Origin of the sequence: Erwinia sp. V90_4, from assembly GCF_029967685.1 — a bacterium.
GTDB lineage: Bacteria > Pseudomonadota > Gammaproteobacteria > Enterobacterales > Enterobacteriaceae > Erwinia > Erwinia aphidicola.
Genome location: NZ_JASCAQ010000043.1, coordinates 114,423 through 170,838 on the forward strand (window position 1 = coordinate 114,423; position 56,416 = coordinate 170,838).

Here is a 56,416-nt window from a genome sequence, read left to right on the forward strand (position 1 = left end):
AACAGCCGCATGCTGTTCGGCCTGGCGCAGCAGGGCAATGCCCCGAAAGCGCTGCTGAAAGTCGACAGCCGTGGCGTGCCGGTGATCTCAATCCTGTTCTCTGCGCTAGCCACCGGCCTGTGCGTACTGCTCAACTATCTGATGCCGGGCGAGGCCTTTGGCCTGCTGATGGCGCTGGTGGTTTCTGCACTGGTGATTAACTGGGCGATGATCAGCCTGGCGCACATGAAGTTTCGCCGTAAGAAAGACCAGCAGGGGGTGAAAACCCGCTTCCCGGCGCTGCTTTACCCGCTGGGCAACTGGATCTGCCTGCTGTTCCTTGCCGGGATTCTGGTGCTGATGGCCATGACCCCGGGTATGGCGATCTCGGTGTGGCTGATCCCGGTCTGGGTGGCTATCCTCGGCGTCGGCTACTGGGTGAAGAACCGCGCACAGCGCGCGTAAACATTACCCGCGCTTTTGATTCGGCCAGCACCCGCTGGCCGAATTGTTATCTGCCTCACACTTTCCCCCTCCCAGGCGTTTTGTCCATCTCTGCGACGTTTTACACCTGCGCACGCCGTGCGTTAAGCGTGAATACTCTCGAGCACTAACGACAAGCGGGAGAATTATCCATGAAGGGCACAGCACTCTCTGTCAGAGAGAAGATTGGCTACGGAATGGGCGATGCCGGGTGCAATATGATCGGCGGCGCCATTATGCTTTTTCTTAACTATTTCTACACCGATGTCTTTGGCCTGGCTCCGGCGCTGGTGGGCATTTTACTGCTGTCGGTCAGGGTGCTGGATGCGGTTACCGACCCGATTATGGGCGCGATTGCCGACCGTACTCAGAGCCGCTGGGGGCGCTTTCGCCCGTGGCTGCTGTGGATCTCCCTGCCCTATGTCCTGTTTAGCGTGCTGATGTTCACCACCCCGGACTGGAGCTACCAGAGCAAAGTCATCTGGGCGTTTGTCACCTATTTCCTGATGTCGCTCACCTATACCGCCATCAATATTCCCTACTGCTCGCTCGGTGGGGTGATCACCAATGACCCGGGGGAACGCGTCTCCTGCCAGTCTTACCGCTTTGTCATGGTGGGGATTGCCACCCTGATCCTGTCACTGACGCTGCTGCCGCTGGCGGAGTGGTTCGGCGGCGCAGATAAAGCGCGCGGCTACCAGATGGCGATGGGCGTGATGGCCCTGGTGGCGCTGCTGATGTTCCTGTTCTGCTTCGCCACGGTGCGCGAACGTATCCGACCGGCGGTGCCGAGCAATGACGATCTGAAAGCCGACCTGCGCGACGTGTGGAAAAACGATCAGTGGGTACGCATCCTGCTGCTGACGCTGTGCAACGTCTGCCCTGGCTTTATCCGCATGGCGGCCACCATGTATTACGTCACCTGGGTGATGCAGCAGTCGACCCATTTCGCCACGCTGTTTATCAGCCTTGGCGTAGTGGGCATGATGCTCGGCAGCACGCTGGCGAAAGTGCTGACCGACCGCTGGTGCAAACTGAAGGTGTTTTTCTGGACCAACATCGCGCTGGCGATCTTCTCCAGCGGCTTTTACTTCCTTAACCCGCAGGCCACCGTACTGGTGCTGGTGATGTACTTCCTGCTGAATATTCTGCATCAGATCCCATCACCGCTGCACTGGTCGCTGATGGCAGACGTGGATGACTACGGCGAGTGGAAAACCGGCAAGCGCATTACCGGGATTAGCTTCTCCGGCAACCTGTTCTTCCTCAAAGTCGGGCTGGCGGTTGCCGGAGCGATGGTCGGTTTCCTGCTGTCATGGTACGGCTACGACGCGGGTGCTAAGCAGCAAAGCCCGGCGGCGCTGAACGGTATTGTGCTGCTGTTCACCGTGATCCCCGGCGTGGGCTATCTGATCACTGCGGGCGTAGTGCGCCTGCTGAAGGTAGACCGCACGCTGATGCAGCAGATCCAGCGGGAGCTGGAACAGCGCCGGGTCAATTACCAGGAACTCAATGACTATCACCACAGCAAACCGCTGAAAACCAAACTTAAAGGAGCCGCCGATGAGCCACTGGCCTAATCCATTAATTGAACAACGCGCCGACCCGTTCATCCTGCGCCATCAGGACAGCTACTGGTTTATTGCCTCCGTACCCGAGTATGATCGGCTGGAGATCCGCCGTGCTGAGACGCTGGCCCAACTGGCAGATGCCCCGGCGACCGTCGTGTGGCGTAAACCCGATCGCGGCCCGCTGAGCGCACTGATCTGGGCGCCGGAGCTGCACCATATTGACGGGCAGTGGGTGATCTATTTTGCCGCCGCGCCGTCAAAGGAGATTAAAAACGGCCTGTTCCAGCACCGCATGTTTGCCCTTACCTGCGATGATGCCGATCCCCAGCGTGGAAGCTGGCAGGAGCGCGGCCAGGTCGTTACTCCCATCGACAGCTTCGCGCTGGATGCCACCCACTTCATACATCAGGGCAAACACTGGTATTTGTGGGCGCAGAAAGATCCGGCGATCCCCGGCAACTCCAACCTTTATCTCAGTGAGCTGGCGACCCCGTGGCAGCTCAGCGGCCCGACGGTGATGATCAGCCGCCCGCAGTATGAGTGGGAGTGCGCGGGGTTCAGCGTCAATGAGGGGCCCGCGGCTATTCGCCATGGCCAGCGGCTGTTTGTCAGCTACTCTGCCAGCGCTACCGATGAGAACTACTGCATGGGGCTGCTGTGGATTGACGCGGATGCCGATCCGCTGGAAGCGGCTAACTGGCAAAAATCCGCCGCACCGGTGTTCACCACCAGCTGGGAGAACCGTCAGTATGGCCCGGGGCATAACAGCTTTACGCAGGGGGAAAATGGCGAGGATGTGCTGGTTTATCACGCGCGCAATTACACGGAAATTGAGGGGGACCCGCTGTATGACCCTAACCGCCATACGCGCATCAAAACCTTCAGCTGGGGCGCCGATGGCATGCCGCAGTTTGGCACACCACCGGCCGACACGGTGTTACACCAGCGTGCCGTAAATAGTCAGTAACGCAACCACTACCACCAGCACCAGCGACACCTTTTTCGCCAGTGCCACCGCCACGCGCGGGGTCTCTACCTTATCAAGGTGCGGATCGCGCGCCAGCGAATACTGCGCCAGGCGGGTCAGCACCTGATACTGCGGCGTATGACGGTCGCCCAGGGAGGCGAACCACGCGGGCAGCGCGCGCTCACCGTGACCCAGCAGCGCATAGGCCACGCCCACCAGCCGAACCGGGATCCAGTCAACCCAGTGCAGAATGGCATCCACGCCCGACTGCGCACGCGCCAGCGCATCCTGCCTGCGCGCCAGCCAACTCTGCCAGGCGCGCAGGAAAGCGTAACCCACCAGCAGCACCGGCCCCCACGGGCCACCCACCACAAACCAGAACAGCGGCGCGAGATAGAAGCGGTAGTTGATCCACAGCAGCGCATTTTGCAGCTCGCAGAGGAATTCGCGTTCGTTACATTCGCCCGGCACGCCGTGGATCAGCGTCAGCTCCTCCACCATCGCATTATGCGCGTCGGCATCGTTATGGCTGGCCGCCTGCAAATAGGCGTGATAGTGCAGGCGCACCGACCCCGCCCCGATGCACAGCAGCCCGACTAGAATCCAGAACAGCAGCTTCGGTACGCCAAAAAATAGCCCGTTCAGCGCCAGCAGGCACAGGGCAACCACCGCCATTGCCAGCAGCATCATCAGCAGCGTGCGCATTAGCGAAAAACGCTGACGACCGCGGAACAGCGGCATCAGGTGGTGGTCAAGCTGCCAGTGCTCCCCCATTTTAAACAAGCGTTCCCATCCGAGAACCAGCAAGAGGCTAAATAACGTCATGCCTTACTCCCATTAACAGTAGTCTGGGTGAGGTGCGCCAGCCCGGCGCGAAAACGTGGCCAGTCGAAGGACGGGCCAGGGTCGGTCTTACGCTGCGGGGCAATATCACTGTGCCCGGTAATATTTTGCGCAATCAGGGGATAGTGCTGCACCAGCAGTTCGGTAATGGCCTGCAGCGCAGCGTACTGGGCATCGGTGTAGGGCAGCGTATCGGTCCCCTCCAGCTCAATGCCGATAGAGAAATCGTTGCAGGCTTCCCGCCCCTGATAAAGAGAGATGCCCGCGTGCCAGGCGCGCAGATGAAACGGAACATACTGCACAATTTCTCCGTCACGACGGATTAGGCAGTGGGCTGACACCCGCAGATGGTGGATATCAGCAAAATAGGGATGGGCTTCAGGATCGAGCTGGCCGGTAAACAGCGCGTCAATCCACGGGCCACCAAACTCACCCGGGGGCAGACTGATATTGTGGACCACCAGCAGCGAAGGCGTTTCATCATCCGGCCGCGGGTTAAAATGGGGGGACGGCACGCGCCGGACGCCAGCTATCCAACCCTCTTGCAACTGCATACCCTGCTCTCCTGTGTTCAATTCCCTTCAGATTAACATGATTTTTTTTCGCTTTTTCAAACTTCTCTGCCCGCTGATTAGCGCCGAAGAAAAATATTTTTCTGATTCTGCATCCAATTTATCGCCTCAACCGTAGATAGCAGTGTGAGGCAAAAATGCCTTCTCTTACCCTGAGGAATTCATCATGAAAACATTCATCCGTTCTGCTCTGTGTGCATCACTGCTGTTTAGCGCCGCGTCAATGGCTGAGATGGCGCAGAATACCGTGATGGTAGGCGGGGCCGCTATGTACCCTTCCCATAATATCGTTGAGAATGCCCTTAATTCTAAAGATCACACCACGCTGGTGGCTGCGGTTAAAGCGGCTGGACTGGCAGACACGCTACAGGGCCCGGGCCCGTTCACCGTCTTTGCCCCGACCAATGCGGCCTTTGCCAAACTGCCTGCCGGCACCGTTGATAATCTGCTAAAACCGGAAAATAAAGCCATGCTCACCAGCGTGCTGACCTACCATGTGGTTGCCGGGAAATATGATATGCAGGCGCTGATGAAAAAAATCAAACAGGGCCACGGCAGCACAGAGCTGAAGACCGTAAACGGCGCACCGCTGTGGCTGATGATGAACGGCCCGCACAATATTCAGCTGAAAGATGATAAAGGCAATGTCGCCAATATCAGTACCTATGATGTGCAGCAGAAAAATGGCGTGATTGACGTGATTGATACCGTCCTGATGCCATAAAGATTTACCCGGTAACACCAGGGAAAATATTAAAATACCCGCAGAGGTTAAAAATAAGGGTATACACTTGGTGCAGCAGGATTTTTAACCCCTCTGCACCTTTTTTCAGGATGGTTCATGACGGACGACGTGATTGATAGCCAGGTTGTGCTGATGCAGGCAATAGCCGCAGGGGACAAGCGCGCTTTCGAAGCGCTGTACCGCCGTTATTCCCCTTACCTTTTCGCCATTGCACTGCGCATGCTGCACCGGCGTGGCTGGGCTGAAGAGGTGTTGCACGACAGCTTTCTCACCGTCTGGCAGCGTGCCGCCAGCTTCGATCCGGCGCTCAGCGCCCCCAAAACCTGGTTAACGAACATCGTGCGCAACCGTGCAATCGATTATTTACGCCTGCAGGATAACCGCGTTATCGAACTGGAAGAGGAAGCGTTGTCAGACGCTGACGACCCCACTCAGGATTCGCCGTTCCGCTCGGAATCGCGCAGGCTGGCTGACTGTATGGACCAGCTGCAGCCGGAACAGCGGCAAAGCATCCGTCTGGCTTATTATCAGGGGCTGTCGCACCGTGAAATAGCGCAGCATTTACAGCAACCGGACGGCACGGTAAAAAGCTGGATCCGCCGGGCATTAGCGCAATTGAAAGAGTGTGTGGGCCTATGAACAGCAGACGCGATTACGACTCAGCCCTGGCCGCAGAATATGCCCTTGGCACGCTGCGCGGCGCGGCGCGCCAGCGTTTCGCCCGCCGCCTGCTGCAGGAGCCTGAACTGGCGGCCGAAGTCGGCCGCTGGCAGCACGCGCTGGCGGAGCTGGACCACAACGTTAAGCCGGTTACGCCTCCGCAAGCGGTTTGGCAACGGCTGGCGCACAGCCTGCCAGCGGACAAAACGCCAGCCCGCAGCGTCGTGCGCTGGCCGTGGCTGGGCTGGGCGCTGGCGGCCTCTTTTGCCGGTGCGCTAATCTACACGCAGCTTACGCCCCCGCCTGCTGCTCCACAGGCCGTGGCTGTTCTCAACGGCAGCGCACAGCAGGGGTCGTGGGTGGTCAGCCTTAATGCGGCCAAAGACCGGCTGACGGTGCAGGCTATCAACGCTGCAGCCATTCAGCCAGACCGCAGCCTGCAACTCTGGCTGATCCCGCCGGGTGAAAAACCGCAGTCGCTGGGGCTGATTGCCACCTCCGCCAGCCAGCAGGTGAGCATCAGGCCCGTTCAGCTTGCCAGCCTGCCAACGCTGGCGATCAGCCTGGAGCCTCGCGGTGGCTCCCCCACCGGGCAACCCACCGGACCAGTCCTGTTTAGCGGCAAGGTCATTCAGCTTTAACCCCCCGTTGAGCGCCAGCGCAGAGCAAAATGCTGACCGCTTCGTCGTTTAACGCCAGCAGGCGTCGGCCATAGGCAATCATCACTTCACCGCCTGTGGTTAACGTCAGCTGTGCGCCGGACGCCTGTATCAGCGGCAGCCCGCACTGCCGCTCCAGCCTCTTCAGCTGAGCATTGACCGCAGAGGCCGATTGCTGCAGCTGGCCTGCTGTTTGCACAAAACTGCCCAACTCCACTGCCCGCACGAAGGTTCGCACGGCTTCCAGGTCGAAGGTGATCGGTTTCAACGGCGCCATCATGACACGCCTTTCGTGCGCTGAGGTGGCTGGCAAGGCCGGATTAAACACGCTAGCATGTCAGCCTCTGTTACCCGACCTTTCGGAGTTTGATCATGACATCTCGCCGTTACGATCCCGACAGCCGCCGTGCTGAACTGATGGACCGTATTGAGGACGATATTCCCCCTGCCGTCGCGCAGGCGCTGCGTGAAGATCTGGGTGGCGAAGTGGACCCCTGCCGGGACATCACCGCCAGCCTGCTCTCTGACGATACGGCCTCGCACGCTGTTGTCATTACCCGTGAACCCGGTATTTTTTGCGGTAAGCGTTGGGTGGAGGAAGTGTTTATCCAGCTCGGTGACAAAGTACAGCTTACCTGGCATGTGGATGACGGCGATAAAATCGCTGCCGACCAGACGCTGTTCGAAGCTATCGGTCCGGCGAAGCTTATTCTTACCGCAGAGCGCACCGCGCTGAATTTTGTGCAGACGTTGTCCGGCGTAGCGACTGAAGTCAGCCGCTATGTGGCTATTCTGGAAGGTACCCGCACCCAGCTGCTGGATACGCGTAAAACCCTGCCCGGGTTGCGTACCGCGCTGAAGTACGCCGTGCTGTGCGGGGGTGGCGCCAACCATCGTCTCGGCCTGTCGGATGCCTTTTTGATCAAAGAGAACCACATTATTGCCTGCGGTTCGATCACCAAAGCGGTGGAGAAAGCCTTCTGGATGCACCCTGATGTGCCGGTAGAGGTCGAAGTCGAAACCATGGAAGAGCTTGAGCAAGCGCTGCAGGCTGGTGCAGATATCGTGATGCTCGATAACTTTACCGTCGAGCAGATGCGCGATGCCGTCAAGCTGAGTGACAACCGCGCCCTGCTGGAAGTCTCCGGGAATGTCACCGACGAGACCCTGCGAACCTTTGCCGAAACCGGCGTGGACTATATCTCCGTTGGTGCATTGACCAAACATGTGCGTGCCCTCGATTTGTCGATGCGCTTTCGCTAAGCGCTAGTCATCCCTGCTCTTCAGCTGTTTGTACCTCAGGCCAGCTACATGTGCTGGCCTTTTTTCTGCCCAGGTTTTGTTTTTGCGAGCCGCCTTCCGCCACATTAATCCGCTGATGTAACAGACAAAAATTGTTTACGGCCCCGCTCTGAAAAATCATGGCTACCGCTGGCAACAGAGGGAGGGTTAATGAGATTAACAGCGGAATGTGTTACACAGCACCAGCCCACATAGGGATTAGATAATTAGTAAAGTGATTGTATAAGCCAAATTTTAGACCTATTATCTAATCAACCTCGTGTGGCTATGCCAGGGATAGCTTCGGGCAACCCATACATACTAACGCAACCAGATACGGAACATGGCTCTCAGACTGGAGGATACCCAGTGCCAAAACAGGTTATTTATGATGAAAACGGCACGGCGCAGTTTGTAGTACTGCCTGTGGCCGAGTATGAAAAGCTGCTGTCCAATGCCAGCAGTGAATGGGCCAGCCTGCCCTATGAGGCTGACGAACATGATAATGAAACCGTTCCGCAGGAAATTGTCGGGATCATGGTCGGGCAGGAGGTCAGCCTGCAGGCAGCCTGGCGCATTCATCGCGGCCTGTCGCAATATGACGTGGCGGAAAAGCTGGGTACCACCCAGTCCGCCGTTTCGCAGTGGGAGCGCGTTGACAGTAAACCGCATAAGAAAACCCGTGAGAAACTTGCCAGACTTTACCAATGCCGCCCCGAACAACTTATCCTCTGACGATTCAGGCCACTTCATACAGTGGCCTTTTTTCTGCCCAGGTTTTATTTTTGCGAGCCGCCTTCCGCCATATTAATCCGCTGATGTAACAGACAAAAATTGTTTACGGCCCCGCTCTGAAAACTCGGGATCGCTGCTGGCGCCAGCCTGCGGTGGCGAATTATGTTGCTCACCTCTTAACCACAAGGAGGTTTGCCATGAACCAGCAGGGATTCACCCTGATCGAACTGATGATCGTTATCGCCATTATTGCCATTCTCAGCGCTATCGGGCTGCCCGCTTACCAGGGCTATCTGCAAAAAGCCGCGCTGACCGATATGCTGCAAACGGCGATGCCGTTCAAAACCGCCGTTGAGCTCTGCGCTATCGAGCACGGCGGTAGCGGCAACTGCAGCGCAGGCAGCAACGGTGTGCCGATGGAGCGCACTTCTCGCTATGTGTCGGCACTCAGCGTTAAAGCCGGCGTGATTGCCCTAAGCGGCAAGGAGAGCCTTAAAGGGCTGGACGTCAAACTGACACCGCAATGGAACAGCGATAACGGACAGATGGACTGGCAGCGCAGCTGTAAAAGCCAGTCTTCCGGATTGCAAGAGGCTTGCCAGGATGTGTTCCGCTTTGATGAGGAGCAGGCGCCATGAACCCAGAGACGCAGCGCGCGGTAGAGGCCATCTGCCAGCGCTATCAGGCGGTGATTGTCGGGTTCAATGCCCAGCGGCTGCACATTGCACTGGCCGCTACTCCGGGTCACGAAATGATGACAGAACTGCGCTTTGCCACACAAAGTGCCATCGAAGTGGAGTGCTGGCCTCAGGCCAGGCTTGAACAATTTATTCAGCGCGAGGGAAATAGCGCCACCGCATCAGCACAGGAGAGCGCCGAAGAGTACAGCGGTGAGGCCGTTGTGAAGATTAACGAACTGCTGACCCAGGCTTTGCAGAAGCGCGCGTCGGATATTCACCTTGAACCACAGGAAAAGGGGCTGCGCGTCCGCTTACGCGTCGATGGCGTACTGCAGCAATTGCCGGGCAGCTGGGCGGAGAACAGCGCCCCGCTGATTGCGCGCCTGAAAATCCTCGCCAGCCTGGATATCGCTAAGCGCCGGGTGCCGCAGGATGGGCAGTTTTCCCTGCAGCTTGGCCAGCAAACCCACTCATTCCGCCTGTCGACGCTGCCGGTGCGCGGGGGTGAGAAAGCCGTGGTGCGCCTGCTGCAGAGTGATTCCCAGTCGGTGGCACTGGAGAATCTCAAGATGCCTGCCCCCCAACTTAAGCGTTACCGCGAAGCCCTCTCACGCCCGCAGGGCATGATCCTGGTGACAGGCCCGACCGGCAGTGGCAAAACGTTCACGCTTTACAGCGGGCTGAGCTGGCTGAATATCGCCACGCGTAATCTGTGCAGCGTGGAGGACCCGGTGGAGATCCCGCTGGCGGGGATCAACCAAACCCAGATCCACCCCCGCTCGGGGCTCGATTTCCATCGGGTGCTGCGCGCGCTGCTACGCCAGGATCCCGACGTGATTATGATCGGCGAGATCCGCGATGGTGAAACAGCTGAAATTGCGGTGAAAGCGGCGCAGACTGGTCACCTGGTGCTGTCGACGCTGCACACTAACTCAACTACCGAAACGCTGGTCAGGCTGGGACAGATGGGCGTACCCGGTTATCTGCTGGCTTCAGCATTGAAACTGGTGATTGCCCAGCGTCTGGTGCGAAGGCTGTGCCCGCACTGCCGTCAGCCCGCCGAGGCTACAGCTCATCTGCCATCACATATCTGGCCGGGAACCATTCAGAACTGGCACGCCGTAGGGTGCGATCGCTGCTTTTCCGGTTTTTACGGCCGCCTGGCGCTGTTCGAAATGCTGCCGATATCTGCACGGCTGCAAAATGCGCTGGCCAGCTCGGCCATGCCTGAAGAGCTGGAGAAAATCGCGCGTCAGCAGGGGCTGAATTCACTGTTTGTCGAGGGACTTCACTGCGTGAATCGGGGCGATACCACCCTCGAGGAGCTGACACGCGTTGCCGGAGGCTGTGATGAGTAAGCGCTACCTGTTTCGCTGGCAGGCCATGGACGATAGCGGCAACCTGCATCACGGCTGCAGTTTTGCCCCCAGCGCCGGGCAGATTGCGGCCGACCTTGCCGCGCATCACCAGCTGCCGCTGAAGATATCCCCGCGCCAGCGCTGTGGGCAACGTCAGTGGAAAGGGGCGCAAAAAACCGCGCTGGTGCGCCAGCTGGCAACCTTACTCAAGGCGGGAATGCCGCTGGCATCCAGCCTGCAGCTGCTGGGTGAGGGGCATCCTGAACCCTGCTGGCAGGCCCTGCTGCTGGAACTCCAGCAGCGGATTACATCAGGTATCCCTTTTTCAGACGCGCTGGCGGCCTGGCCTGATGTATTTCCGCCGCTGTACGCCGCACTGATCCACATCGGTGAACTGACCGGAGAGCTGGATGAGTGCTGCCTGCAGCTGGCGTTGCAACAGGAACAGCAGCAGCAGCTGCAGCAGAAGGTGAAAAAGGCGCTGCGCTATCCGCTGTTTATCCTCGCGGTAGCGCTACTGGTTAGCATCGGTATGCTGGTCTTTGTTCTGCCGGAGTTTGTCGCGATTTATCAGACATTCAATGCCCCACTGCCGGCGTTTACCGCCGCGGTGATCGCCTTCTCGCAGCTCATCCAGCAGCAGGCCTTGCCGGGCATTACGCTGGTTATCGCGGTTGTTCTGCTCTGGCGCAGGCTGCATAAAAAGTCCCCTGGCTGGCAGCGCCGCGAGCAGCGGCTGCTGATGCGGCTGCCGCTGATCGCCGCCCTGTATCGTGGCAGCCTGCTGAGCCAGATCTTTACCACCCTGGCGCTCACCCAGCGCGCCGGGCTGACGCTGCTGCAAAGTTTGCAGGCGGTAGAGAAGACGCTATCGCCGCTGCTGTGGCGCGAAGCTATTGCTGCGCTGCAGCGGCATATCGAAAACGGCAATCCGCTGCACCAGGCATTAAAGACGCATCAGCTGTTTACGCCGCTGTGCTATCAGCTGGTGAAAGTGGGGGAAGAGTCAGGTTCGCTGGATGCGCTGCTGGCACGGCTGGCGGGCTGGCATGAACAGCGAACTCATCAGCTGGCGGATGCGCTGGCAGCCGCGCTGGAGCCGCTAATGATGGTGGTGATTGGCGCGATTGTCGGCACGCTGGTGGTTGCCATGTATCTGCCGGTGTTCCGCCTCGGTGATGCGCTGGGTTAGGCCGTCGCGCTGGATGCACGACGGCCCCTGGTCAACAGCAATCTTTAACGATTAAAGACGCGGTTTTCCTGCTCGTTAACGCGGATAAACGTGGTGCGCTTAGTCAGCTCTTTTAAACGCTCTGCGCCTACATAGGTACAGGCTGAGCGCAGCCCGCCAAGGATGTCACGCGCGGTCTGATCAACCGGCCCACGCAGCGGCAGCTTAACGGTTTTGCCCTCGGCAGCACGGTACTGCGCCACTCCGCCGACGTGGCGTTTCATGGCGGATTCGGAGCTCATGCCGTAGAACAGCATAAACTGCTCGCCGTTCTCCTCAACCAGCGTGCCTTCGCATTCGTCGTGGGCGGCGAGCATGCCGCCCAGCATGACGAAATCAGCGCCGCCGCCAAAGGCCTTCGCCACATCGCCCGGCACGGAACAACCGCCATCGCTGACGATCTGCCCACCCAGGCCGTGTGCCGCATCGGCGCACTCAATCACGGCGGAAAGCTGCGGATAGCCGACGCCGGTTTTCACCCGCGTGGTGCAGACGGAACCCGGACCGATGCCCACCTTGACAATATCCGCCCCGGAGAGGATCAGCTCCTCCACCATCTCACCCGTCACCACATTTCCGGCACAGATCGTTTTCCCCGGGCAGGCCTCACGCGCACGCTGCAGGAACTGCACGAAGTGCTCGGAATAGCCGTTTGCCACGTCGATACAGATAAAATTTAGCGCCGGAGACAAGGCCAGGATCTGCTGCAGCTTGGTAAAGTCAGCATCTGACGTCCCGGTTGAGACCATAACATGGCGCAATACCTCGGGGGTGCTACGGATGACAAACTCACGCCACTGCTCAACGCTGTAATGCTTGTGGACGGCAGTAAGAATATTGAAGGAAGCCAGCGCCGTCGCCATGCTGAACGTGCCCACCGTATCCATATTGGCGGCAATGACAGGAACGCCGGACCAGCTGATAGCGGAGTGTTTGAAGGTGAACTGACGTTCCAGCTCAACCTGAGAACGGCTTTGCAGAGTGGAACGCTTTGGACGGATTAAAACATCCTTAAAGCCTAACTTAATATCTTCTTCGATGCGCATAACAATTATCCTGGTTGATGGCGGTGATCCGGGAGCGCTCCTTTCAGGGTTACGCGGCGCGGATAAAGCTGAATGCCTGTTCCAGTGACGCTATCATACGCGCTAAAAACGCGCCGACAAGACTGCGAAATTTGCTTTATTTACGCTACAATCCGTTAAATTTACCTGTAAAACTGCTTTGTGATCTGCGCCTCAAAATTGAGCTGGGCGGTGTAAAATCAGGTCAACAAAGCAGCGAGAACTTGAAAGCATGCCTTATATCGTTGCGCTAACCGGCGGCATCGGCAGTGGAAAAAGTACCATTGCTAACGCTTTTGCCGCACTGGACATTGATATTGTTGATGCAGACGTGATTGCGCGCCAGGTGGTAGCGCCTGGGCAGCCGGCACTGGCGGCCATTTCTCAACGCTTTGGTGATGAGATTCTGCACCCGGACGGTTCGCTGAACCGGGGCGTGCTGCGGCAGAAAATCTTTAGTTCGCCGCAGGATAAAAGCTGGATTAACAAACTGTTACATCCTCTTATCCATGCAGAGACGCGTAAGCAGTTAGCATTGACCCGCTCGGCCTGGTGCCTGTGGGTGGTTCCGCTGCTGGTTGAGAACCATTTGCAACACCTCGCTGACCGGGTGCTGGTGGTCGACGTAGACCGTGAAACCCAGCTGGCGCGCACCCTACGCCGCGACGGTATCAGCCGTGAACAGGCGGAAAATATTCTTGCTGCTCAGGCTTCGCGTGAAGCGCGTCTGGCAGTGGCGGATGACATTATTGATAACAGCGGATCGCCCGAAACGGCGATCGCGCGCGTTGCTGAACTCCATCAGCGCTATCTGGCGCTGGCAGCAGCAACCGATCGGGATTAACAGCATGAGCACAACGGTTCTTTTTGAACATCCACTGAACGAAAAAATGCGTACCTGGCTGCGTATCGAATTTTTACTCAAGCAACTTAGCGCCAGCCAGAACATTGTTGATCACCTGGGCGCGCTGACATTTTTCCGCAATGCCGCCGAGCTGCTGGACGTGTTTGAGCGTGGTGAACTGCGCACCGAAATCCTTAAAGAGCTGGAGCGTCAGCAGCAAAAACTGCAGTCATGGTCTGAAGTTCCCGGCGTGGATACCGCCACGATTGATGCCCTGCGTGCCGACCTGAAAACCCGCGGTGCGGCGCTGATGGCCGCCCCGCGCATGGGCCAGCTGCTGCGCGAAGACCGTTTAATTGCTCTGGTGCGTCAGCGTTTGAGCATTCCGGGTGGCTGCTGTAGCTTTGATCTGCCGACGCTGCATATCTGGCTTCATATTGAACAACCGCTACGTGACCAGCAGGTGGCCATCTGGCTGAACTCCCTGGCGCCAATGCGCGATGCATTGACGATGATCCTCGACCTGATCCGTCAGTCCGGGATTTTCCGCAACCACACCAGCCTGAATGGTTTCTTCCAGGATAACGCCGAGGGTGCTGACCTGCTGCGCCTGCAGTTAAAGCTGGACGACTCTCTTTATCCGCAGGTTTCCGGTCATAAAAGCCGTTATGCCATCCGTTTTCTGCCGCTGGATAGTGAACGGGGTGAAGTTCCCGCCCGTCTCGATTTTGAGCTGGCCTGTTGTTGAGGTAATTGTATGAGTGATGTAACCATGGTGAACTGCCCGACCTGCGGCAAGCAGGTCATTTGGGATGAACTTAGCAGCTGGCGTCCGTTTTGCAGCAAGCGCTGCCAGCTGATCGATCTTGGCGAATGGGCCGCTGAAGAGAAGCGTATTCCCAGCAGCGACGGTCTGAATGACAACGAAAGCTGGAGTGAGCAACTGCTCGATCGCGACTAGCTGTTAAGGTTACGGCGTGGCCTGATGCGCTTCAGCTTTCAGGCGCGCCACCAGCTCCGCGTTGGCCGGTGGAAACTCATCGGCCTGCAACTCAGCCTGATCCACCCAGCGTGACGGCTGCCCTTCCCGCCCATACGGCTCGCCATTCCACTGTTCAACCAGAAAGAAGTGCAGCGTCACGCGCAGGTCGGCGTAAGTATGGTCGGCAATCCCGTATGCGCTGGCGCTCAGCACCTCAATGCCGGTCTCTTCCTGCAGCTCACGTTTCAACGCCAGCTCTGGCGTTTCACCGCTCTCGATTTTACCGCCCGGAAATTCCCACATGTTTGCCATATGCGAACTGGCGGCGCGCTGAGCCAGAAAAATCTGCCGAGCGCCGTTACGGATAATGCCTACTGCTACCTGTAAATGTTTCATGCTTATTCACTCTGCCAGGGTTTAATTTGAACCGCGTCACTTTATCACCGATTGAGAGTACTGTCCTGCTGCCGCATATACACATCTTTACAGGATGCAGGTGTTAACAGCCCGGACAATAAGTAAAATAAGAGAGTTTAATTTTATCCCGCAGCGAGTATTTGCTTAGTGTATTCCACTATGAATCATCCTGGCATCAGTAAAATGAATGATGCTGAACATCATAGCAGAAGGAAAAACAATGACTAAGTACTCAACGATGCAAGTTTTATTACACTGGATTTCCGCCATCGTTATTATATGGGCGATGGCAAGTGGCTTTTATATTTCCTTAGGGAATACTTCAGGGCACGTAAAAGAGTTTGTAGGATTTATCAATGTATCCGTGACAGCACTGTTTATTCCTTTCTTTGCTCTTCGTATATTTTACGCGATCAAAGCGGGGAAGCCAGCCAATATTAAAAGTAAAGCCGGCAACCATGCTTTAGCCAATGCAGTGCATATCATTATCTATATCAATACCACATTGGTGCTTTTTACTGGCGTGATGATGATGGAAAGGGATATCAATATATTTAATTTGGTCCAACTTCCCCATCCGCTTGAGGGCGGAGCTCTGACCAGTGCATTTCATCAGCTGCATATTATCTCCTGCGTGACGCTGTCTATACTGATTGTTATGCATGTACTGGCTGTTTTTTTTCACCACCTTGCAGGCAACCCTATCCTGAGGAAAATGAGTTGGTAGCGTACTCTCTGGCATCCTCATAGATTTCATAGAAAAACATAATGAAAAAAAGGCCTTTGCGCAAGGTAATAATGAGTTTTAAACTTTAATTAATTCATTAATAAAATACACAAAAACCATATAAAACATACAGATAGATAACTTTACAAATTAACCTCTACAGCTTGTATTGCAGGGTGATGAGAGTTATCTATATCCTTCAATTCAGATGGCGATTCAGGTCAATTGCATTTCAACATCAAAGTGTCTGTTAATCAGAACATTTTGCATGAACATTTGCCCTGGTCAGATCTACTAAAAAAATCAGGTGACGTGGAAATTACCAAGGAATATCTACAATGCTAAGTGTTCAGCAATGCGAAAAGATTCTCGATATTGATCACATTCATTTCGGTAACGTTTTAACGGTGGATTGCCAGCTCAATACGCTTAATGTTCTCAGCAGAAAGCTCAGCATCCCGTTAAGTGAAACGCAAAAGCGGTTGTTAATCTGTCTGTTAACCAACATCAATAACAAAAGAGAAATCATCAATATCGTCTGGTACGAGAACCATCAATACATTCGGGATAATAACTATCACCAGTTAGTTTTTCAACTACGGGCGCAGCTGCAACGCCATCAGCTGCCGGGAGATATTTTGATCACCGTCCCTTACTATGGATTAAAGCTTAACAAACCTTTATTGATGAAGATCGAAGCAGAATCCAGGCGCAATGATTTTCGCGAAAACAGTACTGCAAAAACCGTAGAAAAAATAGATAAGCTTAATCGACCTTCCCTACGCCAGTGGTTTTTAAATGCTATCCGCTAATTTAATCATTAAGGTTTGACACGGTTAATCATGATATTGCCAGTTGGTCAGGATCTTCTTTTTTGGGGTCGTCGAGTATTAACACCAGGCAGGATAATTATTTTTAGCCTGCTATTACCGCTGACCTCTTTCACCGCTGCGTTTCACTATGAAGGCAAGCCTTCATCCGTGGCGCAGCGTAATGAGCCGGCCCCACTGCCGCTGCTGCCAGCACAACCTTATGCGACGCTGCAGGCACTTGAGTGGTTCGCCACCCAGGCCAGCACGGCTGCCACGCCGGTGGGGGATGAAGACCAGCAAATCGAGCACGCCGTGCAAAGTACCCTGCCGTTCAGATTAAGCGGATTACTTAGCAACAGCGATGCCCGGCTCTCGATGGCCGTCTTCCAGCACGGCAATGAGCAGCGGGTGGTAAGCATCACAGAGCAGTTACCGGGCACCCAAGCCTCAGTGGTTCGCATTTTCCCCGACCGCGTGGTTATTCGCCATAACGGTCGCTATGAAGCCTTTTATATCAAATGAGTCGCTTTACTCTGGAACATTTATGCAGATGATTTTCTCCCAATGTCGTCGGTCGGCCCGCAGCATGCTGCTGTTACTGGCTGGCTTTCTGCTTTCCCTTAGCGCCCATGCGCAGGGTTATCAGGCAAATTTCAAAAATACCGATATTGACGAGTTTATTACTACGGTCAGTAAGGCGTTGAACAAAACCATCATCATTGAGCCGACGGTAAAAGGGAAAATCAGCGTACGCAGTTACGAAACGCTGAATGACCAGCAGTATTACCAGTTTTTCCTCAGCGTGCTCGACGTGCATGGCTTTGCCGCCATCAGCATGGACAATGGCGTGGTGAAGGTTATTCCGGCGAAAAATGCCAAAGGTGCCGCAGTCCCACTGGTCTCCGCTGATGGTCAGGCCAGCGGGGATGAAATGATCAGCCGCGTGGTTCCGCTGCATTATATTACCGCCAAAGAGCTGGCCCCGCTGCTGCGCCAGCTCAATGACGCTGCAGCTGGCAGCGTCGTGCATTACGACCCTTCAAACGTGCTGCTGATGACCGGCAGAGCCGCCGTCATCCAGCAGCTGGCAGCCATAGTTGAGAGTATTGACCAGCCGGAAGACAACAGTGTTGATAGTGTCAAACTGCGCTGGGCTTCTGCCGCGCAGGTTGCCGAAATCCTTAATCAATTGAATAACAGCACTCAGCCCGGTAGCAGCAGCAAACTGCGCGCCAAAGCAGTGGCAGATACCCGGACCAACGCCGTGTTAATTACCGGCGAGGAGCAGGCGCGTCAGCAGATGATAGATGCGGCGCACGATCTGGATACGAAGAATGACAGCCACAGCAACTCGCGCGTGTTTTATCTGCAGCACGCCAAGGCTGACAATCTGCTGGACGTTTTGACCGGCGTCAGCGGTTCGCTGCAGGACAAAGCCGAAGGTAAGGCCGCCAGCGGCGTCACCATGATGAAAGATATTGTGGTGAAAGCCGATGCGCACACGAACTCCCTGATTATCAACGCACCACCTGACGTGATGGATGACCTTGAAGAGATTATCAAACGGCTGGACATCAGTCGCCCGCAGGTTCAGGTGGAAGCGATTATTGTAGAGGTGCAGGACGCCGATGGCCTGGCGCTGGGCGTACAGTGGTTTAACCGTCACGCTGGCGGCACGCAGTTCCCGGGCACTGATGCCCCTATTACCACGCTGCCGGATAAAGGGTTCGCCAGTGCCCTAAGCAAGACCAGCGGGCTGGCCGCCGGGTTTTATCGTGGTAACTGGGCCGGGCTGTTCAGCGCCCTGCAAACCAATGGACAGAATAATATTCTCGCCACCCCCAGCATTGTGACGCTGGATAATATGGAAGCCGAATTCACCGTCGGTCAGGATGTCCCCATTCTCACCGGTTCACAAACCACCAGCGGCGACGGGGTATTCAACTCGGTGGCGCGCAAAAGTGTCGGCATCAAGCTGAAGGTGAAGCCGCAGATTAACAAAGGCGATTCGGTGCTGATGGAGATCGAGCAGGAGGTTTCCAGCGTGGCCGATCAAAGCAGCGGTGACCCGCTTGGCATGACGTTTAATACGCGCATGGTCAAAAACGCGGTGCTGGTGGACAGCGGTAATACCGTCGTGGTCGGCGGCCTGCTCGATACTGCACACAACCGTAGCGAAAGTCGCGTACCGTTACTGGGTGATATCCCACTGATTGGTCATCTGTTTCGCTACAGCTCCGACAAGCAGAGCAAGCGTAATCTGATGCTGTTTATTCGCCCCACCATCATTCGTCAGCAGCACGCCTTTGACCGCACCAGCGCAGATAAGCTGAACACCTTTCGTCAGCAGCTTGATGAGGGTAATGAAGACCTGCCGCTCAAGAAAGCGCTGAAGCAGCAGCTTAACGTGCGCCAGAGTAACCACGCGCTCCAGCAGCTGCAGCAGGATGTCGCGACCTTCTGGCGGGCGGATGCATCATGACTCAGCCGCTGTTGCCGTTTAACTGGGTACAGCAGTACCAGGTGCTGCTGCTGCCTGACGCGACCCTGTGCTTTCATCCCAAAAGCAGCACATCCGCGCTGTTCGAAGCACGGCGCTATCTGCCGCAAAGCTCGCTGATGCCGCTTGATGAGGTCGCCTTCAGTGAGAAAATGGCGGAGGTTTACCAGCAGAACAGCCGCTCTGCCGAGCTGTTTGAATCACTGGGCAGTGAGTTTGACCTCGATCAGGCGGTCCAGCACCTGCCGGAGGATAACGATCTGCTGGACAGCGATGACGGTGCGCCGGTGATCCGCCTGATCAATGCCATTCTCACCGAGGCGATCAAGCAGGGGGCTTCCGATATTCATATTGAGCCGTTTGAAAAAGTATTGTCGGTACGCTTTCGCATTGATGGCATGCTGCGCCCGGTTTTAACGCCACCGGTGCAGCTCAGCCGCTATCTGCTGTCGCGCATTAAAGTGATGGCCCGGCTGGATATTGCCGAAAAGCGGGTGCCGCAGGATGGCCGTATTTCGCTGCGCCTCGGCGGGCGAAATATCGATGTCCGCGTCTCAACCCTGCCCGCCCAGCATGGCGAACGTATTGTACTGCGCGTGCTGGATAAAAATGGGCTGACGCTGAGTCTGGCGGCGATTGGCATGACGGCTGCAGCGCAGCGGGAAATGGCCCGTCTGCTGCACAGCCCGCACGGCATTTTACTGGTTACCGGGCCTACGGGTTCAGGTAAAAGCACCACGCTGTACGCCGGACTGAAGCTGATCCACGGCGATGATAAAAATATTATGACCATTGAGGATCCGGTCGAGTACGAGCTGGAAGGGATCGGGCAGACTCAGGTTAATAGCAAAATCGATATGACCTTTGCGCGCGGGCTGCGGGCGATCCTGCGTCAGGATCCCGACGTGGTGATGATCGGTGAGATCCGCGATAGCGAAACCGCGCAGATTGCCGTGCAGGCCTCGCTGACCGGCCATCTGGTGTTGTCAACGCTACACACCAACAGTGCGCTTGGCGCCATTGAACGCCTGCGAGATATGGGCGTTGAACCCTTTCTCCTGGCCAGCTCGCTGCTGGGTGTGCTTTCTCAGCGCCTGGTACGCCGGCTCTGCCAGGCCTGTCGCCAGCCGGTGGCGGCGACGGCGGCCCAGCTCAGCTACTTCCCCTCCGCCTCCCGCGGGCTGACGCTCTGGCAGGCGGTGGGCTGCGAACGCTGCCATCACAGCGGCTATCGTGGCCGTATCGGCATTCACGAACTGTTAATCATTGATGACAGCCTGCGTCGGGCGATAAGCCACCCGCATAGCGAGCAGCCGCTGCATCAACTGGTCAGCGCTGACTATCAGAACCTGCAGCAGGATGGACTGCAAAAAGCGCAGGAGGGGGTCACCACGCTGGAAGAGATCCTGCGCGTGACAAGGAATGAAAGCTAAGATGCGTTTTCGTTATCAGGCCGTCAACCGCCAGGGACAGCGCGTGCGCGGGGAGCTGGAAGCCGACACTGCGCAGCTGGCACGCCAGCGGCTGCGCGAACAGCAGCTGCAGCCGTTGCAGTTGCGTGTACAGCGGGCCGGCCTCAGCCTCCAACGCAGCGCGCTCTCCGCCGGGGAACGCGTGCTGCTGATACGCCAGCTGGCCACGCTGGTCGCTGCCGCACTGCCGCTGGAACAGGCGCTGCTGGCCCTGGAAAATCAGACCACCCGCCCTGCGGGCCGCGCCATGCTGCATACCCTGCGCCAGAAGGTGCTGGAGGGGGCGACGCTGGCGTACGCGGTCGCGCTCTACCCCGCCATCTTTCCCCCACTCTATCAGGCGATGATCGCTGCCGGCGAAGCCTCGGGCAAGCTCGATAGCGTGCTGGAGCAGCTGGCAGACTACAGCGAAAAGAGTGCGCAGCTCAAAAGTAAGCTGACTCAGGTACTGATCTATCCCCTGCTGCTGACGCTGGTGGCTATTGGCGTAATCTCTGTGCTGCTGGCCGCCGTGGTTCCTACCGTGGTGGAACAGTTTGTGCACATGAAGCAGGCGCTCCCGCTGTCGACCCGCCTGCTGATGGCGCTCAGCGATCTGGTGCGTCGCACTGGATTTCCACTGCTGGTGCTGCTTCTGCTGGCGGCTGGCGCTGCCCATCTGCTGCTGCGCCAGCCACGACACCGCCTGCGCTGGCATCAGGCGACACTGCGGCTGCCGATAGTGGGACGCATTGTTCTCAATCTCAACCTCGCCCGCTATGCGCGCACCCTCAGCATTCTCAGCAACAGCGCCGTGCCGCTGCTGGAGGGGATGAGCATCGGTGCCACAGTGCTAACCAATCAGTTTATTCGCCAGCAGCTTGAACAGGCCGCCACGCAGGTACGCGAAGGCAGCAGCCTGACGCTGGCGCTTGAACAGACGCAGCTACTGTCACCAATGATGCGTCATATGGTCGCCAGTGGAGAAAGCAGCGGCGAGCTGGACAGCATGCTGGCGCGCTGCGCAGATATGCAGGACAGCGCGTTTCTCAGCCAGATGACGCTGGCGGTCAGCCTGTTCGAACCGCTGCTGGTGGTGGTGATGGCCGCCGTGGTGCTGTTTATCGTGCTGGCGATCCTGCAACCCATTTTACAACTCAACAACCTGGTAGGATAAATCATTATGGAACAAGGCGTTAATCAACAGAGGCAGCGGGGCTTCACCCTGCTCGAAATGATGGTGGTGATCGTGATACTCGGCATTCTTGCCAGCCTGGTGATCCCCAGTCTGATGGGCAATAAAGATCGTGCCGATCGTCAGAAAGCCATCAGCGATATCGTGACGCTGGAAAATGCGCTGGATATGTACCGGCTGGACAACAGCCGCTACCCCAGCAGCGAGCAGGGGCTGAAAGCGCTGGTGAGTAAACCAGCCCTGCCGCCCGTTCCGCAGAATTACCGCAGCGATGGCTATATTCGCCGCCTGCCGCAGGACCCGTGGGGCAATGATTACCAGCTGGTAAGCCCTGGGAAACAGAGCAGCGTAGATATTTTCTCTGCGGGGGCGGATGGGGTCGCCGGCACTGAGGACGATATTACCAACTGGCAGACCGCAAGCGACTGATGCCGCGCCAGAACGGATTTACGCTGCTGGAAATGATGATGGTGCTGCTGCTATTAAGCATTATTGCCCTGGGAACCATCGCCACCCTGCCTGCGGCCAGCACCAGACCCCAGGCGGAGAAACTGCTGGTGATGATTCGCCAGGCGATTGGCCAGCCGCAGCTCGATGGTGGAGTGATACGGCTTCAGGTGAGCCAGCAGCAGGCCACGCTTTTCCGCCTGGCGGCTGGCCACTCTGAGGGCGAAACGCCGTTTCCGGGACACCACTGGCAGCCACTTGGCACGCGCCTGGGGCAGCTCGACCTGCCTGAGCCCGGGCAGCTGAGTTTAATCGTGGAGGGCAGAACGGTGCCGCTGCCAGCATCGCTGCTGTTTCTGGCGGATGGCAGCCAACCCGCTTTTACTTTACGGATTAGCAGCCCTGGGCTGCGCGCCACCCGCATCACCGCGCGCAGCGGTGAGGCTGTGTTATCGGAGTCACCATGAAGCAACGGGGGATGACGCTGCTGGAGGTGATGGTCGCGCTGGCGCTGCTGGCGATTGCCGGTCTGGCACTGATGAAAACCAGCGGTGAGCAGGTACGTAATCTGTCGCGGCTGGAGGAGAAACAGTTCGCTTATATGGTGGCGGATAATCAACTCGCACAGCTACAGCTGCAGCAGGTCTGGCCGCCGCAAAGCTGGCAGTATGGCAACACGTCGATGGCGCAGCGGCGCTGGTACTGGCGCTGGCGCGGCGTCAGCACCCGTCATGCGCAAATCAGGGCGCTGGAAATTGAGGTGCGTCTCGACCCTTCTCAGCAGGCCGCACTGGCTACGCTGCACGGCTGGCAGGGCAAATCATGATGCGCGGTCAGCAGGGGTTTACCCTGATTGAAATGATGCTGGCGCTGGCAATTTTTGCCATTCTCAGCCTGACGGGCTATCAGATCCTGCAGGCGGTTATGCGCAGCGACGAACAGATCCGCCAGAACGTCACCAGGCGGGAAGAGATTGGCCGCCTGTTTGCACTGCTCGATCGCGATCTCTCACAGGCAATGATCCCGTCACAGGATGAAAAGCGCTCTCACGCGCACCCGGCATTTATCAGTAATACGCCGGCTGCGCTGCTGCAGTTTACCCGGCGTAACAGCACCCTTCCCGCCAGCATCGCACCACGATCCTCATTACAGAGGGTGCGCTGGCGGCTGGCTGATAGCGGCCTGCAGCGTGAAAATCTTGAGTCGAATGAGATCACAGCCCGCTTTCAGCGGATCGATCGGGTGCAGCTACGCTTCTGGTCGGCGGGGAGCTGGCAGGCTGGCTGGCCCGCAGCGTTTAGCCTGCCCGAGGCGATAGAGGTCACGCTGCACACCCCGGATTACGGCCAGCTTTCTACCATCATTCTGCTAAGCGGTGGGCAGTAATGCAGCGGCAACAGCGCGGAATGGCGCTGCTGGTGGTTCTGCTAATGATCGCCATGATGGCGCTGCTGGCAACCACCAGCAATCAGTATGGCAACCTGGCTGTGGCCCAGGCGGGCAACCGGCAGGCTATGCTGCAGGCGAAGTGGGATCTGCTGGGTGCAGAGCAGTGGTTTCTCACCACTCAGCCGCTGCAGCAGCCGTTTAACGCGGTGCGCCAGCAGCAGTTTGGTGAACAGCTGCTGCACTTCAGGCTGCGCGATCGTCAGGCCTGTTTCAATTTGAATGCGCTGCTGATGCAGAGGGTGGCGGAAGACCAGCAGCCTGCTTCCCCCTCCCTCGCGCGCCAGCTTTTTCTGCGCATGCTGGGCCAGCTTGGCCTGAAGAAAGAGGAAGCCGACCGCCTGATGCAGCAGCTTATTGCCTCGGTTAAACCCGACCCGCAGGTCAACAAATGGCGGCTGTTTGATGAAGTCAGCCAGCTGAGAACGCTGCCTGCGGTCACCCCCACCCTGTGGCAAAAACTGCAGCCGCTGCTGTGCGTGACGCCGGAAACCCGCCTCAACATCAACGTGAATGGCCTGACTGCACGCCAGATGCCGTTATTCAGCGCGCTGTTTGCCGGGCAGCTCTCCTCCACGCAGCTGCAATCGCTGCTTGATGCCCGTCCACCTGAGGGGTGGAAAGACATTCATGCTCTGGTTAGCGGCATAAACAGCCGGACGCTCGAACCTGCTATCGCCACTCTGCAAAGCGTGGTGGTAACCGAGAGCCGCTACTTTGAACTGCTGATTTGGGGCGATCATCCGACAATTTTTAGCGCATTACGTAGCCGGGTTGAACAGCAGGATGAAAGCTATCGGGTCACTGCCCGGCTTTATGGATTAAGTGAGTGAACGACATGATCACATTTGCACGCAGGCAAAGCGGATTACTTTGTCTTTATTTCAGCGGTGCCGGGCGAAACCAGCGGCACTGGCACTATCGCTCCGCCTCTGGCGAATGCAGCACGGGCGTGGAGGATGCCCCTTGCCCGGCGCTTGAGGGCGACCAGGTGTGGCTTGCGGTCCCCTCGGAACGCTGTCTGTTTTATACCGCCAGCGGCGGCGGCGGCAGGATCTCGCCGCAGGCCCTGCGCTGGCAGCTGGAGGGGTTTGCGCTGGGCGACATCGAAGCCTTGCATATCACCGTGCTGGCAAAAGAGGCCGGGCAGCAGTATCTGGTGGCCATTGACGCAGAGTGGTTACGTACCACGCTGGCGCACATCGCACAAAGTGGCCTCAGGGTAAGTTACGCGCTGCCGGACATCATGTGCCTGCCACAGGGGCATGCCAGCCTGGCTGGCGAACAGTGGCTGGCACATCATGCGCCCTTCGCTGGCGTCAGCCTGCCCTCTGCCGATGTCGCGCATTTGCAGACGCTTGACCCTACGCTGGCGGGTTTACCCCAGGTGGCGTGGCCAGCGCTGCCCGCTAAACCACCCTGCTTTTCTCTGCTACATGGCGCATTTTCTCCGGCCATCCGCTGGGGTAAAAGCCTACACTGCCTGGCTGCCGCGCTGCTGCTTTCGCTTGCGGCCCTGCCTGCCGTACCGCTGTGGCAGGGCTGGCAGTTAAACCGCGCAGCCGGGCAGATAAACCAGCAGGTGCTGCAGCGTTACCAGCACTATTTTAACGGACAGTCGCCGACCGATGCGGGCGCAGCATTTCGCCACCAGCTGCAGCGGCTGGAAGCCGCCCCTTCCACCTCAGGGCTGTTGTCGCTGATGACGGCATCTCAGGCACTGCTCGCAAATCTGGATACAACTGCCCTGCAGCGGCTGGAATGGGATGCAGCACGCCAGCAGTTGCACTTACACTTCGCCACACCGCTGGCAGCGACAGCCCTGCAGGCTGCACCCGCGGGTATCACTGTCAATCTGCAGGAACGTAACGAGCTGATTATAGGAAGGAAACCATGAAGCAACGCGTACACCATTTCTGGCAGTCTCGACAGCCGCGCGAGCAGGCCCTGCTGCTGCTGTGCCTGGTCGTGGCCTGCGTTGCCCTGCTTTACAGCGCCCGGCAGGGTGCCGTTGCGTGGCAGCAGCAGGCAGCAGCACGCCTGCAACAGCAGCAGCGGGCATGGCAGCAGATGCAGCAGCTTGAGGCGCGTATGCAGGCGGTATTACCCGCACGGCCCGACATTGCCACCCTTAATCAGCTCACCGGCCTGTCGCTGCAGCCGGCGGCAGATGGCGCACTGATTGCCAGTGCCGATTCCGTGGAGTTTAAGCCGCTGATTAACATGTTGATATCGCTGGAGCAGCAGCAGCGCCTGCAGGCTACCCGCCTGCGGCTGGAACGGCAGGAAACACGGCTGCGCCTGACGCTGCTGGAGCTGAACGATGTTCGCTGATGCCGCTTACTGGCTGCTGCTGGCCGCGCTGGGTCTGACGGTAGGTAGCCTGCTGAATGTCGTCTGCTGGCGACTGCCGCTGATGATCACCGCGCAGGCACCCGCAGGTTTCAGCCTGTGGCTACCCGCCTCACACTGCCCACAGTGTCAAACGCCGCTGAAGTGGCACGACAATATTCCCCTCATCAGCTGGTTGCGGCTACAGGGCCGCTGCCGTCATTGCCGGCAGCGGATTGCCGTGCGCTATCCGCTGATGGAGGGGGTCACCCTGCTACTGACGCTGGCGGTCAGCGCCATCTTCCCCTGTGGCCCGCTGCTGCTGGCGGCGCTGCTGCTAAGCTGGCTGCTGCTGCCGCTAATGGTGATTGATGCGGAACATCAGCTACTGCCCGATCTGCTGACGCTGGGATTGCTGTGGCTTGGCCTGCTGGCAAACCTGCTGGCGTGGCTGCCCGCCGTTACGCTTCACGCCAGCGTTGCCGGGGCCATTATGGGCTATAGCGTGCTGGCGCTGCTGGCACATGGCTGGTACTGGCTGCGCGGGAAAGAGGCGTTGGGTTTGGGGGATGCCAAGCTGCTGGCGGCGCTGGGTGCGTGGCTGGGATGGCAACCGTTGCCCCAGCTGCTGCTGCTGGCTTCGATTGGCGGGATTGGCTGGGCGCTGATGGCGCGCCTGCTGTGGCAGCGCCCCCTCAGCGCCGCCTTGCCGTTTGGCCCTTTTCTGGCCGTTGCCGGCTGGTTACTGTGGCTGAGCGGCAACCGCTGACTGTTTTTTCTGAGTAAAGTGAATAAAGGGCGCGCTGGACTGGTTCAGCGCCGCACATTTGTCTGCCAGCGTGGGAGCATCCGCATCCAGCGCGCTCATGCGGCTGGCAACCTGCGCCGCCAGCTGCTGGCGAAAGTCTGGCGGCGTCGCCCATCCCCGCTCTGCGGCCAGCGAGAGCGCGCTGGCGGCCAGGCGATCGTCCGCCGGAATATCGCTACGGTTGCAGTTTTGCCGCAGCCAGCTGGCGGAAGCCACAACGGCAGAGAGCTGAGACAGCTGGCTGGCAACCGGCACGGCTGCCGCAGGCTGGTGATGCTGGCAGGCGCTGAGCGCCAGCGTGCTGATTAGCAGAGCGGGTAACACTATCTTCATCATTAAGGTCATCTTTTGTGAGACATAAAGGGGGGGAATTATACATCCCCTGTTTCACCTCTCTGTTTCGCTAAGATCATTTAAGCCGTTTTCAGCCTTAAGGCATCCCCCGCCAGCAGCATTAACGCTGTTTAAGTTTCAATAAGTAACCCCGCCAGCATTTTTTCCCTAGGCTACGAGCACCTGACATGTGGCAGGTATCCACTTTATATCTGGAATTATGGAATCGATAAAATGATGAAATTGAACAAAGTCGCCCTGGCATTATCTTCACTATTAGTCAGCGGTGGCGCTTTGGCCCACGGTTATGTCACCGAGCCGCCTTCACGCGACCTGCTGTGCCAGAAAGGGGTGAACACCGACTGCGGCAATGCCGCCTACGAGCCGCAGAGCGTGGGTGAATCTCATAAGGGCTTCCCGGGTGCGGGCACGCCACCGGATGGCAAGCTGGCCAGCGGTAACAATAGTAACAGTGAAACCCTGGCAGCCAGGCTGAATGAGCAGACCAGCGAACGCTGGGCAAAAAATAAAATTCAGGCGGGTGAGCATAACTTCTCATGGCATTTCACTGCCGTGCACGCCACGCAGAACTGGAAATACTTTATCACCAAGCCAGACTGGAACCCTAATAAAGTCCTGACGCGCGACTCGTTTGAATTAACGCCGTTCTGCGTGCATGACGGTAAAGAGATTGTTCCGCCTGCTGATATTACCCACAGCTGTACTATCCCGGAGCGCAGCGGTTACCATGTTATTTATGCCAACTGGGAAGTGTCTAACACCGATAACACCTTCTATAAGATGATCGACGTCGAGTTTGAAGACACTGTTCCTTCCGAGTGGAAAAAAACCATCGGTTCCATCTCGCCGAAAGTCGCACTGAAAGCGGGTGATAGCGTGAAAACCCGCGTGTTTGGTCCAGATGAGCGCCCTGAACTGAGCACCACGCTCAACATTAACAGCGACGCCGAAGGCGATATCAACATCTGGTCAAAAGCACTGGCTGCACGTATTAATGAGCTACAGCCTGACCTGCGCGCCGGCCAGAAAAATAACCAGGGCGAAGTTAACCCGGTTGAGGGGATGAACACCATTTATACCCGCGATGGCAGCGGCCTGACGCGCGTGGAAATTGAGCTGGACACGCACGAAGAAGTTAAACCGGTGATGGAGATCGGCGGGGTAAAAAATCAGTACACCATTACCGATGGCCACGCACCTATTGAGCTGACCGCTAACGTGACCGGTGAGATGGTGATTAACGCCAAGCTGTTCGATAAACATAACACCCTGCTCGGCTTTGGCAGCGAAACGGTGAAAGACGGTAGCGTTAACGTGGCGCTGCAAAATAAGAACCTGAAGCCAGGCAACTACACTCTGACCGTAGTGGGTATCACCCGCGATCAGCAGATGCTGCAGCAGAGCTTCGATCTGACCCTGAGCGAAGCGGCTGGCGGCGGTGATTATCAGTTCACCTACCCGGAAAACATCAAGCAGTACGTAGGCGGTACTAAAGTTCTGCAGCCAAAAGATGGCAAAGTGTATGAGTGTAATAAAGGCCAGACCAGCGGCTGGTGCACCATCTACGCTGCCAGCGCTAACCACTACGAGCCGGGCGTTGGCGGCTACTGGAAAGATGCGTGGAGCGAAGTGGGCACTGCGGCTAAGTCTCATAAGCACTAATACCTGAATCCATGTAGCAGAAAGCAGGTGTTTAATACCCTGACGCCCCCGGCCTGAATGGCCGGGGGCGTTTTTTTATTCCTTCCGGCCGCCGCAATAGCGCGGGGGCAGATGGGGCGGAGCCCTGCCTCAGTCGCGGCAAAAAAAAAGCCGCAGCGTTATCCGCTGCGGCAATTTTATTCGCTTCACTGGCTGACATCAGGTCGGCATCGCCGCCTCTCGATGTTACCGTGCTGCTGGGTTAAGCCAGACGGCCGTGACACTGCTTATATTTCTTACCGGAACCGCATGGGCACAGGTCATTACGCCCCACTTTACGCTCGCCAGTCTGCTCAGAGAGTGACTGCGCGGCTTCCGTGTCGGCATCAGCGTGGCTCAGCTGCTGCTGCTGCGCCAGATGTTCAGCTTCCTGACGGCGCTGCTCTTCCATTTGCTCAATCTCTTCCGGCATGCGCACCTGAACTTTGCTCAGGGTGCTGATCACTTCGTATTTCAGCGACTCCAGCATGGCGGCGAACATCGCGAAGGACTCACGCTTGTACTCCTGCTTGGGATCTTTCTGCGCGTAGCCACGCAGATGGATACCCTGACGCAGATAATCCATCGCCGCCAGGTGCTCTTTCCACAGCGAGTCCAGCGTTTGCAGCATCACGCCTTTTTCGAAGTTGCGCATCATCTCCACGCCAACCACTTCTTCTTTGCGCTGATACTGGGTTCTCGCCTCTTCCATGATGCGCTCACGCAGCGTCTCTTCATGCAGATCCGGCTCTTTATCCAGCCACTCGGCAATCGGCAGATTGAGGTCGAAGTCGTTGCTCAGGCGCTCCTGCAGGCCAGCAACATCCCACATCTCTTCCAGAGACTGCGGTGGGATATAGCCATCAATGGTGGCTTTGAACACGTCTTCACGAATGCTGGCGATAGTTTCTGACACGTCAGAGACGTCGAGCAGTTCGTTACGCTGGGTGTAGATGGCACGGCGCTGATCGCTGGCAACGTCATCGTACTCCAGCAGCTGCTTACGGATGTCAAAGTTGCGGCTTTCCACTTTGCGCTGGGCGTTAGCAATCGCTTTAGTCACCCACGGGTGCTCAATCGCTTCGCCGGGTTTCATCCCCAGTTTACGCATCATGTTGGTCACGCGATCCGAGGCAAAAATACGCATCAGGGCATCTTCCATCGACAGGTAGAAACGGGATGAACCGTTGTCGCCCTGACGACCAGAACGACCGCGCAGCTGGTTATCGATACGGCGCGACTCATGACGTTCGGTACCAATGATATGCAGACCGCCTGAAGCCAGCACCGCGTCGTGGCGAACTTTCCACGCGCTCTTGATGGCTTCGATCTGCTCTTCGGTTGGATTTTCAAGCGCGGCAATCTCTGCCTGCCAGCTGCCGCCCAGTACGATGTCGGTACCACGACCCGCCATGTTGGTCGCGATGGTCACGGCTGAAGGCTGACCCGCCTGCGCCACGATATCCGCTTCGCGGGCGTGGAATTTGGCGTTAAGCACTTCGTGTTTGATGCCCGCTTTGTTCAGCTCATGGGACACCACTTCTGATTTTTCAATCGAAATAGTACCGACCAGCACCGGCTGACCGTTAGCGGTACGCTCGCGGATATCTTCGATGATCGCGCCGATCTTCTCCATTTCGGTCATGTAGACCAGATCCGGCAGATCCTTACGCACCATTGGGCGGTTAGTCGGCACGACAATGGTATCCAGCTTGTAGATTGAGCTGAATTCAAACGCTTCGGTATCGGCGGTACCGGTCATCCCGGCCAGTTTGTTATACAGACGGAAGTAGTTCTGGAAGGTGATCGAGGCCAGCGTCTGGTTCTCGTTCTGAATTTCCACACCCTCTTTGGCTTCCACCGCCTGATGCAGGCCGTCAGACCAGCGACGCCCCTGCATGGTACGACCGGTGTGCTCATCAACGATAATCACTTCGCCATCTTTAACGATGTAGTCAACGTCGCGGGTAAACAGCACGTGCGCGCGCAGTGCGGCGGTGACGTGGTGCATCATCATGATGTTGCCCGGCGAGTAGAGGGATTCGCCCTCTTGCATAATGCCTTCGCTGACCATCAACTCTTCAACGGCGACCAGACCACGTTCGGTCAGGTGAACCTGGCGCGCTTTCTCATCAACGGAGAAGTGCCCTTCGCCCTGGAAGGTGTCGGAATCCTCTTTCTCCTGACGGATCAGGCGCGGAATGATTTTGTTCACCTGAATATACAGCTCGGAACTGTCTTCCGCCGGGCCGGAGATGATCAGCGGCGTACGCGCTTCATCGATCAGAATGGAGTCAACCTCATCCACCAGCGCGTAGTTAAGCTTGCGCTGCACGCGGTCTTCCGGGCTAAACGCCATGTTGTCGCGCAGGTAGTCAAAACCGTATTCGTTGTTGGTGCCGTAGGTGATATCGGCGGCATAGGCGGCACGCTTGGCCGGAGCCGGCATGCCTGGCAGATTGATACCAATGCTCAGACCAAGGAATTCAAACAGCGCACGGTTGTTTTCGGCGTCACGCTGGGCCAGGTAGTCATTCACGGTAACCACGTGGACGCCTTTACCGCTCAGCGCATTAAGGTAGGCTGGCAGCGTTGCCGTCAGGGTTTTACCTTCACCGGTACGCATCTCGGCGATGCAGCGATCGTTCAGTACCATACCGCCCAGCAGCTGCACGTCAAAGTGGCGCATGCCGAATACGCGTTTACTCGCTTCACGAACGGTGGCGAACGCTTCCGGGATCAGGTTTTCCAGCTCTTCGCCTTTCTCCAGGCGTGCGCGGAACTCAACGGTTTTCGCTTTCAGCTCGTCGTCAGACAGCTTAACGAAATCGGGTTCCATCTTGTTGATCAGGTCTACCGCTTTGCGCATACGACGCAGCGTGCGGTCGTTACTGCTACCAAAAACTTTGGTTAATAATTTGATTAACATAGTAAATAATTCTCTCAGCCACCGCGTTCACGATGGACACTTAACGTTTAATTTTAAACAGATTGGTTGTTATGAATTAAGTGCAGATAGCGGTCCGGCGCGAATGCCGTGAACCTGTGCCAGCCACAGGCCGGTTTGATGGCGGGGAACGGCTTCAACCTGACGTTGGGCCGTCGTGCGAATGATGACCGGCGGTTTCGCTTCATGGGTCAGCAGCGCGTTAAGGGTGTCGAGCAGCGCCAGCTTATGGGCTTCAAGCGGCTGGGTCTCTTCCGCTACCGGGGAAACCGAAGGCGTAAGCGTAAATGACAGGTGGCGGATAACCGTGCGGATCGCGTGCTGATGCCAGTAATCTACGCTGAATGAAGGGCGACGCGCGCTCTCCAGCAGCGCCAGGCTCTCAAAACGCACCGCCGTGCCAATATTCAGGCTTCGCGACGAGGTTTCTGCTAAGGTAGGGCGATCGTGCGCTGACGCGTGCGGCAGGCCAAGACTCGCCGCGACCATCCCCAACAGGAGATGCGGCCAGAAATAGCGTCTGCCAAATTGTCGCCAACGATTAAGAATACCGATCACTGTGTTCCGCCGGAGCTTGCTATGCGCGATAGTCGCCCACAATCAATTGAGAGTTTTTTCGACCATGCTCAGGAGAAGAGCGCGCTGCAAAACGTGCAGCAGCGAGCTATTGCTCTGAACAAACTGAACCGTGCAGTGCAGGGCATTCTTCCTGCTCAACTGCATCCCTGGTGCCGCGTGGCAAACTTTCGTCAGGGCGTTCTGGTGATCGAAACGGCTAATGCTAACTGGCTGATGCGCTTACGCTACGAACAGTCCAGCTTGCTGTCAGCTTTACGTGCGCAAATATTACCATCATTGACGTCGATCGACATCAGGATAAATCCATCGCTGGCGGCAAAAGGCCAGGAATCTGTGCAAGAAAACAGCACTCGAGCGAAAGACGCGGAGAAACCGCCTATGAGGCAGCTGAGTGAGCATAGCGCGGAGATTTTACGGAGTGTCGCGAGCCAAAGCCCGGAAAAGCTGAAGAAAATATTAGAACGACTGGCCTCACTGGCCGGAGAGGGTACCAGCTCAACCAGTCGTTAATACCCCCTTCATACTTACAGCTGCTGCTGCAATTATTTGGGGGAGCGTTTGATTCTGGGTTACGCCAGAACCAGATTTGGTGCCTTGAATGTCACCGGGAGTGTCGCTTCGTCTTCAAACGTTGCCCATTCCCATGCTTCCTGCTTAGCCAGAACAGCCTGTAACAGCTTATTGTTCAGGGCATGGCCAGATTTGAATGCGGTAAACGCACCAATGATGTTGTGGCCACACATGTACAGGTCACCGATAGCATCGAGCATTTTATGACGCACAAATTCATCTTCAAAACGCAGACCATCTTCGTTCAATACGCGGTAGTCATCTACCACGATTGCGCAGTCAAAGCTGCCGCCGAGGCACAGGCCACGGGACTGCAGCGCTTCGATGTCACGCATGAAGCCGAAAGTACGAGCACGACTGATCTGACGCGCGAAGGCTTCCGCAGAGAATTCCATGCGGTAGCGCTGGGAGCTGGAGTCAATCGCCGGGTGGTTAAAATCAATGGTGAAATCCAGTGAGAAACCATTGTACGGCGTAAACTCAGCCCATTTGTCGCCATCTTCAACCCGGACAGGCTGTTTGATGCGCACAAACTTCTTAGCGCTATTCAGCTCTTCAATACCTGCGTCCATCAGCAGATAGATAAAGGGTGCGGCGCTGCCATCCATAATTGGAATTTCAGGCGCGTTCACTTCCACCACAATATTATCAATGCCAAGGCCTGCAAGGGCTGCATTCAGGTGTTCGACTGTCGAAATACGTACGTCATGCTCATTAACCAGGCAAGTACAGAGCATGGTATCACGCACGGATTTGGCATCAGCCGGGAAATCAACCGGTGGATTCAAGTCAGTGCGACGATAGATGACCCCGGTATTAGCCGGCGCAGGGCGTAACGTCAGCGTGACTTTCTTGCCGGTATGTAACCCGACGCCAGTCGTCTGAACAATACGTTTTAATGTCCGTTGTTTGATCATCGCATTATCTCGCAAAAATTAGCCATCCGACCGCCAGTTTACTTCACTGGCGGGCGAACAGTTTAACACAAAGAGCGAAGAATCCCAATTTCTCGGGTTATTCCTAGTCTGCCTGCTTGCGCAGGAAGGCTGGAATGTCCAGATAGTCAGGCTCTTTGTTAGTCTGTGTGCCCGGATCGTTGACCACTTTCGCCGCAGGTTTCTGCTCCTGTGGCAGCGGGGCCATACCGTGCTGCTGGTAACGGTGATCCATCACTGGCTGAGTGGTCTGCTTATTGGTCACTAGCGTAATTTCTGGACGTTTGTCCATGCCGATACCGGTAGCCACCACGGTCACACGCAGTTCGTCGTTCATTTCCGGGTCAAGGGAAGTACCGATAACCACGGTTGCGTTGTCAGAAGCGAAGGCGCGGATGGTGTTACCCACGGTTTCGAACTCATCCAGACGCAGGTCGAAGCCAGCGGTGATGTTAACCAGCACGCCGCGTGCGCCAGACAGGTCGATATCTTCCAACAGTGGGCTGGAGATCGCCATTTCTGCCGCTTCTTCCGCACGGTCTTCACCACAGGCCACGCCAGAACCCATCATCGCGTAGCCCATTTCGGACATCACGGTGCGCACGTCGGCAAAGTCGACGTTCATCAGGCCCGGACGGGTGATCAGCTCTGCGATACCCTGTACCGCGCCTTTCAGCACGTCATTAGCCGCGCCGAACGCGTCCAGCAGAGAGATACCGCGACCCAGCACCTTCAGCAGCTTGTCGTTTGGAATGGTGATCAGTGAGTCGACGTGCTTAGACAGCTCGGCAATCCCCTGCTCGGCAAAAGCCATGCGCTTTTTGCCTTCAAAGTTAAATGGCTTAGTCACCACTGCAACGGTCAGAATACCGAGGTCTTTGGCCACTTCAGCCACGACTGGCGCAGCACCCGTACCGGTACCACCGCCCATACCCGCAGCGATAAATACCATGTCCGCACCTTCCAGTGCCTGACGCAGTGCTTCGCGATCTTCTTCGGCGGAGTTACGGCCGACTTCCGGGTTTGCCCCAGCGCCCAGACCTTTAGTAATTCCGTTACCGATCTGAATCGTCTGGCCTACCGCAGTTTTACGCAATGCCTGAGCATCGGTATTCACCGCGAAGAACTCAACGCCTTCGATACGCTCACGCACCATATGCTCTACGGCGTTACCGCCGCCGCCGCCGACGCCGATGACTTTAATCACCGCGTCATTGGTTAATTCCATTGGTTCAAACATAATTTCTCTCCGTTATGTGCCTGTTCGCCTGGAGATCACTAAATAAGTCTAGCATGATCCCCTATGGTAAAAATTAAAACTCTTTTCTCAGCCAGCTGTTGATTTTCTTGAACCAGTTACCCACTGAGGCTCTTTTTTCTACTTCTGCTTCACCGTTAAGGTGAGACTCTTTTCCGTAGTGCAGTAAGCCCACCGCCGTTGAGTAGTAAGGCTCCTGCGCGTAATCCGTTAATCCTGTAATGTTCAGCGGCTGTCCGATACGCACCTGCGTGTGGAAGACACGCTGGGCGCAAGCCGCCAATCCTTCAATCTGTGCCGCGCCGCCGGTCAACACAATTCCGGCCGCGAGGTGATGTTTCACGCCCTGCTGGCGAAGCTGCTCCTGCAGCTGCAGGATTTCGTCATTCACCAGGTTCAGCAGCTCGGTGTAACGCGGCTCAATCACTTCAGCCAGCGTCTGGCGCTGCAGGCTGCGCGGTGGACGCCCCCCTACGCTTGGCACTTCGACGTTTTCGTCTTTGCCAACAATCGAACCCAGCGCACAACCGTGACGCACTTTGATCGCTTCCGCGTCGGTTGGCGGAGTGCCGAAGGCGTAAGCGATATCGCTGGTCACCACGTTGCCCGCGTACGGGATAACCTTGGTGTGGCGCAGTGCGCCGCCGGTGTAAACCGCGATATCCATGGTTCCGCCGCCGACATCGACTACGCAGACGCCCAGCTCGCGCTCATCTTCGGTCAGCACGGCAAAGCTCGATGCCAGACCGGCGAAAATCAGTTGGTCAACTTTAAGGCCGCAACGTTCAACCGCTTTGACGATGTTTTTCGCCATATCGTTGTGGCAGGTGATCAGGTGCACTTTCGCCTGCATGCGCACGCCCGATAATCCGACCGGGTTTTTGATCCCTTCCTGATAGTCGATCGCATATTCTTGCGGAATAACATGGAGGATGCGGTGTTCATCGCGAACACGGACGGATTTAGCGGTATGTACCACATTCTCCACATCTTCCTGCGTCACTTCCTCTTCGGAAATAGGAACCATCCCTATTTCGTTCTGGCAGCTGATATGTTTGCCCGATAATGCAAGGTAAACCGACGAAATCTGACAGTCCGCCATCAGTTCGGCCTGATCGATAGCGCGCTGAACGCATTTCACTACCGACTCCAGGTCGTTAACGCCGCCTTTATCCATCCCGCGAGACGGGCAGCTGCCCACCCCGATAATATTAACCATGCCATCAGGCAGAACTTCCCCTACCAGGGCGGCAACCTTCGCGGTGCCTATCTCGAGTCCAACTACCAGTTTTCTGTCCGTCGACTTGATCATTGTTGTTTAGCCTGTGCCTGATTCTGTTGCTGTTGCTGATTACTGTCAGCGGCCGCCATCGGCGCCGGTGCCCATCCTACTGCCGCGCCAGAGTCGTAACGCAGGTCTACGTAGCTGATACGTTTGTTCTCCGCCTGGCCCTGACGTTGCAGGGTAGGCAGTAACTCGATGAAACGCTGCAGACGTTTCATATCCTCGTTACGCCCTAACTCCAGACGGGTGTCATCTTCTAACACCAGCTGCCATGAACGCCTTGCGGTCATGGACGCCGCCTTCAATTTCAATTTGCTGGCCGCCAGCGCGTTACTCATCTGGTGGTAGCCGGCTAACACTTCAGATTCGCTGCCTTCCGGGCCATACAGCATCGGCATATTTTCTTTACCGAGATGACTGGCCGGGACGCTGAACGATTTGCCTTCTGCATCAACCATATGCACATCATTCCAGCGTGCAACCGGAACGTACTCAACCAGATGAATCTTTAATTCGTCCGGCCACTGCTTGCGCACGCTCACCTGCTGGATCCACGGCAAGCGCTCAATCTGCTGCTGAATAACATCCACATCCTGCGACATAAAAGTGCCAGGTTCGCCAAGCGACAAAATCGCCTGGCGGATGTCATCATTGGTGGTGTAGTGCGTCTGCCCGGTCACCACCAGCTTTGACAGCGGCAGCTGCGAGGCATCGTTCATCCATTTCAGCACCACAAACCCACCGGCCAGCATCACGCCCAGTACCATCGCCAGAAAGATCATCCCGGCAAGGCGTGAACCGTTACTGCGCCCGGTGCGCGCTTTTTCCTGCGCTTCGCGGTTACGGACATTCAGAGCAGCCTGGGACATATCAGTCCGCCAGCTCCAGAATGCGCGCCACCAGCTGCGAGAAGGTCATCCCGGCCTGTTTTGCCGCCATTGGCACCAGGCTATGGCTGGTCATACCCGGTGACGTGTTGACTTCCAGCAGATAGAAACGGCCATCACCGCCCATCATCACGTCTACGCGGCCCCAGCCGCTGCAACCCAGCGCGCGCCAGGCGGCGAGGGTCAGTTCGCTCAGTTCCGCTTCCTGTTCGGCACTCAATCCTGACGGGCAGAAGTATTGAGTATCGTCAGAAATGTATTTAGCTTCATAGTCATAGAACTCGCTGGCGGTTTTTATTCTGATTGACGGCAGAATTTGATCGCCAATCACGCCAACGGTGTACTCAGGGCCGCTTAAAAAGGCTTCCACCAGCACTTCATCGTCGTGGCGGAAGGCTTCATCCAGCGCAGCAGGGAACTGATACGCCTCGTTCACCCGCGAGATCCCCACGCTTGAACCTTCACGGCTCGGCTTGACGAACAGCGGCAGGCCAAGGGCATCAATGCTGGCCAGCTCTTCCGCCGCCAGCCCTTCATCCATCTGGGCGCGCGTCAGCGCGACAAATGGCGCCACCGGCAGCCCACAGCCCTGCCACAGATACTTACTGCGCAGTTTGTCCATCGTGATGGCCGATGCCATCACGCCGCTGCCGGTGTAAGGGATCTGCAGAAATTCCAGCACGCCCTGTAAGGTGCCATCTTCACCGCCGCGACCGTGCAGGGCGATAAAGGCTTTGGCAAACCCTTCCTCTTTCAGTCGCATCACCGGGAAATCACGGATGTCGACCGGATGTGCATCAATGCCTGCATCCTGCAGGCCTTGCAGAACGGCAGCGCCCGATAACAGCGATACGTCACGTTCTGCGGAGGTTCCACCCAGCAATACCGCTACTTTCTCAGCCATGATGTTCCTCTTTATTCGTCTGCGGTTGTAACTTAAGCTCAGCCAGCGTGCGGGCGATACGGCCAACGTTGCCGGCGCCCTGCACTAAAATAAGGTCGTTACCGGTCAGTTTCGGTAACAGCATTTCCAGCACGGCATCATGGTCAGACACCAGAATCGGGTCGACTTTGCCACGACCACGAATGGTGCGGCACAGAGAGCGGCTGTCGGCGCCGGGGATCGGTGCCTCACCGGCGGCGTAAACATCCAGCATCAGCAGCACATCGACCTGTGACAGCACGTTGGCAAAATCGTCATACAGATCGCGGGTGCGCGTGTAGCGGTGTGGCTGGAAGATCATCACCAGATTTTTATCCGGCCAGCCGGCACGCGCGGCTTTAATCGTCACGTCAACTTCGGTCGGATGATGGCCGTAATCGTCCACCAGCATCGCGCTACCTGCCTGGCCGTTCACTTCTGCCAGCGGATATTCACCGAGGAAGTCGAAGCGGCGCCCGGTGCCCTGGAAACTCAGTAGCGCGCTGAGGATTTCATCATCCTCAATGCCCTCTTCCGTCGCCACGGCAACCGCAGCGGCGGCGTTAAGCGCGTTATGGCGACCCGGGGCGTTCAATGTTACGTGCATCAGCGGTTTGTCGTGGCGTACCAGGGTAAAGAAGCCCTGTGCGCCGCGCTGTTGGTAATTTTCCACCCGCACATCGGCGTCATCGCTAAAGCCATAGGTGGTGATCTGGCGCCCGACGCGCGGGATCAAATCGCGGATCACCGCGTCATCCACGCACATCACCGCACGGCCATAAAACGGCAGGTTGTGCAGGAAGTTGATAAACGTCTGCTTCAGATTTTCGAAGTCGCCCTGGTAGGTATCCATGTGGTCGGCTTCGATATTGGTGACAATCGCCACCATCGGCTGCAGATGCAGGAATGAGGCATCGCTCTCGTCCGCTTCCGCAATCAGGTAACGGCTGCTGCCAAGGCGCGCGTGGGTTCCCGCCGCTTTCACCAGCCCACCGTTAACGAAAGTCGGGTCGAGGCCGCCTTCCGCATAAATGCTGGAGACCATCGCCGTGGTGGTGGTTTTGCCGTGCGTACCAGCAACGGCAATACCGTGGCGGAAGCGCATCAGTTCAGCCAGCATCTCTGCACGGCGGATCACCGGGATACGCGCTTCGCGTGCGGCAACCACTTCCGGGTTGTCCTGCGAGACAGCGGTAGAAACCACCACCACGCTGGCATCGCTGACGTTCTCCGGGCGATGGTTAAAATAGATCGTTGCGCCCAACGCGCTCAGATGCTGAGTCACCGCATTCGGCGCCAGGTCTGAACCGCTGATTTCATAGCCTTCATTCGCTAACACTTCGGCAATACCGCCCATGCCGGCACCACCGATGCCAACAAAGTGGATGTGCCGGACGCGACGCATCTCGGGCACGATAGAACGCAGTTTTGCCAGTTGCTGTGTATTCATCTGTTACCTGTGTTGCTACGGGTCAGACCTGCCTGCCCCTACAAAAATCATTTGGCCGCTTTACTGACTTCAGCTGCGACACGTTCGGTTGCATCCGGGATCGCCACCGCGCGGGCTTTTTCTGCCATCTTCAGCAGCGTTGCGCGATCCCATCCTGCCAGCGTTGCCGCCACCACCTCACTGGTGAACTGCGGCTGCTCGTAAATTTTGGCGGCACCGGCCTGCTCCAGCGGCAGGGCATTCCAGTACTGCTGACGATCTTTATGCTGAAACGGCACAAATATCGCCGGTAATCCTGCCGCAGCCACTTCGCTGACGGTCAGCGCGCCGGAACGGCACACCACCACATCAGCCCAGGCGTAGGCGGCGGCCATATCGTCGATGAACTCGGACACCTTATGCTGCGTCTGGTTCACCTGAATGTAAGCCTGATTCACTTCGTCCAGCGCGCCTTTGCCCACCTGGTGCCACAGCGTAATGCTGTCACCCAGCCTGGCCGCTACCTGCGGCATGGTCTGGTTCAGTACGCGGGCGCCCTGACTGCCACCGATCACCAGCACGCGCGTCGGGCCTTCACGCCCGGCTAAGCGTACCGCCGGCAGAGGCAGTGCCAACACGTCGGTTCGCACCGGGTTCCCCACCACTTCCGCCTTAGGGAAGGCACCTGGGAAGGCCTGCATCACTTTGCTGGCAATCTTCGCCAGCCATTTGTTAGTCAGACCCGCAATGCCGTTCTGCTCATGCAGCACCACCGGAATACCGCAGCTCCACGCGGCCAGACCGCCGGGGCCGGAAACGTAACCGCCCATTCCCAGAACCACATCCGGCTGCCAGGCTTTCATAATCGCCCGCGCCTGACGCCAGGCGTTGAAGATGCGCAGTGGCGCCGCCAGTAATGCTTTGATGCCTTTGCCACGCAGCCCGCTGATGCGAATAAAATCAATTTCGATGCCGTGCTTCGGCACCAGGTCCGCTTCCATACGGTCAGCGGTTCCGAGCCAGCGTACCTGCCAGCCCTGCGCCATCAGATGGTGTGCCACCGCCAGCCCGGGGAAAACATGCCCACCGGTTCCGCCAGCCATCACCATCAGTCGCTTTCCAGTCATCAACTACCCTCTGGTGAACGCCTGGGCTTTCGCCAGACGCGTCTCATAATCTATGCGTAACAGGAACACGATGGCGGTCGACATAATAATCAGACTCGAACCACCGTAACTGATCAGCGGCAGCGTCAGACCTTTGGTCGGTAACATGCCCGCTGCGGCCCCGACGTTAACCAGTGCCTGGAAGCTAAACCAGACGCCAATTGAACAGGCGAGGAAGCCGGAAAAGCGCTGATCGATCTCTAAAGCTTTTCGCCCGATGGACATCGCGCGAAAAGCGACGAAGAATACCATTAACAGGGCTAAAACCACACCGATATAACCCAGTTCTTCTCCGATAATCGAGAAGATAAAGTCGGTGTGAGCTTCCGGTAAATATTCCAGTTTTTGCACGGAGTTACCTAAGCCCTGGCCCCAGAATTCCCCACGGCCAAACGCCATCAGGGACTGGGTCAGCTGGTAGCCACTGCCAAACGGATCTTCCCACGGGTTCCAGAAGGAGGTGACGCGGCGCATACGATAGGGTTCGGCCACAATCAGCAGGCAGACGGCGAAAATCCCGGAGCCGATAATCGCAAGGAACTGCCACAGTTTTGCCCCGGCAAGGAACAGCATCGCCAGCGTGGTGACAAAAAGCACTACCACCGTACCGAGGTCCGGCTGCGCCAGCAGCAGTACCGCCAGCACCACCATCACGCCCATCGGCTTGCAGAAGCCCCAAAAGTTGTTACGAACCTCTTCGACCTTACGCACCAGATAGCTGGCGAGATAGCAGAACAGCGACAGTTTTGACAGCTCGGCAGGCTGGATACGCAACGGGCCGAGGGCGATCCAGCGCGATGCCCCGTTAACCGAGCTACCCACCACCAGCACCACCAGCAGCATGGCAACGGTGCCCAGCAGCATGATATTGCTGTAGCGCTGCCAGAAATCCATCGGCACGCGCAGGGTCACCAGCGCCATCCCCATCGCCAGCAGGATGTAAAACGCATCGCGCTTGGCAAAGTAGAACGGGTCATCGTTAAGACGCTGGCCAACCGGCATCGACGCCGATGTCACCATCACAAAACCTATAATCGCCAGGCCAAACGTCAGCCATAGCAGGGTGCGGTCATACAGCACCATCGAGTTGGTATCGCTTTCGCGCGACCCCATGACCCAGTTTCTCAGCAGGTCAGAAATACCGCTGGCAAGGCTCAGACCAGGAACGCGCATCAGTCAGCCTCCCGCGCCAGTTGGGCAAACACGTCGCCGCGCTGCTCAAAGTTTTTAAACTGATCGAGGCTGGCGCAGGCCGGAGACAGCAGCACCAGATCGCCAGGCTGCAGTACGGTTTTAATCTGCTGCACCGCTTCAGCCAGGGTTTCCGTCTGCACGGCAATTTCCGGGCGCAGCTCAGCCAGCTCCGCACCGTCACGGCCAAAGCACCAGATGCGGATACGATCCCCCTGCAGGTAGGGTGCCAGCGCGCTGAAGTCGGCGGATTTACCGTCACCGCCGAGCAGCAGATGCAGCGTTCCCTTAACCTGTAACCCCTTCAGCGCCGCTTCGGTGCTGCCGACGTTGGTGGCTTTGGAATCATTTATCCAGCGCACGCCGTTGCGCTCATGCACCAGCTGGAAACGGTGCGGCAGACCGGCGAAGGTGGTTAACGCTTTCAGGCTGCTGGCACGCGGCAGGCCGACGGCGTCCGCCAGCGCCAGCGCGGCCAGCGCGTTGGTGTAGTTGTGCTTACCGACCAGATGCATCTCATCGGTGTTCAGCACTTTCTCGCCTTTCACCCGCAGCCAGATACTGCCCTGCTGGTGATTGAGATGATAATCGCCGACGTCGGCGCCAAAACTGACGCAGCGCGTGTCGGCACCACGCACCGGCATGGTCATCGCATCATCGGCATTGACCACGCAGACGGCGGCATTCTCATAAATGCGCAGCTTGGCCGCACGGTACTGCTGCATCCCCAGCGGATAGCGATCCATATGATCTTCAGTCACGTTAAGGATGGTGGCAGCGGCGGCGCGCAGGCTGGTGGTGGTTTCCAGCTGGAAGCTGGAGAGTTCCAGCACGTAAAGCTGCGCCGGTTGCGCCAGCAGCATCAGTGCTGGCAGGCCGATATTGCCGCCCACGCCAACCTGCCAGCCTGCGGCTTTCGCCATCTCGCCCACCAGCGTGGTGACGGTGCTTTTGCCGTTAGAGCCGGTGATCGCCACGATGGGCGCCTGCGCTTCGCGGCAGAACAGCTCGATATCGCCGACGATCTCTACTCCGGCATCCGCCGCCGCCATCAGCGACGGATGAGCCAGCGCCATTCCCGGGCTGGCCACGATCAGGTCGGCAGCCAGCAGCCAGTCTTCGTTTAACGAACCTAACCAGCGCTCAACCTCTTTCGGCAGCTTTTCCAGCCCCGGCGGCACGACACGGGTATCCATCACGCGCGGCGTCACGCCACGTGCGACAAAGAAATCAACACAGGAGAGGCCGGTCAGCCCCAACCCGATGATGACGACTTTTTTACCCTGATAGTCAGCCATGATTACCGCACCTTCAGCGTGGCCAGGCCAATCAGCACCAGCATCAGTGAAATAATCCAGAAGCGCACAATCACGCGCGGTTCCGGCCAGCCTTTCAATTCATAGTGGTGGTGAATGGGTGCCATGCGGAAAATACGCTGCCCGCGCAGTTTGAAGGAACCGACCTGCAGGATCACCGACAGCGTCTCCACCACGAATACGCCGCCCATAATCACCAGCAGGAACTCCTGACGCAACAGCACGGCGATAGTGCCGAGCGCGCCGCCCAGCGCCAGGGAACCGACATCCCCCATAAAGACCTGCGCCGGGTAAGTGTTGAACCACAGGAAACCAAGACCCGCACCGACAATGGCGGTACAGACGATCACCAGCTCACCCGCGTGACGCAGATAAGGGATATGCAGATACTCGGCAAACTTCACGTTACCGGTCGCCCACGCCACCAGCGCGAAACCAGCGGCGACAAACACGGTTGGCATAATCGCCAGGCCATCCAGCCCGTCGGTCAGGTTGACCGCATTACTGGTGCCGACAATCACGAAGTAAGCCAGCAGCAGATACAGCAGGCCAAGCTGCGGCATCACGTCTTTAAAGAACGGCACTACCAGCTCGGTCGCCGGGGTGTCTTTGCCAATCATATACATGACAAAAGCGGCACCGAGGGCGATCACCGACTGCCAGAAATATTTCCAGCGGGCGATCAGGCCTTTAGTGTCCTTGCGCACCACTTTGCGGTAGTCATCGACGAAGCCGACAATGCCATAACCGACCAGCACGAACAGTACGCACCAGACGTAAGGGTTTGATGGATAAGCCCACAGCAGCACCGAAATGGTGATGGAGGTGAGGATCATAATCCCGCCCATGGTCGGCGTACCGCGCTTGCTGAAGTGCGACTCAGGACCGTCGTTACGTACCACCTGGCCAAAGGACATTTCCTGCAGGCGGGCGATCATGCGCGGGCCCATCCACAATGAAATAAACAGCGCGGTCAGCAGGCTGACAATGGCGCGAAACGTCAGGTAGGAGAAGACGTTAAAGCCAGAATATAAAGAGACCAGATGCTCGGCCAGCCAGACTAACATGTGCCTTTCTCCTGTAAGGTTTGCACTACCTGCTCCATCGCGGCACTACGTGAACCTTTAACCAATACGGTAATGTGTGAATGCTGTGACAGCAGCGCCAGCGCACGCGCGCTCAGGGCTGCCTTCTCCGTGAAATGCTCACCCACGCCGCTGGCATCAGAGATACCCTGGCTGAGCGTGCCCACGCTTAAAACTTTATCGATGCCGGCCAGGCGAGCCGCTTCGCCGACCTGACGATGACACTCGGCGGCTTCTGCCCCCAGTTCGCCCATGTCGCCGACGATCATTACGCGGTAGCCCGGCATTTCAGCCAGCACCTGCGCGGCGGCGGTCATTGAACCGACGTTGGCGTTGTAGCTGTCATCCAGCAGCAGCTTGTTTTCACCCAGTGCGATCGGGAACAGGCGCCCAGGCACGGCTTTAAGCTGGCTCAGCCCCTGCTGCACCGCCGCGAGCGGCGCTCCGACAGAGAGGGCCAGCGCCGTCGCGGCCAGCGCGTTAGCAATGTTGTGACGGCCCGGCAGCGGCAGGGTAATCGCGATGTCGCCCTGCGGGCTGTGCAGCGTGAAATGGGTACCCTTAGCGCTGAACTTCACCTCAGAGGCGCTGAAATCACAGTCAGCCTGCGGCTCCGGTGAGAAGCGCCAGACGGTTTTGCCGTGCAGCGTCTGCTGCCAGTGCGGCCAGTCGTTGCTGTCGCTGTTGATAATGGCGGTGCCGTGCAGCGGCAGACCGTTGAAAATCTCACCTTTGGCTTTCGCCACGCCCGCCAGCGACCCGAACCCTTCCAGGTGCGCTGCGGCCAGGTTATTGACCAGCGCCGTCTCCGGGCGCGTCAGTTCGGTGGTATAGGCGATCTCACCCTGGTGGTTAGCCCCCAGTTCGATCACCGCATACTGGTGAGCTTCGGTCAGGCGCAGCAGCGTCAGCGGCACGCCGATGTCGTTATTCAGGTTACCCGCGGTGTACAGCGTCTCGCCACATTCACGCAGAATGGCGGCGGTCATCTCTTTAACCGAGGTTTTGCCGGAGGAACCGGTGAGCGCGACGACGCGGGCAGTGGACTGCTGACGCACCCAACCTGCGATCTGGCCGAGGGCAATGCGGGTGTCTGCGACCACAACCTGCGCTACCGCGACAGGTAAGTGCTTACTCACAAGCAGCGCTAAACAGCCAGCGCTGATAGCGTCACCGACGAAGTCATGGGCATCGAAGCGTTCGCCTTTCAGGGCGATAAACAGGCAGCCTGCGCTCACCTTACGCGTGTCGGTGGTCACTTCGGTGATGCTGCGGTCAGCGCCGTACAGCGTGCCGCCGGTGATCTCAGCCAGCTGCTGCAGAGTGAAGGCGATCATGCTATCACCCCCAGCAGACGCGCCACGGTCACGCGGTCAGAGTAATCAAGGCGCTGGCTGCCGATAATCTGGTAATCTTCGTGGCCTTTGCCAGCCACCACTACAATGTCGCCTTCCTGCGCCTGCATCACCGCGTTAGTGACCGCTTGCGCACGCCCCATTACCACGCGGGCGCGGCCGGGGTCCAGCAGGCCAGTCAGCACATCGGCCACAATCGCCGCCGGATCTTCACTGCGCGGGTTATCATCGGTGATCACCACCACATCGGCGAACTGCTCGGCAATCGCCCCCATTAGCGGGCGCTTGCCTTTATCGCGATCGCCGCCGCAGCCAAACAGGCACCACAGCTGCCCTTTACAGTGCAGTCGCGCGGCGCTCAGCGCTTTTTCCAGCGCGTCTGGCGTGTGCGCATAATCCACCACTACCGTCGGTTTGCCCGGCGCGCTAAACACTTCCATGCGCCCGGTAACCGGCAACAGCTGGCTTGCCGTAGCGACCAGCGCCGCCAGTGGATAATCCAGAGACAGCAGCGTCGCCAGTGCCACCAGCAGGTTGCTGACGTTGAATGCGCCCATCAGGCGGCTGTCAATTTCACCGTTGCCCCAGCTTGACTCAAAGCGCACGGAAGCCCCGCCGTCGTGATAGCGAACGTCAGTGGCTTTCAGCCAGCGGCCGTGACAGCCAGGCTGTAAATTGTTTTCCATGGTGACGGCAACGGCGTCAGGCAGCTGCTGCAGCCAGCGGCGGCCGACTTCATCATCGGCGTTGATAATCGCCTGGCCGACCTGATGCTCAGAGAACAGCAGCCATTTCGCGGCTTCATAGCGCGCCATATCGCCGTGGTAGTCGAGGTGGTCGCGGCTGAGATTGGTAAAGGCGGCAGCCGCAAACGGCAGGGCCGCTACGCGATGCTGCACCAGGCCGTGCGAGGAGATCTCCATCGCCGCCAGCGTGGCGCCTTTGTTGACCAGCGATGCCAGCAGATGCTGAACGTCAACCGCTGAGCCGGTGGTATTTTCCGCCGGGGCCAGCTGGCCATACACGCCGTTGCCGACGGTCCCCATCACCGCGCCGGTTTCACCCAGCAGCTGCGCCCACTGCGCCAGCAGCTGCGTAGTGGTGGTTTTGCCGTTAGTGCCGGTCACGCCAATGAGCTTGAGCTTTTCGCCTGGCTGCTGATAGAAGCGCCCGGCCAGGGCTGATAAACGCTGTGAGAGCTGGGCAAGGTAGATAACCGGCACGCCGTGCATCTCTACAATTTGCCCATCTTCCGCTTCACCTTCGGCATCCGCGATGACCGCCGCCACGCCCTGAGCAATGGCCTGGGGAATAAAACGACGGCCGTCAGCCGCATGGCCTTTCACTGCCACAAACAGATCGCCGGAGGCCACTTCACGGCTGTCCAGCGTCATTTCACGCAGCGGGCGATCGGGCGCAGCAGGCACCCATGGAGCCAGTAAGTCGCGCAGATTACGATCGGTCACTCGATCCCTCATTCTTGTTAGTTACCATCTCGCTTTTGTCACTGGTGGGTATGGCATCCGGTTCAACGTTCATGGTGCGCAGCACGCTGCCCATGATGGCGCCAAATACCGGCGCGGATACCGCACCACCGTAATATTTGCCGGCCTGCGGGTCGTTAATCACCACCACCAGCGCAAAACGAGGGTTGCTTGCAGGTGCAACACCTGCGGTATAAGCAATGTATTTATTGACGTATTTCCCGTCCGGCCCAACTTTCTTCGCCGTACCGGTTTTAATCGCGATGCGGTAACCCTTGATCGCCGCTTTAACGCCACCGCCGCCCGGCAGGGCAACGCTTTCCATCATGTGCAGCACGGTGCGCACCAGCGGTTCAGGGAAGACGCGCTGACCCGCCACCGGCGGGTCAACTTTGGTAATCGACAGCGGGCGATAAATGCCATAGCTGCCCATCGTTGCGTAGACTCGCGCTAGCTGTAACGGCGTTACCATTAGCCCGTAGCCGAAAGAGAAGGTGGCCCTCTCTATGTCAGACCACCGTTGTTTTTGAGGGTATATGCCACTGCTTTCTCCGACCAACCCCAAATTGGTCGCTTTGCCGAAACCAAAACGTGAGTAAGTATCTACTAACGCGTTGGAAGGCATCGCCAGCGCCAGTCGAGAAACACCGACGTTGGACGATTTCTGGAGCACCCCGGTCAGGGTCAGTTCGCTATAGCGCGCCACGTCTTTAATTTCGTGGCCGTTAATACGGTAAGGCACGGTGTTCAGCACGCTGCCTTCACGTACCACGCCGCGCTGCAGTGCGGTCATTACCACCATTGGCTTCACGGTGGAGCCAGGCTCGAAGATGTCGGTAATCGCGCGGTTACGCATCACATCTTTTGTCGTGCCGGAGAGGTTGTTCGGGTTGTAGGCCGGGCTGTTAGCCATTGCCAGCACTTCGCCGGTGTTGACATCCACCAGCACCGCGGTGCCCGACTCCGCTTTGTTAAACGCCACGGCGTTGTTCAGCTCGCGGTAAACCTGTGCCTGCAGGCGTTCGTCGATGCTCAGCGCGAGGTTATGCGCCGCCTGACTGTCCACCGAGGAGATATCTTCAATCACGCGGCCGTTACGGTCTTTACGCACGGTACGTTCGCCCGGCTGGCCGGTTAACCACTTATCGAAACTTTTTTCAACGCCTTCAATACCCTGGCCGTCGATATTAGTGAAGCCAATCAGGTGAGAAGTGACCTGCCCGGCAGGATAGTAGCGGCGTGACTCTTCGCGCAGAAAGATGCCCGGCAGCTTGAGTTTTTTCACATAGTCGCCAATGGCCGGGTTGACCTGACGCGCCAGATAAACGAAGCGGCCGTTAGGATTGGCATTCACGCGTGCGGCTAACTGGTCGAGCGGAATCGACAACGCGTCAGACAACGCCTTCCAGCGGCTGTCGAGCGTAATGCCACCCTTGTCGTGCAGCTCTTTCGGATCGACCCAGATGGCGTTGACCGGCACGCTGACGGCCAGCGGGCGGCCAGCGCGATCGCTGATCATGCCGCGTGAGGTCGGTACAGCCTGCACGCGCAGGGAGCGCATGTCCCCTTCACGCACCAGGCGGTCAGGATTGATCACCTGCAGATAGGCGACGCGCAGCAGCAACCCTGCCAGCGCAAGGAAAATACAGCCACACAACAACGCAAAACGCCAGCTGACAAAGCTGGCCTGATCTTCCGTGCGTTTCGACTTCTGCGTCTTATTTGCGGCTCTCATTGAGTCCGGGCGTCCTTATTGCTGTACCACAATATTTTCCTGCGAAGGATCAACATGCTGCATCTGAAGTTTCTCCGTAGCTGTACGTTCCACCCGGCTGTGATCGCCAAGCGCATTCTCTTCGAGGATCAGGTTGCGCCATTCGATATCCAGCGCATCCCGCTCCAGTACCAGCTGTTCACGCTGTGCGGTTAGCAAGCGGGTTTTATGCGCGGTGGTCACCACCGTCACGGCAGTTACCAGCACCGCAATCAGCAAAATCAGAGCGATCTTGCCGTGGCGTAACAGGTCACCACCGATGACGCCGGGTAAATTGTGGCGCTCGTTACCGATCATGATGCCGTTCGCTCCGCGATGCGTAATACGGAACTGCGCGCGCGCGGATTATCGGCCACTTCGCTGTCGCCCGGCATCATTTTGCCCAGCGCTTTCAGCTGGCGACCGCCCAGGCTGCTGAGCTGGGCTTCGGTCATCGGCAGGCCATGTGGCACCTGCGGTCCGCGGCTCTGCTCGCGCATAAAGCGTTTCACAATGCGGTCTTCCAGCGAGTGGAAGCTAATAATCGACAGTCGACCACCCGGGGCCAGCGCGCTCAGTGCGCCCTTCAGCGCCTGTTCAATCTCTTCGAGTTCGCTGTTTACCCAGATACGGATTGCCTGGAAGCTGCGCGTGGCCGGGTGTTTGAATTTGTCTTTCACCGGCGTGGCGACATAAATCACCTCGGCCAGCTCTTTGGTGCGCGTCATCGGCTGTTCACGATTGCGCTCAACGATGGCGCGGGCAATGCGCTTAGCGAAACGCTCTTCACCGAAGGTTTTCAGCACGAAGGCGATATCCGCCTCTTCCGCTTTCAGCAGCCATTCGGCAGCTGACTGGCCGCGCGTCGGGTCCATACGCATATCCAGCGGCCCGTCACGCATAAAGGAGAATCCACGTTCGGCATCATCCAGCTGCGGTGAGGAGACGCCCAGATCCAGCAGGATCCCATCAATCTTCCCCTGCAGGCCGCGCTCTTCGGCATACTCTGCCAGTGCAGAAAACGGACCGTGGATGATGCTGAAACGAGGATCGTTAATCTCAGCAGCGGCTGCGATAGCTTGCGGATCGCGGTCGATAGCATATAAACGACCCTGCTCGCCCAGCTGGGAGAGGATCAGGCGTGAATGTCCGCCGCGGCCAAAAGTGCCATCAATGTAGATGCCGTCAGGTTTGATATTGAGGCCGCTTACCGCCTCGTCTAACAGCACCGTTCTGTGTTTGTAAGTATCCTGCATAGCTATAACGACAAATCCTGCAGCCGCTCAGACAGGGGTTCCTGTGAGGACTGCTCTGCGTCAATATCATCCTTGACTTGTTGATACCAGGTCTGTTCATCCCACAGTTCAAACTTGTTGAACTGCCCAACCAGCATCACTTCTTTAGTCAGGCTCGCATGTTGACGAAGCGTATTCGCCAGCAGTAAACGTCCTGCATTATCCATCTGACATTCACTGGCGTGCCCCAGCAGGAGGCGTTGTACACGGCGCTCTGCGGGGTTCATGCTGGATAAACGCGACAGCTTTTGTTCAATGATTTCCCATTCGGGTAAGGTGTAAAGCAACAGGCATGGCTGGTGGAGGTCAATGGTACAGACCATTTGCCCCTGTGATTCCCCGATCAGCGTTTCGCGATAGCGCGTTGGCACGGCAAGCCGGCCTTTGCTGTCGAGATTGACTAACGTTGCTCCCCGGAACATGTCAGCCTCACCCCCCAGATACCCAAAATCACCACTTTACTCCACAAATTCCCACCAAAAGAGTGTACGGAGCAGAGGAAAACATTGTCAAGCCGCAGTAATAGCGGATTGGCATTATTTCTTCGTGAGATAAAACGTAGGGAAGTTAGAAACAAACCGCCTGAGGAGAGAATTCAAAAATAAACTAATGAATAGTGGCAGGAAATTCTCACACACCTTTAAGCTGCTCAAAAAAATACCACATTTTGACCGTAAAAAATAAACTGCCCGCTTTGCGACACCGGCGGCATTTTAAGGCATTTCCTAACACTTTCCCAGCGTGATGCAGATTCTCTGCGGCAGGCGCGTGGCGACAGGTGCAACAACTTATTTATAAACGTTAAGTTTTATAATCAAAAGCTGACGCCGACGGCTGGGCTTTACTTTTATTTACCTGTCTGGCTGAGCGCGGACGCTTAAATGTGAGGAGGGGGCCAAAGGTGGCTCAGATTGGTTCTGGACAAACGGGGGCGGAAATAATGGGCGCGACGTTGCGCGCCCACTGTCTTAGTTTGCTTTGCGGTTCAGACGCCCACGGCGATAAAGATTACGGCGAATACGCGTCAGCCCCGGCTTTGGCTTGCGCGGCTCATCAAGACTGGCCAGCACCAGTTCCAGCACGCGCTCTGCCACATCGCGATGACGCTGGCCCACTGCCAGCACCGGGCACTCAAGGAAATCCAGCAGTTCGTGGTCGCCAAAGGTGGCAATCGCCAGGTCCTGCGGTAAACGCCCTTCACGTTTCAGCGTCACGTCCATCACGCCCTGCAGCAGGCCGAAAGAGGTGGTGAACAGTGCTTCCGGCATCTCGTGGGTGTCGAGATAATTTTCGAACAGGGCCGCCGCTGCGCTGCGCTCAAAGCTGTTGGCATAGATAAAGTCGATCGGTCGTTCATCGCCCTTCCACGCATCGCGGAAGCCCAGCTCGCGCAGGAAGCTGACGGACAGCTCCGGCAGCGCGCCAAGGAACAGCACCGATTTCGCCGGCAGCTTACGCAGTTCAGCACCGAGCGCTTCTGCATCGTCCTGATCGGCACCGACCACGCTGGTGAAGTGCTCGCGATCCAGCGCCCGGTCCAGCGCAATGATCGGCAGCGGATCATTGACCCAGCGCTGATAAAACGGATGTTCCGGCGGCAGTGAGGTCGAGACGATAATTGCATCGACCTGGCGCTGTAGCAGATGCTCAACGCAGCGCATTTCGTTATCGGGCTGATCTTCTGAACAGGCGATCAGCAGCTGATAGCCGCGCTGGCGCGCCTGGCGTTCCAGATAGTTAGCAATTCGGGTGTAGCTGGTATTTTCCAAATCGGGGATCACCAGCCCTATTGAGCGCGTACGACCGGCGCGAAGCCCTGCCGCCACCGCGTTAGGGTGGTAATTATGTTCACGCACCACCGCCATCACTTTCTCGACGGTTTTATCGCTGACACGATACTGCTTAGCCTTGCCATTAATCACATAGCTGGCCGTCGTGCGCGAAACACCCGCGAGGCGCGCAATTTCATCCAGTTTCACAATAACCCCACACTTCTTTATGGATTAGCATTTGTCACATCTAACCGCAGAAAAGTGTGGCGAGCAACCGCTTTTCATCCGCAGCAGGCGCTTTGTGACAAATAAAAAAAACCCGGCATTACGCCGGGTTAGCAAACAATTCTGATCGTCACCTGGTGAAATTACCGCATGATACGATCGCCGCGCGACACGCCAACAATGCCGGAGCGCGCAACTTCAACGATTTCCGCCACTTCGCGCACGGTGCTGAGGAATGCATCCAGCTTATCGCTGGTACCCGCAAGCTGAACCGTGTAAAGCGATGGCGTAACGTCAACGATCTGCCCACGGAAGATCTCCGCCGAGCGTTTCACCTCTTCGCGACCGTAGCCGCTGGCCTGAATCTTCACCAGCATGATCTCACGCTCGACGAAAGCGCCCTGGCCCAGCTCACTGACGCGCAGCACGTCCACCAGCTTGTGCAGCTGCTTTTCGATCTGCTCAATCACCTTCTCGTCACCGACGGTCTGAATAGTCATGCGTGACAGCGTCGGGTCGTCCGTTGGCGCCACGGTCAGGCTTTCAATGTTGTAGCCGCGCTGGGAGAACAGACCCACCACGCGGGACAATGCGCCGGATTCGTTTTCCAGCAGAACCGATAATACACGACGCATAATTAAGTCCTCTCCGTTTTGCTCAGCCACATTTCGTCCATACCGCCACCGCGAATATGCATCGGGTAGACGTGCTCGGTGCCATCAACGTTGACGTCAACAAACACCAGGCGCTCTTTGCCTAACTGTTCCAGTGCTTCTGTCAGCTTCGATTCCAGCTCGTCAGGGCGATTGATCGAGATACCAACATGGCCATAGGCTTCCGCCAGGCGCACGAAGTCAGGCAGTGATTCCATATAAGATTGTGAATGGCGACCGGAGTAGATCATATCCTGCCACTGCTTCACCATGCCGAGGAAACGGTTGTTGAGGTTCAGCACCAGCACCGGAATGCCGTACTGCAGCGCGGTAGACAGCTCCTGAATATTCATCTGAATACTGCCGTCACCGGTCACACAGACTACGGTTTCTTGCGGCAGCGCCAGCTTGACGCCCAGCGCAGCCGGCAGGCCGAAGCCCATGGTGCCGAGACCGCCGGAGTTGATCCAACGGCGCGGCTTGTCGAACTGATAGTAAAGCGCGGCAAACATCTGATGCTGACCCACGTCAGAGGTGACATAGGCTTCACCTTTGGTCAGACGGCAGATGGTTTCGATCACCGCCTGCGGCTTAATCTTATCGCTGGTGCGGTCGAACTCCAGGCACTGACGGGAACGCCACTGCTCAATGCTCTGCCACCAGTCGCGCACGCTGTCATAATTCTGCTGCACGTCGCTCTGGCCCAGCAGCTCCAGCATCTGTTGCAGCACCTGCTTCGCATCACCCACGATCGGCACATCGGCGGCCACGGTTTTCGAGATCGATGTTGGGTCGATATCGATGTGCAGCACGGTGGCATTCGGGCAGTATTTTGCCAGATTGTTGGTGGTACGGTCATCGAAGCGCACGCCAACGGCGAAGATCACATCGGAGTGATGCATCGTCATGTTGGCTTCGTAGGTGCCGTGCATGCCGAGCATCCCCACGCACTGACGGTGCGTGCCCGGGAAGGCGCCCAGCCCCATCAGCGAGGTGGTCACCGGAACATTCAGTTTCTCGGCAAGCGTCAGCAGCTCTTCGTGGCAGGCTGCATTAATCACACCGCCACCGGCATAAATCACCGGCTTTTTCGCCGCCAGCAGCGTCTGCAATGCGCGCTTAATCTGACCTTTGTGACCCTGCGTCGTCGGATTGTAAGAGCGCATGCTCACTTCATCCGGCCAGACGTAAGGCAGTTTGTTCGCCGGGTTCATCATATCTTTTGGCAGGTCAACCACCACCGGGCCAGGACGACCGCTGGCAGCCAGCCAGAAAGCTTTCTTCATGATGGTCGGGATATCTTCAACCCGCTTCACCATAAAGCTGTGTTTCACCACAGGACGGGAGATCCCGACCATGTCGCACTCCTGGAAGGCGTCATAACCGATAAGCGAGGACATCACCTGACCGGAGAGCACCACCATCGGGATCGAGTCCATATAGGCCGTGGCAATACCAGTAATGGCATTGGTGGCACCGGGACCGGAGGTGACCAGCACCACGCCCACATCACCGGTGGCACGGGCGTAACCATCCGCCATATGCACAGCGCCCTGTTCGTGACGGACCAGGATGTGATCTACGCCGCCGACGGTTTGCAGAGCGTCATAGATATCGAGGACCGCTCCACCGGGATAGCCGAATACATGTTTTACGCCCTGATCGATTAACGATCGGACCACCATCTCGGCTCCTGACAACATCTCCATTTTTGCCTCCAGGCTTTAAGGTGCTGATTTATCTGCGGACAGATAAGGTCAAAACCTGTTTTTTATGCTCAGAAATTGGAAATCATTTCCAACATCCAGGTACAGGGCGCAGCCCCACTCGTTGGATAAACGTTATTGAGTTATGAATTCTTGTGGGCGTTTATCGCAAATACCATAACCGTAGAAAAGTTGGCAGGCAAACGGCAAACCACACCACGAGTGCGCAAAGCGTTAATTAAGGCTCTGCCGCCCTACCCTTGCCAGCGACAATTACACTGAAAATAAGGCATTCCAAAAGCGGAATATACTGCTGCCCGGTTATTTGCATTGTGATCGTTTTGTTATTAAAACTCTGTGGCATCGAATGCCCGGTCGGCTGAATAATGACCATGCGCAGCGGATTGTTATTGATGGTTGACAGCCCTGGGTTTGATCGGGTATCAATAAAGCCACTTTACAATTTATGGGGTCTGATTCAATGATTCGTTCCACCCGCCTACTCGGTCTACTACTAAACGCATCCTCATTGCGCGGTAGACTTGTGGGCGGAATCAATCACTGATTCAGGCTTGCAAAACTAAGAAACCCGCGCCAATGCGCGGGTTTTTTTATGCTCGCGGCAACCGGCGACGTAAACACGACAAGGAACAACCCAATGAGCCAACAAGTCATTATTTTCGATACCACTCTGCGCGATGGCGAGCAGGCATTACAGGCCAGCCTGAGTGTGAAAGAAAAGCTGCAAATTGCCCTGGCACTGGAACGTATGGGCGTCGACGTCATGGAGGTCGGCTTCCCGGTCTCCTCCCCGGGTGATTTTGAATCGGTGCAGACCATCGCCCGCCAGATTAAGAACAGCCGGGTTTGCGGTCTGGCACGCTGTGTGGAAAAAGATATCGACGCAGCCTATGAAGCGCTGCGCGTGGCGGAGGCCTACCGCATCCACACTTTCCTGGCGACCTCGCCGATGCACATTGCCACCAAACTGCGCAGTACCCTGCCAGAAGTGATTGAGCGTGCGGTGAAGATGGTGAAGCGCGCCCGTAACTACACCGACGATGTGGAGTTCTCCTGCGAAGACGGCGGCCGAACGCCAATCGATGACCTGTGCCGCGTGGTAGAAGCCGCGATTAATGCCGGTGCCACCACCATCAACATCCCGGATACCGTCGGTTACACCCTGCCTTACGAATACGCCAACATCTTTAGCGCGCTGCGCGAACGCGTACCCAATATCGATAAAGCGATCCTGTCCGTCCATACCCATGATGACCTGGGCATGGCGGTCGGCAACGCGCTGGCCGCGGTAAATGCCGGTGCGCGCCAGGTTGAAGGCGCCATGAACGGCCTGGGTGAGCGTGCCGGTAACTGCGCGCTGGAAGAGGTGATCATGGCGATTAAAACCCGCAGCCAGCTGATGAATGTGCACACGCGCATTAATCATCAGGAGATTTACCGTACCTGCCAGACCGTCAGCAAAATCTGCAATATGCCTATCCCGGCACATAAAGCGATTATCGGTTCCAACGCATTCGCCCACTCCTCCGGTATCCACCAGGATGGCGTGCTGAAGAACCGCGAAAACTATGAAATCCTGACCCCGGAATCTATCGGTCTGAAGCAGGTACAGCTGAACCTGACTTCGCGCTCCGGCCGCGCTGCCGTGAAGCACCGCATGGAAGAGATGGGCTACACCGAAGCCGAGTACAACATGGATACGCTGTACGAGGCCTTCAAAGCGCTGGCCGACAAGAAAGGCCAGGTCTTCGATTACGACC

58 protein-coding genes (2 of these 58 only partly in view) are annotated in these 56,416 nt (G+C 57.3%); 31 read left to right on the forward strand and 27 right to left on the reverse strand.

Translation table 11 applies throughout. The annotated features are described in order from the left end of the window. The 3 genes from aroP to QLG07_RS10450 form a co-directional block, all read left to right on the forward strand. Positions 1-444 carry the 3' portion of an aromatic amino acid transporter AroP gene (aroP, locus tag QLG07_RS10440; RefSeq protein ID WP_048914924.1) on the forward strand. 912 nt of this gene lie to the left of the window's left edge, so the window shows 444 of its 1,356 coding nt (coding positions 913-1,356); its start codon lies off the left edge, out of view; the stop codon is at positions 442-444. 170 nt (positions 445-614) lie between these two features. After that, on the forward strand, positions 615-2,042 hold the full coding sequence (locus QLG07_RS10445) for an MFS transporter (protein WP_048914923.1): 1,428 nt from the start codon (positions 615-617) through the stop codon (positions 2,040-2,042). Continuing rightward, a complete protein-coding gene (locus QLG07_RS10450; RefSeq protein ID WP_187498523.1) occupies positions 2,026-3,000 on the forward strand; it encodes a family 43 glycosylhydrolase in 975 nt (324 codons plus the stop codon). Before QLG07_RS10445 ends, QLG07_RS10450 begins: the two co-directional genes overlap by 17 nt. Here QLG07_RS10450 and ampE read toward each other — a convergent pair. Together ampE and ampD are read right to left on the reverse strand one after the other, a co-directional pair. Further along, on the reverse strand, positions 2,971-3,825 hold the full coding sequence (ampE, locus tag QLG07_RS10455) for a beta-lactamase regulator AmpE (protein ID WP_187498522.1): 855 nt from the start codon (positions 3,823-3,825) through the stop codon (positions 2,971-2,973). The genes QLG07_RS10450 and ampE overlap by 30 nt on opposite strands. Beyond that, complete coding sequence (gene ampD, locus QLG07_RS10460; protein WP_048914920.1) at positions 3,822-4,397, reverse strand: 1,6-anhydro-N-acetylmuramyl-L-alanine amidase AmpD; 576 nt, start codon at positions 4,395-4,397, stop codon at positions 3,822-3,824. The genes ampE and ampD overlap by 4 nt, the downstream gene beginning before the upstream one ends. Before the next feature lie 184 nt (positions 4,398-4,581). Here ampD and QLG07_RS10465 point away from each other — a divergent pair, with 184 nt between their 5' ends. The 3 genes from QLG07_RS10465 (at position 4,582) to QLG07_RS10475 (ending at position 6,461) form a co-directional block, all read left to right on the forward strand. Further along, positions 4,582-5,139 (forward strand): fasciclin domain-containing protein, encoded by a 558-nt coding sequence (locus QLG07_RS10465; protein ID WP_048914919.1) that lies wholly within the window; start codon positions 4,582-4,584, stop codon positions 5,137-5,139. Between the two features lie 117 nt (positions 5,140-5,256). Continuing rightward, positions 5,257-5,799, forward strand: coding sequence for a sigma-70 family RNA polymerase sigma factor (locus QLG07_RS10470; protein ID WP_187498521.1), 543 nt, complete (start codon positions 5,257-5,259; stop codon positions 5,797-5,799). Further along, complete coding sequence (locus QLG07_RS10475; protein ID WP_282469172.1) at positions 5,796-6,461, forward strand: anti-sigma factor; 666 nt, start codon at positions 5,796-5,798, stop codon at positions 6,459-6,461. The genes QLG07_RS10470 and QLG07_RS10475 overlap by 4 nt, the downstream gene beginning before the upstream one ends. Here QLG07_RS10475 and QLG07_RS10480 read toward each other — a convergent pair. Continuing rightward, on the reverse strand, positions 6,448-6,756 hold the full coding sequence (locus tag QLG07_RS10480; protein ID WP_282469173.1) for a LysR family transcriptional regulator: 309 nt from the start codon (positions 6,754-6,756) through the stop codon (positions 6,448-6,450). The genes QLG07_RS10475 and QLG07_RS10480 overlap by 14 nt on opposite strands. A gap of 95 nt (positions 6,757-6,851) precedes the next feature. On the opposite strand from QLG07_RS10480, the gene nadC reads away from it, so the two are divergent. The 5 genes from nadC (at position 6,852) to hofC (ending at position 11,725) form a co-directional block, all read left to right on the forward strand. Then, positions 6,852-7,742, forward strand: a complete 891-nt coding sequence (nadC, locus tag QLG07_RS10485; protein ID WP_048914916.1) for a carboxylating nicotinate-nucleotide diphosphorylase — start codon at positions 6,852-6,854, stop codon at positions 7,740-7,742. Positions 7,743-8,129: 387 nt separating this feature from the next. Next, positions 8,130-8,495: a helix-turn-helix transcriptional regulator gene (locus QLG07_RS10490; protein ID WP_048914914.1), complete on the forward strand. Its 366-nt coding sequence runs from the start codon at positions 8,130-8,132 to the stop codon at positions 8,493-8,495. Between the two features lie 197 nt (positions 8,496-8,692). After that, positions 8,693-9,133: a prepilin peptidase-dependent pilin gene (ppdD, locus tag QLG07_RS10495; protein ID WP_282469174.1), complete on the forward strand. Its 441-nt coding sequence runs from the start codon at positions 8,693-8,695 to the stop codon at positions 9,131-9,133. Beyond that, positions 9,130-10,533, forward strand: a complete 1,404-nt coding sequence (gspE, locus tag QLG07_RS10500) for a type II secretion system protein GspE (RefSeq protein ID WP_282469175.1) — start codon at positions 9,130-9,132, stop codon at positions 10,531-10,533. Before ppdD ends, gspE (QLG07_RS10500) begins: the two co-directional genes overlap by 4 nt. Beyond that, on the forward strand, positions 10,526-11,725 hold the full coding sequence (gene hofC / locus QLG07_RS10505) for a protein transport protein HofC (RefSeq protein ID WP_282469176.1): 1,200 nt from the start codon (positions 10,526-10,528) through the stop codon (positions 11,723-11,725). The genes gspE (QLG07_RS10500) and hofC overlap by 8 nt, the downstream gene beginning before the upstream one ends. A gap of 44 nt (positions 11,726-11,769) precedes the next feature. On the opposite strand, the gene QLG07_RS10510 is transcribed toward hofC, so the two are convergent. Next, positions 11,770-12,810, reverse strand: coding sequence for a GMP reductase (locus QLG07_RS10510; RefSeq protein ID WP_048914910.1), 1,041 nt, complete (start codon positions 12,808-12,810; stop codon positions 11,770-11,772). A 250-nt stretch (positions 12,811-13,060) separates the two neighbouring features. Here QLG07_RS10510 and coaE point away from each other — a divergent pair, with 250 nt between their 5' ends. The 3 genes from coaE to yacG are packed head-to-tail and all read left to right on the forward strand — an operon-like array spanning position 13,061 to position 14,633. Further along, positions 13,061-13,672 carry a dephospho-CoA kinase gene (coaE, locus tag QLG07_RS10515; RefSeq protein WP_133624497.1) on the forward strand — a complete coding sequence of 204 codons (612 nt, stop codon included), beginning with the start codon at positions 13,061-13,063 and terminating at the stop codon, positions 13,670-13,672. 4 nt (positions 13,673-13,676) lie between these two features. Continuing rightward, positions 13,677-14,420, forward strand: coding sequence for a cell division protein ZapD (zapD, locus tag QLG07_RS10520; protein ID WP_282469177.1), 744 nt, complete (start codon positions 13,677-13,679; stop codon positions 14,418-14,420). Between the two features lie 9 nt (positions 14,421-14,429). After that, on the forward strand, positions 14,430-14,633 hold the full coding sequence (gene yacG, locus QLG07_RS10525) for a DNA gyrase inhibitor YacG (protein ID WP_048914908.1): 204 nt from the start codon (positions 14,430-14,432) through the stop codon (positions 14,631-14,633). Between the two features lie 9 nt (positions 14,634-14,642). Here the strand turns inward: yacG and mutT are convergent, their stop codons facing one another. Then, a complete protein-coding gene (gene mutT / locus QLG07_RS10530) occupies positions 14,643-15,050 on the reverse strand; it encodes an 8-oxo-dGTP diphosphatase MutT (protein WP_282469178.1) in 408 nt (135 codons plus the stop codon). 241 nt (positions 15,051-15,291) lie between these two features. Here mutT and QLG07_RS10535 point away from each other — a divergent pair, with 241 nt between their 5' ends. The 14 genes from QLG07_RS10535 to QLG07_RS10600 all read left to right on the forward strand — a co-directional run bounded on the left by QLG07_RS10535 (position 15,292) and on the right by QLG07_RS10600 (position 26,749). After that, positions 15,292-15,798: a cytochrome b/b6 domain-containing protein gene (locus QLG07_RS10535; protein ID WP_282469179.1), complete on the forward strand. Its 507-nt coding sequence runs from the start codon at positions 15,292-15,294 to the stop codon at positions 15,796-15,798. Positions 15,799-16,136: 338 nt separating this feature from the next. After that, the gene (locus tag QLG07_RS10540; RefSeq protein ID WP_282469180.1) at positions 16,137-16,610 is read left to right on the forward strand and encodes a helix-turn-helix domain-containing protein; all 474 of its coding nucleotides are present in this window, start codon (positions 16,137-16,139) and stop codon (positions 16,608-16,610) included. A 168-nt stretch (positions 16,611-16,778) separates the two neighbouring features. Then, complete coding sequence (locus QLG07_RS10545; RefSeq protein WP_282469181.1) at positions 16,779-17,132, forward strand: type II secretion system protein N; 354 nt, start codon at positions 16,779-16,781, stop codon at positions 17,130-17,132. A gap of 64 nt (positions 17,133-17,196) precedes the next feature. Next, positions 17,197-19,092, forward strand: a complete 1,896-nt coding sequence (gene gspD / locus QLG07_RS10550; protein ID WP_282469212.1) for a type II secretion system secretin GspD — start codon at positions 17,197-17,199, stop codon at positions 19,090-19,092. Beyond that, complete coding sequence (gspE, locus tag QLG07_RS10555) at positions 19,089-20,543, forward strand: type II secretion system ATPase GspE (RefSeq protein WP_282469182.1); 1,455 nt, start codon at positions 19,089-19,091, stop codon at positions 20,541-20,543. Before gspD ends, gspE (QLG07_RS10555) begins: the two co-directional genes overlap by 4 nt. Position 20,544: 1 nt before the next feature. After that, positions 20,545-21,738 (forward strand): type II secretion system inner membrane protein GspF, encoded by a 1,194-nt coding sequence (gene gspF, locus QLG07_RS10560; RefSeq protein WP_282469183.1) that lies wholly within the window; start codon positions 20,545-20,547, stop codon positions 21,736-21,738. Between the two features lie 6 nt (positions 21,739-21,744). Beyond that, the gene (gene gspG, locus QLG07_RS10565) at positions 21,745-22,185 is read left to right on the forward strand and encodes a type II secretion system major pseudopilin GspG (RefSeq protein ID WP_048914900.1); all 441 of its coding nucleotides are present in this window, start codon (positions 21,745-21,747) and stop codon (positions 22,183-22,185) included. Further along, positions 22,185-22,670, forward strand: coding sequence for a prepilin-type N-terminal cleavage/methylation domain-containing protein (locus QLG07_RS10570; protein WP_099753863.1), 486 nt, complete (start codon positions 22,185-22,187; stop codon positions 22,668-22,670). Before gspG ends, QLG07_RS10570 begins: the two co-directional genes overlap by 1 nt. Next, a complete protein-coding gene (gspI, locus tag QLG07_RS10575) occupies positions 22,667-23,029 on the forward strand; it encodes a type II secretion system minor pseudopilin GspI (RefSeq protein ID WP_282469184.1) in 363 nt (120 codons plus the stop codon). Before QLG07_RS10570 ends, gspI begins: the two co-directional genes overlap by 4 nt. After that, positions 23,026-23,589, forward strand: coding sequence for a type II secretion system minor pseudopilin GspJ (gene gspJ / locus QLG07_RS10580; protein WP_282469185.1), 564 nt, complete (start codon positions 23,026-23,028; stop codon positions 23,587-23,589). The genes gspI and gspJ overlap by 4 nt, the downstream gene beginning before the upstream one ends. Continuing rightward, a complete protein-coding gene (gspK, locus tag QLG07_RS10585) occupies positions 23,589-24,482 on the forward strand; it encodes a type II secretion system minor pseudopilin GspK (protein WP_282469186.1) in 894 nt (297 codons plus the stop codon). The genes gspJ and gspK overlap by 1 nt, the downstream gene beginning before the upstream one ends. 5 nt (positions 24,483-24,487) lie before the next feature. Further along, the gene (gene gspL, locus QLG07_RS10590; protein ID WP_282469187.1) at positions 24,488-25,546 is read left to right on the forward strand and encodes a type II secretion system protein GspL; all 1,059 of its coding nucleotides are present in this window, start codon (positions 24,488-24,490) and stop codon (positions 25,544-25,546) included. Next, positions 25,543-25,983, forward strand: coding sequence for a type II secretion system protein GspM (gene gspM / locus QLG07_RS10595; protein ID WP_282469188.1), 441 nt, complete (start codon positions 25,543-25,545; stop codon positions 25,981-25,983). Before gspL ends, gspM begins: the two co-directional genes overlap by 4 nt. Beyond that, on the forward strand, positions 25,973-26,749 hold the full coding sequence (locus tag QLG07_RS10600; RefSeq protein ID WP_282469189.1) for an A24 family peptidase: 777 nt from the start codon (positions 25,973-25,975) through the stop codon (positions 26,747-26,749). Before gspM ends, QLG07_RS10600 begins: the two co-directional genes overlap by 11 nt. On the opposite strand, the gene gspS is transcribed toward QLG07_RS10600, so the two are convergent. Continuing rightward, complete coding sequence (gene gspS / locus QLG07_RS10605; RefSeq protein WP_282469190.1) at positions 26,723-27,124, reverse strand: type II secretion system pilot lipoprotein GspS; 402 nt, start codon at positions 27,122-27,124, stop codon at positions 26,723-26,725. The genes QLG07_RS10600 and gspS overlap by 27 nt on opposite strands. Positions 27,125-27,355: 231 nt before the next feature. On the opposite strand from gspS, the gene gbpA reads away from it, so the two are divergent. Continuing rightward, positions 27,356-28,804: an N-acetylglucosamine-binding protein GbpA gene (gene gbpA, locus QLG07_RS10610; protein WP_282469191.1), complete on the forward strand. Its 1,449-nt coding sequence runs from the start codon at positions 27,356-27,358 to the stop codon at positions 28,802-28,804. Between the two features lie 241 nt (positions 28,805-29,045). Here the strand turns inward: gbpA and secA are convergent, their stop codons facing one another. Together secA and secM are read right to left on the reverse strand one after the other, a co-directional pair. Further along, on the reverse strand, positions 29,046-31,751 hold the full coding sequence (gene secA, locus QLG07_RS10615; RefSeq protein ID WP_191149517.1) for a preprotein translocase subunit SecA: 2,706 nt from the start codon (positions 31,749-31,751) through the stop codon (positions 29,046-29,048). Positions 31,752-31,820: 69 nt separating this feature from the next. Next, the gene (gene secM, locus QLG07_RS10620; RefSeq protein ID WP_048914889.1) at positions 31,821-32,327 is read right to left on the reverse strand and encodes a secA translation cis-regulator SecM; all 507 of its coding nucleotides are present in this window, start codon (positions 32,325-32,327) and stop codon (positions 31,821-31,823) included. Positions 32,328-32,348: 21 nt separating this feature from the next. On the opposite strand from secM, the gene QLG07_RS10625 reads away from it, so the two are divergent. Continuing rightward, entirely contained in the window at positions 32,349-32,858 is a 510-nt protein-coding gene (locus QLG07_RS10625) for a DciA family protein (RefSeq protein ID WP_048914888.1), read from the forward strand. Positions 32,859-32,917: 59 nt separating this feature from the next. Here QLG07_RS10625 and lpxC read toward each other — a convergent pair whose 3' ends face one another. From lpxC to ilvI, 19 genes are all read right to left on the reverse strand, one after another. Then, complete coding sequence (gene lpxC, locus QLG07_RS10630; protein WP_048914887.1) at positions 32,918-33,835, reverse strand: UDP-3-O-acyl-N-acetylglucosamine deacetylase; 918 nt, start codon at positions 33,833-33,835, stop codon at positions 32,918-32,920. Between the two features lie 103 nt (positions 33,836-33,938). Then, positions 33,939-35,093, reverse strand: a complete 1,155-nt coding sequence (ftsZ, locus tag QLG07_RS10635; protein WP_048914886.1) for a cell division protein FtsZ — start codon at positions 35,091-35,093, stop codon at positions 33,939-33,941. Between the two features lie 73 nt (positions 35,094-35,166). After that, on the reverse strand, positions 35,167-36,423 hold the full coding sequence (gene ftsA / locus QLG07_RS10640) for a cell division protein FtsA (RefSeq protein WP_048914885.1): 1,257 nt from the start codon (positions 36,421-36,423) through the stop codon (positions 35,167-35,169). Beyond that, on the reverse strand, positions 36,420-37,265 hold the full coding sequence (gene ftsQ / locus QLG07_RS10645; protein ID WP_048914884.1) for a cell division protein FtsQ: 846 nt from the start codon (positions 37,263-37,265) through the stop codon (positions 36,420-36,422). The genes ftsA and ftsQ overlap by 4 nt, the downstream gene beginning before the upstream one ends. Position 37,266: 1 nt before the next feature. Further along, a complete protein-coding gene (locus tag QLG07_RS10650) occupies positions 37,267-38,187 on the reverse strand; it encodes a D-alanine--D-alanine ligase (protein ID WP_282469192.1) in 921 nt (306 codons plus the stop codon). Next, on the reverse strand, positions 38,180-39,655 hold the full coding sequence (gene murC / locus QLG07_RS10655) for a UDP-N-acetylmuramate--L-alanine ligase (protein ID WP_048914882.1): 1,476 nt from the start codon (positions 39,653-39,655) through the stop codon (positions 38,180-38,182). Before murC ends, QLG07_RS10650 begins: the two co-directional genes overlap by 8 nt. 47 nt (positions 39,656-39,702) lie before the next feature. Beyond that, a complete protein-coding gene (murG, locus tag QLG07_RS10660; RefSeq protein ID WP_048914881.1) occupies positions 39,703-40,761 on the reverse strand; it encodes an undecaprenyldiphospho-muramoylpentapeptide beta-N-acetylglucosaminyltransferase in 1,059 nt (352 codons plus the stop codon). A gap of 3 nt (positions 40,762-40,764) precedes the next feature. Continuing rightward, positions 40,765-41,973 carry a cell division protein FtsW gene (gene ftsW / locus QLG07_RS10665; RefSeq protein WP_048914880.1) on the reverse strand — a complete coding sequence of 403 codons (1,209 nt, stop codon included), beginning with the start codon at positions 41,971-41,973 and terminating at the stop codon, positions 40,765-40,767. Beyond that, positions 41,973-43,289 carry a UDP-N-acetylmuramoyl-L-alanine--D-glutamate ligase gene (gene murD, locus QLG07_RS10670; protein WP_282469193.1) on the reverse strand — a complete coding sequence of 439 codons (1,317 nt, stop codon included), beginning with the start codon at positions 43,287-43,289 and terminating at the stop codon, positions 41,973-41,975. Before murD ends, ftsW begins: the two co-directional genes overlap by 1 nt. 2 nt (positions 43,290-43,291) lie before the next feature. Continuing rightward, entirely contained in the window at positions 43,292-44,374 is a 1,083-nt protein-coding gene (mraY, locus tag QLG07_RS10675; protein WP_048914878.1) for a phospho-N-acetylmuramoyl-pentapeptide-transferase, read from the reverse strand. Then, positions 44,368-45,729 (reverse strand): UDP-N-acetylmuramoyl-tripeptide--D-alanyl-D-alanine ligase, encoded by a 1,362-nt coding sequence (gene murF, locus QLG07_RS10680; protein WP_099753874.1) that lies wholly within the window; start codon positions 45,727-45,729, stop codon positions 44,368-44,370. Before murF ends, mraY begins: the two co-directional genes overlap by 7 nt. Beyond that, a complete protein-coding gene (gene murE, locus QLG07_RS10685; RefSeq protein WP_048914876.1) occupies positions 45,726-47,213 on the reverse strand; it encodes a UDP-N-acetylmuramoyl-L-alanyl-D-glutamate--2,6-diaminopimelate ligase in 1,488 nt (495 codons plus the stop codon). Before murE ends, murF begins: the two co-directional genes overlap by 4 nt. Beyond that, the gene (locus QLG07_RS10690; RefSeq protein ID WP_282469194.1) at positions 47,200-48,966 is read right to left on the reverse strand and encodes a peptidoglycan glycosyltransferase FtsI; all 1,767 of its coding nucleotides are present in this window, start codon (positions 48,964-48,966) and stop codon (positions 47,200-47,202) included. Before QLG07_RS10690 ends, murE begins: the two co-directional genes overlap by 14 nt. 15 nt (positions 48,967-48,981) lie before the next feature. Beyond that, complete coding sequence (ftsL, locus tag QLG07_RS10695; RefSeq protein WP_048914874.1) at positions 48,982-49,302, reverse strand: cell division protein FtsL; 321 nt, start codon at positions 49,300-49,302, stop codon at positions 48,982-48,984. Next, positions 49,299-50,240, reverse strand: coding sequence for a 16S rRNA (cytosine(1402)-N(4))-methyltransferase RsmH (gene rsmH, locus QLG07_RS10700; RefSeq protein ID WP_048914873.1), 942 nt, complete (start codon positions 50,238-50,240; stop codon positions 49,299-49,301). Before rsmH ends, ftsL begins: the two co-directional genes overlap by 4 nt. A 2-nt stretch (positions 50,241-50,242) precedes the next feature. Continuing rightward, complete coding sequence (mraZ, locus tag QLG07_RS10705; RefSeq protein WP_048914872.1) at positions 50,243-50,701, reverse strand: division/cell wall cluster transcriptional repressor MraZ; 459 nt, start codon at positions 50,699-50,701, stop codon at positions 50,243-50,245. A gap of 546 nt (positions 50,702-51,247) precedes the next feature. Continuing rightward, positions 51,248-52,258, reverse strand: a complete 1,011-nt coding sequence (cra, locus tag QLG07_RS10710; RefSeq protein WP_048914830.1) for a catabolite repressor/activator — start codon at positions 52,256-52,258, stop codon at positions 51,248-51,250. A 161-nt stretch (positions 52,259-52,419) separates the two neighbouring features. After that, positions 52,420-52,911 carry an acetolactate synthase small subunit gene (ilvN, locus tag QLG07_RS10715; RefSeq protein WP_048914829.1) on the reverse strand — a complete coding sequence of 164 codons (492 nt, stop codon included), beginning with the start codon at positions 52,909-52,911 and terminating at the stop codon, positions 52,420-52,422. 2 nt (positions 52,912-52,913) lie between these two features. Then, positions 52,914-54,638, reverse strand: coding sequence for an acetolactate synthase 3 large subunit (gene ilvI, locus QLG07_RS10720; RefSeq protein WP_048914828.1), 1,725 nt, complete (start codon positions 54,636-54,638; stop codon positions 52,914-52,916). A gap of 655 nt (positions 54,639-55,293) precedes the next feature. On the opposite strand from ilvI, the gene leuA reads away from it, so the two are divergent. Continuing rightward, positions 55,294-56,416, forward strand: the 5' portion of a protein-coding gene (gene leuA, locus QLG07_RS10725) for a 2-isopropylmalate synthase (RefSeq protein WP_282469195.1). Its footprint extends 446 nt past the window's final position; only the first 1,123 of its 1,569 coding nucleotides appear in the window; it begins with the start codon at positions 55,294-55,296; the stop codon falls past the right edge of the window.

Excerpts from the sequence above, each read along its gene's own strand:
- QLG07_RS10445 (WP_048914923.1), top strand. The coding sequence starts at position 615 with ATGAAGGGCACAGCACTCTCTGTCAGAGAGAAGATTGGCTACGGAATG.
- QLG07_RS10450 (WP_187498523.1), top strand. The coding sequence starts at position 2,026 with ATGAGCCACTGGCCTAATCCATTAATTGAACAACGCGCCGACCCGTTC.
- ampE (WP_187498522.1), bottom strand. The coding sequence starts at position 3,825 with ATGACGTTATTTAGCCTCTTGCTGGTTCTCGGATGGGAACGCTTGTTT.
- ampD (WP_048914920.1), bottom strand. The coding sequence starts at position 4,397 with ATGCAGTTGCAAGAGGGTTGGATAGCTGGCGTCCGGCGCGTGCCGTCC.
- QLG07_RS10465 (WP_048914919.1), top strand. The coding sequence starts at position 4,582 with ATGAAAACATTCATCCGTTCTGCTCTGTGTGCATCACTGCTGTTTAGC.
- QLG07_RS10470 (WP_187498521.1), top strand. The coding sequence starts at position 5,257 with ATGACGGACGACGTGATTGATAGCCAGGTTGTGCTGATGCAGGCAATA.
- QLG07_RS10475 (WP_282469172.1), top strand. The coding sequence starts at position 5,796 with ATGAACAGCAGACGCGATTACGACTCAGCCCTGGCCGCAGAATATGCC.
- QLG07_RS10480 (WP_282469173.1), bottom strand. The coding sequence starts at position 6,756 with ATGGCGCCGTTGAAACCGATCACCTTCGACCTGGAAGCCGTGCGAACC.
- nadC (WP_048914916.1), top strand. The coding sequence starts at position 6,852 with ATGACATCTCGCCGTTACGATCCCGACAGCCGCCGTGCTGAACTGATG.
- ppdD (WP_282469174.1), top strand. The coding sequence starts at position 8,693 with ATGAACCAGCAGGGATTCACCCTGATCGAACTGATGATCGTTATCGCC.
- gspE (WP_282469175.1), top strand. The coding sequence starts at position 9,130 with ATGAACCCAGAGACGCAGCGCGCGGTAGAGGCCATCTGCCAGCGCTAT.
- hofC (WP_282469176.1), top strand. The coding sequence starts at position 10,526 with ATGAGTAAGCGCTACCTGTTTCGCTGGCAGGCCATGGACGATAGCGGC.
- QLG07_RS10510 (WP_048914910.1), bottom strand. The coding sequence starts at position 12,810 with ATGCGCATCGAAGAAGATATTAAGTTAGGCTTTAAGGATGTTTTAATC.
- coaE (WP_133624497.1), top strand. The coding sequence starts at position 13,061 with ATGCCTTATATCGTTGCGCTAACCGGCGGCATCGGCAGTGGAAAAAGT.
- zapD (WP_282469177.1), top strand. The coding sequence starts at position 13,677 with ATGAGCACAACGGTTCTTTTTGAACATCCACTGAACGAAAAAATGCGT.
- yacG (WP_048914908.1), top strand. The coding sequence starts at position 14,430 with ATGAGTGATGTAACCATGGTGAACTGCCCGACCTGCGGCAAGCAGGTC.
- mutT (WP_282469178.1), bottom strand. The coding sequence starts at position 15,050 with ATGAAACATTTACAGGTAGCAGTAGGCATTATCCGTAACGGCGCTCGG.
- QLG07_RS10535 (WP_282469179.1), top strand. The coding sequence starts at position 15,292 with ATGACTAAGTACTCAACGATGCAAGTTTTATTACACTGGATTTCCGCC.
- QLG07_RS10540 (WP_282469180.1), top strand. The coding sequence starts at position 16,137 with ATGCTAAGTGTTCAGCAATGCGAAAAGATTCTCGATATTGATCACATT.
- gspD (WP_282469212.1), top strand. The coding sequence starts at position 17,197 with ATGCTGCTGTTACTGGCTGGCTTTCTGCTTTCCCTTAGCGCCCATGCG.
- gspE (WP_282469182.1), top strand. The coding sequence starts at position 19,089 with ATGACTCAGCCGCTGTTGCCGTTTAACTGGGTACAGCAGTACCAGGTG.
- gspF (WP_282469183.1), top strand. The coding sequence starts at position 20,545 with ATGCGTTTTCGTTATCAGGCCGTCAACCGCCAGGGACAGCGCGTGCGC.
- gspG (WP_048914900.1), top strand. The coding sequence starts at position 21,745 with ATGGAACAAGGCGTTAATCAACAGAGGCAGCGGGGCTTCACCCTGCTC.
- QLG07_RS10570 (WP_099753863.1), top strand. The coding sequence starts at position 22,185 with ATGCCGCGCCAGAACGGATTTACGCTGCTGGAAATGATGATGGTGCTG.
- gspI (WP_282469184.1), top strand. The coding sequence starts at position 22,667 with ATGAAGCAACGGGGGATGACGCTGCTGGAGGTGATGGTCGCGCTGGCG.
- gspJ (WP_282469185.1), top strand. The coding sequence starts at position 23,026 with ATGATGCGCGGTCAGCAGGGGTTTACCCTGATTGAAATGATGCTGGCG.
- gspK (WP_282469186.1), top strand. The coding sequence starts at position 23,589 with ATGCAGCGGCAACAGCGCGGAATGGCGCTGCTGGTGGTTCTGCTAATG.
- gspL (WP_282469187.1), top strand. The coding sequence starts at position 24,488 with ATGATCACATTTGCACGCAGGCAAAGCGGATTACTTTGTCTTTATTTC.
- gspM (WP_282469188.1), top strand. The coding sequence starts at position 25,543 with ATGAAGCAACGCGTACACCATTTCTGGCAGTCTCGACAGCCGCGCGAG.
- QLG07_RS10600 (WP_282469189.1), top strand. The coding sequence starts at position 25,973 with ATGTTCGCTGATGCCGCTTACTGGCTGCTGCTGGCCGCGCTGGGTCTG.
- gspS (WP_282469190.1), bottom strand. The coding sequence starts at position 27,124 with ATGATGAAGATAGTGTTACCCGCTCTGCTAATCAGCACGCTGGCGCTC.
- gbpA (WP_282469191.1), top strand. The coding sequence starts at position 27,356 with ATGATGAAATTGAACAAAGTCGCCCTGGCATTATCTTCACTATTAGTC.
- secA (WP_191149517.1), bottom strand. The coding sequence starts at position 31,751 with ATGTTAATCAAATTATTAACCAAAGTTTTTGGTAGCAGTAACGACCGC.
- QLG07_RS10625 (WP_048914888.1), top strand. The coding sequence starts at position 32,349 with ATGCGCGATAGTCGCCCACAATCAATTGAGAGTTTTTTCGACCATGCT.
- lpxC (WP_048914887.1), bottom strand. The coding sequence starts at position 33,835 with ATGATCAAACAACGGACATTAAAACGTATTGTTCAGACGACTGGCGTC.
- ftsZ (WP_048914886.1), bottom strand. The coding sequence starts at position 35,093 with ATGTTTGAACCAATGGAATTAACCAATGACGCGGTGATTAAAGTCATC.
- ftsA (WP_048914885.1), bottom strand. The coding sequence starts at position 36,423 with ATGATCAAGTCGACGGACAGAAAACTGGTAGTTGGACTCGAGATAGGC.
- ftsQ (WP_048914884.1), bottom strand. The coding sequence starts at position 37,265 with ATGTCCCAGGCTGCTCTGAATGTCCGTAACCGCGAAGCGCAGGAAAAA.
- QLG07_RS10650 (WP_282469192.1), bottom strand. The coding sequence starts at position 38,187 with ATGGCTGAGAAAGTAGCGGTATTGCTGGGTGGAACCTCCGCAGAACGT.
- murC (WP_048914882.1), bottom strand. The coding sequence starts at position 39,655 with ATGAATACACAGCAACTGGCAAAACTGCGTTCTATCGTGCCCGAGATG.
- murG (WP_048914881.1), bottom strand. The coding sequence starts at position 40,761 with ATGACTGGAAAGCGACTGATGGTGATGGCTGGCGGAACCGGTGGGCAT.
- ftsW (WP_048914880.1), bottom strand. The coding sequence starts at position 41,973 with ATGCGCGTTCCTGGTCTGAGCCTTGCCAGCGGTATTTCTGACCTGCTG.
- murD (WP_282469193.1), bottom strand. The coding sequence starts at position 43,289 with ATGGCTGACTATCAGGGTAAAAAAGTCGTCATCATCGGGTTGGGGCTG.
- mraY (WP_048914878.1), bottom strand. The coding sequence starts at position 44,374 with ATGTTAGTCTGGCTGGCCGAGCATCTGGTCTCTTTATATTCTGGCTTT.
- murF (WP_099753874.1), bottom strand. The coding sequence starts at position 45,729 with ATGATCGCCTTCACTCTGCAGCAGCTGGCTGAGATCACCGGCGGCACG.
- QLG07_RS10690 (WP_282469194.1), bottom strand. The coding sequence starts at position 48,966 with ATGAGAGCCGCAAATAAGACGCAGAAGTCGAAACGCACGGAAGATCAG.
- ftsL (WP_048914874.1), bottom strand. The coding sequence starts at position 49,302 with ATGATCGGTAACGAGCGCCACAATTTACCCGGCGTCATCGGTGGTGAC.
- rsmH (WP_048914873.1), bottom strand. The coding sequence starts at position 50,240 with ATGCAGGATACTTACAAACACAGAACGGTGCTGTTAGACGAGGCGGTA.
- mraZ (WP_048914872.1), bottom strand. The coding sequence starts at position 50,701 with ATGTTCCGGGGAGCAACGTTAGTCAATCTCGACAGCAAAGGCCGGCTT.
- ilvN (WP_048914829.1), bottom strand. The coding sequence starts at position 52,911 with ATGCGTCGTGTATTATCGGTTCTGCTGGAAAACGAATCCGGCGCATTG.
- ilvI (WP_048914828.1), bottom strand. The coding sequence starts at position 54,638 with ATGGAGATGTTGTCAGGAGCCGAGATGGTGGTCCGATCGTTAATCGAT.